We start from the raw sequence: 53,275 nt of genomic DNA, 5'->3' as shown, positions 1-53,275 counted from the left end.
TCGGCAGGCTTGGTTTCGGCAGGGGCGACGGCGGCGACCGACTCGCCCGGCTCGCGTTCGAACGGCACGGCGGCACGGGCCACCACCTTCACCCCGTCGGCGTCGAGGCCATCGACGTGAATGGTGTAGCTGCCGACCGGAATGTCGCGCGTCGCCTCGACGAGGAAATGGCCGTCGGGCGAGGTCAGCGCGTCGCCGAGCAGGATGTCGTTAGCATAGGCGCGTACCTTGCGGCCCGGATCGGCGATGCCGGCGACGAAGATCTTGTTGCCGTCGATCTCGACGGCCTCGACGACGATCTTGGGCTCGGCAACCGATGCCGCAGGCGCTGCCGGCGCGGGTGCGGCTTCAACAGTGGCAGGCGCGGCCGGCGCTGGCGCCGCTGCAGCAGGCGCTTCCGATGCCGGCGCTGGGGTCGCGGGCGCGGCCACCTGGTCTCCGGTGGCGGGTGCTGCGGGCTTGGCGTCGGGGGCAGGCACGGTGAGCAGCTCGGACGGCTTGCCGGGCTCCTCGACCATGGCCAGCACCTGGCCGGCGGGATTCTGCGGGATCGAGACGACAGCGGTCTGCGCCGAGGCGGTCACGACATCACCGGTCGTCGAGCGCAGCGCGATCGTATAGTCGCCGTGCTTCAGCGGATCGTCGAGGATAATGGCAAAGGCGCCATCGGCACCGGCGACTGTCGAGCCGAGCACCGTCGCACCGTTGAGGATCTCGACCTTGGAATTGGGCGCCGCGTTGCCGGCGACGACAATCGAGCCGTTGCCTTCGACGCGCACGACATCGAAGGTCGGGGCGATCGGCCCTGCAGCGGAGGGAGCCGCAGGCACTGCGGCTGGTGCCGCCGGAGCCTCTGCCGCGGGCGCCGCCGGAGCAGCAGGGGCAGCGGGTGCCGTGGCGTCGGCAGCGGGCGCCGGTGCCGCTGGCAATCGGCCTTCGGTGCCCGCGTCGGCCGGTTTTGTTTCCGCCGGCTTGGTGCCGGCCGGCGCAAGTGCAGCGATCTCGGCCGGCGGCGTGCGATTGAGATACGGATCGAGCGCGCCCGATACATAGGCGGTTCCTGCGGCCGCAACGGTCCCACCCGCCGCGAACAGAAACGCCTTCAAAGGATTAATTGCCATATTTCCCTACCCCTTAGCCACCTAACGCCGGTCTAGCCTGTTTTAGCGAGTCCGACAAGAAAAAGCCCGCCCGGGCTTGACCCCGTCTGCCGTCCCTATCACCAATCATCATATGAACACGATTCGATCCGTCTGCGTCTATTGCGGCTCGTCTCCGGGCCGCGATGAAACCTATGCCAAGGCCGGACATCTGCTCGGCCGCTCGCTCGCCAGATCCGGCCTGCGGCTGATCTATGGTGGCGGCACCAAGGGCATTATGGGCGCCGTTGCCGAGGGCGCGCTCAAGGCCGGTGGCAAGGTGACGGGCATCATTCCGCGCTTCCTGATCAACAGGGAAGCAACCGAAACCGCGCTTGACCGGCTCGACGAGCTCGTAATCACCGACAACATGCACGAGCGCAAGCACAGGATGTTCGAAAAATCCGACGCCTTTGTGGCGCTGCCGGGCGGCATCGGCACGGTCGAGGAGATCGTCGAGATCATGACCTGGGGCCAGCTCGGCCACCACCGCAAGCCGATCGTGTTCGCCAACATCAAGGGGTTCTGGGATCCGATGCTTTCGCTGCTCGACCACATGTCGGCCGAGGGCTTCATCCACACGGCGCAGCGGGTCAGGCCGCTGGTGGTCGAAGACCCCGAAGCAATCGTCGCCGCCATCATGGTGGCGGGATCGTCCGTCGATGCGCCGACCGAGGGTGTGCAGTCGGTGATTGATAAGATGTAGGGGTAGAGTGAGTAGTGAGTAGTGAGTAGTGACGTGCAAGATCGCACAAATCGGGACCTGTCTATCCACTACTGACTACTGACTACTGACTACTGACTACTGACTACTCACTTCCCCCTTCCCCCTACTGCCTTCCTCAAATCCGCAATCACTGCCCGTTTGTCCCGCCGCCGCCAGGCGAGATGGATCGAGACGGTGCGCTCGAACCAGGGCAAGTCGCGAAAGACGATCCCAGGCGGGGCTGCGCTTTGCAGGCTGGCCTGCACCGTCGCCAGGCCAAGCCCGGCGCTGACTAGGCCGAGCGAGGTCAGCGGATCGGCCGTCTCGTAGGCGATCTCAGGCATGAAGCCAGCCTTGGCGCAGGCGGCCAGGAACTGGCCGCGGTTGGTGTCGTCCGGGTGGCGCACCACGGTGATCCAGGTGCGGTCGTCGAGATGATGCGCAAGGATGTCGGCGACATCGGCAAGCGGATCGCCTTGCGGCATCGCCAATACAAGCGGCTCGCGCCTGACGAGCAACGAGGCAATGTCGGGATCATCATCGGCCGGCGGCGAATAGACGAGGCCGAGGTCGAGCGTGCGCCGGCGCAGCCCGTCCAACTGCGCGGCCGAGCGCTGGCTCATCAATCGCAGATGGAAGTCGGGCCGGTCGCGGCGGAACTGCCTGAGCATGCCGGCGACCAGCCCGGCATGCACCGCGCCCTCGACATAGCCGATGGCGAGACGGCCGGCAGCACCGCTCGCAAGATCGCGGCCAAGCTCCTCTAGGCGCCGCGCACTGGCCAGCAGCGCGCGCGCCTCGGCAAGGAAGGCCTGTCCCTCGGCATTGAGATGAACCCGCTGCTTTGCCCTTTCGAACAGGGCGACGCCCAGTTGCGCCTCGAGCTGCATGATCTGCCGGCTCAAGGGCGACTGCGAGATATGCAGCAGTTCGGCGGCGCGGCCGACAGTGCCGGCCTCAGCCACAGCGACGAAATAACGGAGCTGGCGCAGGTCGAACACTTTTTCTCCTGAGGCTAGTCCTCGTGGGTCTGAACTTTAGCCTAATCAGTCTTGGACTGTCTGACCAGTGGCGACGACACTGTCGCCATCCCAAACCGGAAACCACAGGAGACCGCCATGCAGTTCTTTGCCCTTCTCACCCGCAATACCGAAAAGTTCAGCGACGCCGATTTCGCCCCGCTGTTGCCCGGCGAGGCCGAACAGCGCCGCACGCTCTATGCCGAAGGTGCGGTGCGCCAGGTCTGGAACCGCGGCGACATGCCCGGCAGCGGCATGATGTTCGAGGCCGGCAGCGATGCCGATGTGCGCGGCCATCTCGCCACCTTGCCGCTGGTCAGGGCCGGCATGATGGACATTGCCGCGGTCGTGCCGCTCAACCCCTATCCCGGCTTCGGCCCGAAGCGCTGAACGGCATCAAACGGCGCGGGTGGCGGCGCTCGCCGCCGTCGGTCGGCGCCCGCGAGTCTGTGATCGGCTGTCAAGAAACCGTCACACGAAACCGGGCTGCCGCATGCTAGGAATTCGCAGCCTGCCCATGCGGGCTGCCTTGGAAACCTGCATTTGGCGAAGCGACCATGAATATCGCTCTCAACCCGGAAGGCAGCGACCTGTCTCCCTACCTACCCGACGAGCACGGGCTTGTTCTTCCTCTACCATTTCACCGCCGAGGGCGTGCGGACGAAGGATGCGGCGCAAGCGCACTGGACCTGGCGCAGCTACCAGCTCTCCGACATGCGCGCGCGCCAGGAGATCGCCTCCGAGCAGGCCCTGCCGGCACCCGTGCGCGAGGCCTTCCTGACCGCCAGCCATGGCTGCCACATCGACCTCGAGGACGACTGGCTCTATGGCGACTTGCCGGATTTGCGCCACGACTATTCGGCGGAGGCGCGCGGGCTCGGCCATTTCCGCTTTGCCCTCAACGAAACGATGCTGATCGGCGCCCGCAAGCAGCCGCTTCAGTCGGTCGATACCATCCGCAAGGCGGTGGAGAACGGCACGCGAAAATTCCGCTCGCCGGCCGAACTGATCGAGGCGGTCATGGGCCAGTCGCTGGACGGCATGGCTGCGGAACTCGGCGGCCTCTCCGAAACGCTGGACGGCATCGAGGACCGCATCGTGTGCGACGCATGGCACAGCGAGCGGCAGGCGCTGGTCGATGCGCGCCGGCAGCTGGTGGTGATCCACCGGCAGATGGCGACGCTGACCAGCCTGTTCAGGCATCTCGACCATTCGCATCGCAACGATCTGCCCGACCCGATCAACGACATGGCCGCACGGCTTTCGCACCGGGCGCACACGCTCTATCACGACGGGGAACAGTTGCAGGCCCGCACCCGGCTGCTGCAGGACGAGATGATGGCCAAGCTGACGATGCAGTCGAACCAGCTGCTCTACATACTGTCCGCGATGACAGCGGTGCTGTTGCCGATGACCATCATTTCGGGCCTGTTCGGCATGAATGTCGGCGGCCTGCCACTGGTCGACACGCCGATGGGATTCTGGGTTGTGACGGCGGTGTCCCTGTTTGTCGCTGCCGCCGTCTATCTCTTCGTCAGGCGGCTTGGGCGGATGTAGCGCACCGTCCTGCTACGCCGTCGCCCGCAGATCCCTTGTGATGGTGCCGGCCGCGCGGACTTCCGCCTCATGGTCGGGCTCGCGCCATGTCTCGGCAAGGCCTGCTTCATACCATTCACGCATCGCCGGCAGGTCGAGCAATCGCGCCGGATAGTCAGCGGCCGCGCCCTCGAAAGACAGGCCGTAGGACTGCGCCCGAAACGCCACCGGGGCAAAGAAGGCATCGACTGCGGTGAAATGCTCGCCGGCCAGGAACGGTCCGCCGAAGCGGGCAAGGCCGTCATTCCAGAGGTCGCCAAGGCGGAAGAGATCGTGCTTCAGCGCATCGGACATCGCAAACGGCTCGATGCGCAGGCCGCAACTCATCGGGCATAGGTTGCGCAGCGCGGTAAAGCTCGAATGCATCTCGGCGGCGGCCGAACGCGCCCAGGCCCGCGCCTTGGCTTCGACCGGCCAGACGCCGTGGTGGCGCTCGGCGAGATACTCGACGATGGCCAGCGAATCCCAGACCGCCCAGCCCTCGTCGACCAGACACGGCACCCGGCCGCTGGGTGAGAACGGCCGGTACAAGTTCCAACTCGATCCGGTCGGGAATGGTGTCAGCCGCTCCTCGAACGGGATGTCGAGGGTGCGCATCAGCACCCACAGACGCAGCGACCATGACGAGTAGTTCTTGTTGGCGATATGCAGAACGTACATCGGAAACCCCTTGCCCTACCGAGCTGCCGGTGCCGCCGGCCGGATCTCGCGGCCGCGGAACATCGACCAGCTATACATCGCCAGCGCCGTCCAGATCAGCGCGAAGGCTATCGCCTGGGTGCCGCCAAACGGCTCGCCGAAAACCAGCACGGCGATCAGGAACACCATGGTCGGCGCGATGTACTGCATGATGCCGATGGTGGAGAGGCGCAGCAGCCTGGCGCCGAAGGCGAACAGCAGTAGCGGCACGGCCGTCACCGGGCCGCAGCCGATGAGCAGCGCCGTGTCGTTGGCGGTGCTGGAGACGAAATGGTCCTGCCCGGTGGCGATCAGGTAGGCGATGTAGCAGAGCGCCGGCACCGAAAGCAGCAGCACTTCTAGCAGAAAGCCCTGGCTCGGGCCAATCGGCAGCGTCTTGCGGAAGAAGCCGTAGGCGGCGAAGGAAAAGGCCAGCGCCAACGACACCCAGGGCAGCTTGCCGCCCTCGATGGTCAGCACCGTGACGGCGACCGCGGCCAGCACCACCGCCGCGATCTGCAGTCGGTCCAGCCGCTCGCCCAGCAGCATTGCGCCGACCACGACCACCACCAGCGGGTTGATGTAGTAGCCGAGCGCGGTCTCGACGGTGCGGTCGACGGCGATCGCCCAGACATAGATGCCCCAGTTGACCGAGATCAGCGTCGCCGTCAGCGCCGCCATGGCGATGCTGCGCGGCGAGCGGATCGCCGCCCTGAAATCGGCGGTGCGGCCGGCCCAGACCAGCACGGCGGCGGCGATCGGCACCGACCAGACGATACGGTGGGCGATGACTTCGATGAGCGGCAGATGCGCGACCGCTTTCATGTAGAAGGGAAGCATCCCCCACAGGAGATAGGCACCCAACGCCAGCAGAAAGCCGCGACGGGCCTTGGCGTCTTCGTCGAGGTGAGCTGTTTCGATTGCCATGGCCCAACGCTATGGCCCAGCGGCCTGCCCAAGACCATCGCAAATTACTGATGGATCAATGTACTTTCGCTGATGGTTCAACCCTACTCCGCCGCCACCAGCCCCGCCATGTCGCGGTTCTTCATCAGCTTGTAGACGATCGAATCCATCAGAGCCTGGAAGGAGGCGTCGATGATGTTTTCCGACACGCCGACCGTCCACCAGCGGGCGCCGGTCGCATCGTGCGATTCGATCAGCACGCGGGTGATCGCCTCGGTGCCGCCATTGAGGATACGCACCTTGAAGTCGGCCAGTTCGAGGTCGGCGATCTCGTTCTGGTACTTGCCGAGGTCCTTGCGCAGCGCGATGTCGAGCGCGTTGACCGGGCCATGGCCTTCGGCCACCGACATCTTCTCCTCGCCATCGACCATCACCTTGACGATCGCTTCCGAGACCGTCTTGAGCTGGCCGTTGGCGTCGAAGCGGCGCTCGACCATGCAGCGGAACGAGGTGACGGCGAAGAACTCCGGCAGGCCGTGCAGCATCTTGCGCGCCAGCAGCTCGAAGCTGGCATCGGCGCCTTCGTAGGCATAGCCCTCGGACTCGCGTTCCTTGACCACCGCGATCAGCGCGTCGAGCCGGTGATCGTCCCGCGGCACGTCGATGCCGCGCCGCTTCAGTTCGGCGAGGAAATTGGCCTTGCCACCCTGGTCCGAGACCATGACGCGGCGACGGTTGCCGACCGCTTCCGGCGGCACGTGCTCGTAGGTCGCCGGCTCCTTGGCGAGCGCGGAGGCATGGATGCCGGCCTTGGTGGCGAAGGCCGACGCCCCGACATAGGGCGCCTGGGCTTCCGGCGCCCGGTTCAGCAATTCGTCGAAGGCGCGCGACAGGCGGGAAATGCCGGTCAGCGCCTCGGCTGAAATGCCCGTCTCGAAGCGGTCGGCGAAGGCCGGCTTCAGCGCCAGCGTCGGCACGATCGAGATCAGATTGGCGTTGCCGCAGCGCTCGCCGATGCCGTTCAGGGTGCCCTGGATCTGGCGCACGCCGGCCTCGACGGCGGTCAGCGAATTCCCCACCGCCTGGCCGGTGTCGTCATGAGCGTGGATGCCCAAATGGTCGCCAGGAATGCCGGCCGCGATGACCTTGTCGACAATGGCACGCACTTCCGAGGGCTGCGTGCCGCCATTGGTGTCGCACAGCACCACCCAGCGGGCGCCGGCATCATAGGCGGTCTTGGCGCAGGCCAGCGCATAGTCCGGATTGGCCTTGAAGCCGTCGAAGAAATGCTCGCAATCGACCATCGCCTCCTTGGCCGCACCGGTCGCCGCCTCGACGGAAGCCTTGATGGATTCGAGGTTCTCCTCGTTGGTGCAGCCGAGCGCGACACGGACATGATAGTCCCAGCTCTTGGCGACGAAGCAGATGGCGTCCGATTTCGACTGAACGAGTGCTGCAAGACCGGGGTCGTTGGAAGCCGACACCCCGGCACGCTTGGTCATGCCGAAGGCGACGAATTTTGCGCTTGCGGTGCGCTTCTGCTGGAAGAAAGCGGTGTCGGTCGGGTTGGCGCCGGGATAGCCGCCCTCGACATAGTCGATGCCGAACTCGTCGAGCAGCTTGGCGATGGCGATCTTGTCCTCGACGGAAAAGTCGATGCCCGGCGTCTGCTGGCCATCGCGGAGGGTTGTGTCAAACAGGAAGAGGCGCTCGCGAACCATGGTCATTTCCCCGCAAACCCATCCGTCGCCCGGATCAGCCGGTCGAGGATGCCCGGCTCCGAATAGGCATGGCCGGCGCCTTCGATCAAATGGAAATCCGCCTTCGGCCAGGCCTTGTGCAGCGCCCAGGCGTAGCGCGCCGGGCACGGCATGTCGTAGCGGCCGTGGACGATGGTGCCGGGGATGTCCCTCAACTTCCAGGCGTCGCGCAGCAGCTGCCCCTCCTCCAGCCAGCCGGCATGAACGAAATAGTGGTTCTCGATGCGGGCAAAGGCGACGGCGTAGTCGTCCTCGCCAAACTTGCCGCTGGTCTCCGGCTCCGGCAATAGCGTGATCGTCTCGCCTTCCCACAGGCTCCAGGCAAGGGCGGCCTCGACTTGGCGCTTGCGGTCGCTGCCGACCAGTCGCTTGCGGTAGGCGGCCATCATGTCGCCGCGCTCGGCTTCGGGGATCGGCGCCAAAAAACGCTCCCACTTGTCGGGGAACATCTCGGAGACGCCGAACTGATAGTACCATTCGAGTTCGGCGCGGGTCAGCGTGTAGATGCCGCGCACGACCAGTTCGCTGACGCGATCGGGATGCGTCTCGGCATAGGCGAGCGCGAGCGTCGAGCCCCAGGAGCCGCCGAACACCAGCCATTTGTCGAAGCCACACATTTCGCGCAGCCGCTCGATGTCGGCGACCAGATGCCAGGTGGTGTTGGCTTCGAGCGAGGCGTTGGGCGTCGATTTTCCGCAGCCGCGCTGGTCGAACAGGACGACGTCGTAGAGCTTTGGATCGAACAGGCGCCGGTGCCTTGGCGATATGGTGCCGCCCGGGCCGCCATGCAGGAACACCGCGGGCTTCGCGCCCCTGGTGCCGGAGCGCTCCCAATAGACCTGGTGACCGTCGCCGACATCCAGCATGCCGGACTCGTAGGCCTCGATCTCGGGATAGAGGGTACGCAAGCTCATAGTTTCAGGCCCTGCTGCGGCCAGTTGGCCGTCTCGTGGTCGGGGTGCTGGAAGGAAATGATCTGCTCCTGCCTTGCGTAATAGTCGGGGTCGTCGTGGACCGGCGCCTCGAAGATCCTTTCCACCCAGGGCAGCCTCGCGGAATAATTGACCTGGATCTGCGGCGCGAGATCCGAGCGGTCATCGAAGGCGCCGATGGCGATCTCCAGCCCGCCTGGCTGGCGGTAGGTCAGTGGCGTGCCGCAACGGGCGCAGAAGCCGCGATCGATGTTGACCGACGACTGGAAGTAGCTCGGCTCCTCATGGGTCCACTCGACGCCGTCCTTCGGCACTGTCACCAGGGCACCGAAGAAGGAGCCGAACTGCTTCTGGCACATGCGGCAATGGCAGATGGACGGACGCCCGAGCGCCCCCTTGATGCGGAAACGCACGGCGCCGCATTGGCAGCCGCCTGTTCGAACGGTCTCGGTCATGATCTTTCCTCCGGCGGCCATTGCTCGGTGTCGTGGTCGGGATGCTGGTAGGAGACAAGCTCGGCGAGATAAGGGGCGGACGAGATGTCGGCCGACGTGTCCTCGCCCGGCAATTGCGGGATGGCGTCGACATAGGGCAGCTTTGCCTCGATGCCCCATTGGATGGTCGGCGCGATGCCGGCCGGATCGTCGAAGGCGGCAATGGCGAGCGCCATGCCGTCGGGCGCCTCGAAGGTCAGCGGCGTGCCGCACTCGGCGCAGAAGCCACGCCAGGCGGCATTGGATGAGCGGAAGCGCTTGGGTTCGCCGCGCGTCCAGTCGACCTTGGCGCCACGCACCGACACCAGCGGCAGGTAGAAATTGCCGCTTGCCTTCTGGCACATTCGGCAATGGCAGATCGAGGCATCGCCGAGCGTGCCCTCGACACGGAAGCGCACGGCGCCGCACTGGCAGCCGCCTGCGTAGACCGGCCGGTTGTCGAGGCTCATCATGGCCCCTCACTCCGGATCATGGCAGACGGCTTCGACATTGTTGCCGTCCGGATCGAAGACGAAGGCGCCATAATAGTTCGGGTGATAGTGCGGGCGCAGGCCCGGCCCGCCATTGTCCCTGCCGCCTGCGGCAAGGGCCGCGGCATGGAAAGCATCGACCTCGGCACGGCTGCGCGCGGTGAAGGCGACATGCTGGTGGTCCCTCGGTCTGTCCTTGCCGGTGCTCAGCCAGAACACCGGCCGGTCCCGGCCATAGCCGCCGACCTTGGCGCCACCGGTGTATTCTTCGGGCACCATGTAAAGCAGCGAGGCGCCGAGCGGCGCCATCGCCTTGTCGTAGAACGCTTTCGACGCGTCGAAATCGGAAACGGTGATGCCGAGATGGTCGATCATGGGACGAGTTCCTCCGATACGGTTTCCGGCACTTCGGCGCCGGCCAGGCCGGCCGCGATGACGATGTGCTGGCAGACATTGTCGATATCGCGGATGACGTCGTCGTTCCAGAAGCGCAGGATGGTCCAGCCGAGCGCTTCAAGCTTGACGGTTCGCGCGGTATCAGACGCCGAGACCTCAGGCGAAGCGTGCTGGGAGCCATCCAGCTCAACGACCAGTTTTTTGTTGGGGCAGGCAAAATCGACGATGTAGCCGGCTATCGGCATTTGACGTCGAAACGCCAGCCCCATGAGGCGGTGTGCGCGCAGCTCATTCCAGAGCTTCAGTTCGGCGTCTGTCATTTGCTTGCGCATCTTGCGCGCATTGCCGCGATTGAGGGGAGATACGGGATAATGGCTCATCGCGAGGCGCCCCCCTCTGTCCTGCCGGACATCTCCCCCCTCGAGGGGGGAGATCAGCAGTTGCGCCGGCAGCGCCCAATCATCAATGTCCGCGATTGGCGAAGGCGACAGTGAAGTCCAATCTCCCCCCTTGAGGGGGAGATGCCCGGCAGGGCAGAGGGGGGTGCTTGGCACCACCCTCACCGCTTTACCTCCCAGGTCGTCACGCGTTCGCCGGTGACAGGGTCCTTGCCATCCTTCAACTGCACGCCTTGCGCCAGAAGCTCGTCGCGGATGCGGTCGGCTTCGGCCCAGTTCTTGGCGGCGATCAGTTCGAGGCGCCTGGCAATAGCTTTGGCGATCGCGGCCTCGTCCACTTTGGCCGCACCGACATCGAAGCCGAGGAAGGCAAGGGCGGCCTTCAGTGAAGCGGCGGCGGCGTTGTCGCCTCCGCCGGCATCGAGTGCCTCGCTGGCAAGCTGCGTCAGCCGCTGAAAGGCGGCATAGGTGGCTAGATCGTCCGACAGCGCTTCCACGATTTCGGCCGGCAGTTGCGGCGCCGCTGACGGCGCGAGATCCGCCGCGCGCTTCCATTTGCGCAGCGTGTTCTCCGCCTCCTCCAGCTTGCGCACGGAAAAGTCGATCGGCTCGCGGTAATGCGTCATCAGCATTGCCAGCCGCAGCACCTCGCCCGGCCATTTGCGGCCACCGAAGGTCTCGGTCTCCAGCAGTTCATGGATCGAGTAAAAATTGCCGAGGCTCTTCGACATCTTCTGCCCCTCGACCTGCAGGAAGCCGTTGTGCATCCAGATGTTGGCCATGACATCGGTGCCGTGGGCGCAGCGCGACTGGGCGATCTCGTTCTCATGGTGCGGGAAGATCAGGTCGAGGCCACCGCCATGGATGTCGAAGACCTCTCCGAGATAAGCGGCGGACATCGCCGAGCATTCGATGTGCCAGCCCGGACGTCCCCTGCCCCACGGACTGTCCCAGCCCGGCTCTTCCGGCGAGGACAGTTTCCACAGCACGAAATCGCCGGGGTTCTTCTTGTGCGCGTCGACGGCGATGCGGGCGCCGGCCTGCTGCTCGTCGAGATTGCGCTTCGACAGCTGGCCGTAGTCGGGCATCGAGGCGGTGTCGAACAGCACTTCGCCCGCCGCGACATAGGCGTGGCCGCGCTCGATCAGGCGCTCGATGAGCGTGACCATGTCGGCCTTGCCGTCGGCGCGCGGCTCGACGAATTCGGTGGCGCGCGGCTCGACCGTCGGCTCCAGGCAGCCGAGCGTCGCCACATCCTTGTGGTACTGGTCGGCGGTCTTTTCGGTGACGCGCCGGATCGCTTCGTTGAGCGAGAGTTTTCCCGAAGCAATCTCATTGCCGAAATCGCGCAGCGCACGCGCATTTATCTTGTCGTCGACATCCGTGATGTTGCGCACATACGTGACGTGGCTTTCGCCGTAGAGATGACGCAGCAGACGGAACAGCACGTCGAAGACGATCACCGGTCGCGCATTGCCGATATGGGCAAAGTCGTAGACCGTCGGGCCGCAGACATACATGCGCACGTTCAGCGGATCGATCGGGACGAAATCGTCCTTGGCCCGCGTCAGCGTGTTGTAGAGGCTGAGACCCTTCGATGCGTCAGACATGCGTGCCTTCCCGGTCCGTTAGTTTCTGGATGGGCTTGCGCCGACACGCAAACCGGATTCCAGCCTGCTGGCCGGGGCGTTTGTCCAATCTGGGGAAAGATGAGGCGAAAACGTCCGGACCAGCGCGAGGCTAGCCAATAATGCAAATGCCACAAATGGCGAAAAACGTTTTCATGCGCGGCTTTATCGCCTTGCCCGGTGTTGCCGTCAAGTCGCAACATCAGCCAAAAGAGTCGGTGGATCACAGGAAATGAGGCACTGAAACATTTTATTAAACATGTCGGCACAGTCATGAAACATTCGCCGGCTAGGTCACCAGACGTCACGATTTGGTCGGAATCGGCGATCAAACGCAGACACGCAAATGTTACCAGGGAAGAGAGCAATGCCCCGAACCAAGCAGGAATCCAACCGCGCCAAACAACCGGCGCTCGCCAGCCACTACCGCGCGATCGGCCCGGCCGCTATCGTCGCCGCCCTTCTCCACACCGCGAAGAAGAAGAAGCCGGCGCAGAAGATCGTGTCGCCGCGCGCTGCCTGAACAGGCACGCTGCCGGCGCCGAGCGCCCGGCAACAGAGGCGTCGAAGCGCGCCCGAAAGCAACGGCTTCAAAATAGGGTCATCTGACTTTCGTCCGCGCCAGGCTTCTGGCGCCTGACCCTCTCGGGCTCCGGTCCGATGACGCCCCGCTCCTGAACCTCCGGTCCGGTGTTGGCGACCTTGTTGACGAGGTCGGAAACAGGAATCGCTTCGAAGAAATCGGGCTGTACGGGCCGCAAGAGGTCGGCCACGTCGCGTGGCTCCTGGGTGCGGCAGTCCAGCCAGCGGTCGAAATCCTCACGCGCGATGACCACCGGCATGCGGTCGTGGATATGAGCAATGTCGGCATTGGCATGCACGGTGAGGATGGCGCCGGTGTCCATCTCCGAGCCGCCCGGCTCGGCATAGGTCTCGACCAGCCCGGCAAAGGCGACGAGCCCGCAATGCTTCGGCCGGATCCAGTAGGGCTGGCCTTTCTTGCCGGCGGCCCCCTTATCTCCGGCTTGCCGCCACTCGTAAAAGCCCGAAGCCGGCACCAGAGCGCGGCGATGGCGCATGGCGGCCTTGAACGAGGCCTTTTCCACCGCCCCTTCCGAGCGAGCGTTGAACAGCAATGGGAACTCCCTGGTGTCCTTGACCCAGGCCGGGATCAGCCCCCAGCGCACCAGAATCGGTTGCCGGTCGGGCAGGTTCGAGCCTGGCATCCGCGGCGGACCGGCGAGCACCATCATCACGGGCTGCGTCGGAGCGATGTTGTAACGCGCCGGAAAATCTTCCAGTTCCGCCAAGCCGAGAAGACCGGCGGTCTGATCCGGCGTCGCTGTCAAGGCAAAGCGCCCGCACATTGGCAAGTCCGTTGAATCGATCAGACGCGAAGGTGGCGATGGAACCGGCGTTGCGCAACCGCTAAAGCTGTTTGCTTGCTGCGGGTCCACAAGGGCTGCAGATCGAGGATTGATGGACGAGAGGCGAAAGACACTTACGGCAGTCTCGGTTGCCGTCGTGCGCGGCGACACGGTGTTGCTGGTCAAGCGGGCAAGGCCGCCCTCGCAAGGGGTTTATGCCTTTCCAGGCGGCAAGGTCGAGCCCGGTGAGACGCTTGCGCAAGCGGCGGCCCGCGAATTGCTCGAAGAGACCGGGCTGCTGGCTGAGGACTACCGGCCGCTGCGCGAAATCCACATCGACGGCAGTGGTGAGAACCACCCGGTCGACTATCTGCTGACGGTGTTCGGCGCCACCCATGCCGGCGGCGAAGCGATGGCCAGCGACGATGCCGAGACCGCTGCCTTCTATACACTCGACGAGATGACCGCATTGCCGCTCGCCGATGCGGTGTTTGCCGTGGCGGTACAGTTGCTCGGCGCCAGCAAGGGTGCCGGCGCCCGGCCATGAGAATCGTCTTGCGGGCGACAAATTGTTTGGCCACAAAGCCTGATGACCCGTGCCTCGCTGTTTCTCGCCGCATGCCTCGCCGCCAGCACCGCTGCGCGGCCGGCTTTAGCCACCGAGGCACCGTTCGAGCCTGGGCTGATGCGGCTGGCGGAAGTTCTGGGTTCGCTGCACTTCCTGCGCAATTTATGCGGCGAGAAGGGCGACCAGTGGCGGATCGAGATGGAAAGGCTGCTCGAATCGGAAAATCCCGATCCCGAGCGGCGCGCCCGCTTCATCGCCAGCTTCAACCGCGGCTACCGCTCCTTCGGCGGCACCTACACGCAATGCACGGCGTCGGCGATAGAAGCCATCAGCCGCTACACCAAGGAAGGCGAGACGCTGACGCGCGACATCGCCTCGCGCTACGGCAACTGACCGGCATCCGGGTCGCTGTCCCGTTCGATACCAACAGGCTTTTCACCTCTGCCTGCTTGTGTCCACCGACGTCTTGGTGCAATCCTGATGTTGCACTTCTGCAACTATATTAACGAAACGTTAGCGCGCAGATGTGGAATTAACTCAAACTGAAGGTTTTGATGCCGCTCGCCGGTCTAATCGGCTAAGTTTGTAAGCGATCGAAGGCAGGTTTTGGCAACGCGACGGACTTTGTAGAGCACGACCAAAAAAATGTCGTATTTACAAACAGTTACTGAGGCCTGCGCATGAAAGGGACAGCCCAAGCCTGATCCGCACCCACGGATCGCCGCTTGAAAAGGGTGGACATTGCAATGGAACATGTCGTCAACGACATCGACGCGTTGGTCAGGGAAGAAAAGCGCCTGACCGCCGTGGAGAGCCACAGCGAGGCCTGGGCAGAAGGGTTGTCGGCCGGAATCGAGCCCGAGATCATTGCGGAGGCGGCGCTGGAAACCGCTTTCGGCGAGATGCTGCGCGCCAATGGCGAGACCTCGGCCCTTGCCCTGCTCGACCGCATGCGTGAAAAGGTGGTCGCTGGCGCCTTCGAGCCGGAGCGGCTGCGACACTAGACGCCACGCGTCACTCAAACGACGTACGGTTCTTTGACCACGGCGCACCGTTTGGGCATCATGCCCGGACCATCCGGACAGGCTCGGAGCGCTTGAACGGCCCGAAAAGCCGGGCGCTAGAGCGGTTCAGCTTTTGATCGAATCGCCGACCCGCTCTAGGTATTTGTTTTTACGCAATTCCGGACGGAAAACCGCTACACACTTTTCCTGGAATTGCTCTAAGGAGAGACAGGCGGTGAATTTTACGATCTCAGGCCAGCCGCGCGGCCTGGTTTTCAGCATCTGGCTCGCTGCTTTCTGCGCCGCGGTTCCGCTGGCGCTCTGTCTCACGACCGGCCCGGCTCACGCGCTGAGCGAAATCAAGCGCGAGGAGCTTCCCTCGCCCGTCACGCCACCCGCCGACGACGACATGGCCCCGCCCGGAAGCGCCGTGCCGGCGCCCGATCCACTCGGCACGACCCCGCCCGCAGCCAGGGAGCCGACGCCCGCCGACGAGCCCGAAAAAAGCGAGCCGGAAGGACCGGCGAACGATGGCGGCGTAGCCAACCCGCGCACCGACCCGGAGACGCCGCCGCCTGAAGTCGTCTATGACCTCACCAGGCTGCCTGAGCCGGTCAGGCGCATGCACGACCTGATCGTCGAGGCCTGCCGGAGCGGCGACATCGAGAAGCTCAGGCCGCTGATCGGCACGGGCGATCAGATGACGCAATTGTCGCTTGGCGACATCGACGGCGACCCGATCGCTTTCCTCAAGGGGTTGTCTGGCGACGGCGAAGGCCAGGAGATCCTGGCCATCATGGAAGAGGTGCTTAGCGCCGGCTATGTCCATGTCGATGCAGGCACGCCGCAGGAGCTCTATGTCTGGCCGTATTTCTTTGCCCTGCCGCTCGACAAACTCGACGCCAAGCAGCGCGTCGAGCTGTTCAAGATCGTCACCGCCGGCGACTTTGACGGCATGAAACAATTCGGCGCCTACATCTTCTACCGCGTCGGCATCACGCCGACCGGCCAGTGGATGTTCTTTGTCGCCGGGGATTGAGTGGTTTGCCCTGCCCCCTTGGGAAGGTAGCCTAGCCCTGCAGCGCTTCGGAGAACTCCACCGCCCTGCCCTGGCTGGGCGTGACGATCTCGCCTTCCCACATAACGCGGCGGCCGCGCACGACGGTGCCAACCGGCCAGCCGGTCACTTCTCTGCCATCATAAGGCGTCCAGCCGGCCTTGGAGCCGGCCTGCGCATTGGTGATGGTCTCCCGGCGCTTCAGGTCGACGATGGTGAGGTCGGCGTCGTAGCCGGCGGCGATGCGGCCTTTCCTGGCCATGCCGAAGATGCGCTGCGGACCGTGGCTGGAGAGATCGACGAAACGCTGCAGGGTCAGCCGGCCGGCATTGACGTGGTCGAGCATGATCGGCACCAGCGTCTGCACGCCGGTCATGCCCGAAGGCGAGGCCGGATAGGACTTTGCCTTTTCGGCCAGCGTGTGCGGAGCGTGGTCGGAGCCGAGCACGTCGACGATGCCTTGCTGAATGCCGTGCCAGACGCCGTCGCGGTGGCGCGCGGCGCGCACTGGCGGGTTCATCTGGATCAGCGTGCCAAGACGCGCATAGTCGTCGGCGGCGAGCGTCAGGTGATGCGGCGTCGCCTCGCAGGTCGCGACGTCCTTGTGCTGTTCGAGGAAGAGGATTTCTTCCGCCGTCGAGATATGCAGCACGTGGATGCGGGCGCGTACCTGGCGGGCGATGCGCACAAGGCGCTCGGTGCAGCGCAGTGCGGCGATCTCGTCGCGCCAGACGGGGTGCGAGGACGGGTCGCCTTCGATGCGCTCACCCAACCGCTCGCGCAGGCGGAACTCGTCCTCCGAATGGAAGGCCGCGCGCCGGCGCGTGTTGCTGAGGATCGCGGCGACGCCCTCGTCGTCCTCAACCAAAAGGTCGCCGGTGGACGAGCCCATGAACACTTTTATTCCGGCCGCGCCCGGCAGCCGCTCGAGTTCACCCACGTCGCCGGCATTGTCGCGCGTGCCGCCGACCCAGAAGGCGAAGTCGCAATGCATGCGGCCTGAGGCGCGACGCACCTTGTCGGCAAGCGCTGCCTCGCTGGTGGTGAGCGGGTTGGTGTTGGGCATCTCGAACACGGCAGTGACGCCGCCGAGCACCGCCGCGCGCGAGCCGGTCTCCAGATCTTCCTTGTGCTCCAGCCCCGGCTCGCGGAAATGCACCTGGCTGTCGACAACGCCGGGCAATATGTGCAGGCCGCGGCAGTCGATCGTTTCGCCGGCGGAGGCCTGGCCGAGATCGCCTATTGCCGCGATGCGGCCGTCCTTGACGCCGACATCGCGAAAACCCTCGCCGTCATGGTTGACCACCGTGCCGCCTGTCAGGATGAGATCGTAGGTGCTGGCCATGGGCGTCCGGTCTCTTGCGGGGGGAGTGTCGTCGGCTTACGTAAAGGCCGACCGTTTTGCAAGATCAGGCTTTTGTCCCCCCATGCCCATTGCCCTGCTGAAAGACCGCGCGCTCATTTCCGTGTCAGGCCCCGACGCCGAGCATTTCTTGCAAAACATCCTCACCACCGATCTCGACGCGCTGGCTGCCGGGGAGGCCAAGCCCGGCGCGCTGCTTTCGCCGCAAGGCAAGATCCTGTTCGATTTCCTGATCTCGCGTTGCGGAGAGGATGCCTTGCGGCTCGACTGTCGTGCCGACGTTGCCGACGATTTCGTACGCCGGCTGATGCTCTACCGCTTGCGCGCCAAGGTGGGGATTGCCAAGGCCGATCAGGCACTTGTCAGCGTCGCGTGGGGAAGTGATTCAATCGCTTCACATCCTGATTCAACCGAAGTTTCCGACACGCGCTTCCGCGACATTGCCGTCAGGCGCGGATATGGCGGCGCGGCCGAGGGTGGCGATGCCACGGCATGGCAGGCTCTGCGCATCGCCCACGGCATTGCCGAAAGCGGCAGCGACTATGCGCTCGGCGATGTCTTTCCACATGACGTGCTGCTCGACGAGACCGGCGGCATCGGCTTCAAGAAAGGCTGCTATGTCGGCCAGGAGGTGGTCTCGCGAATGCAGCATCGCGGTACCGCGAGGCGCCGCGTGCTGATCGCCTCGGCGCAAGCTCCCCTGCCCGGCCCGGGCACCGAGCTGACGGTCGCGGGACGGCCGGTCGGCGCGCTCGGGTCGACCGAAGGTACGGCAGGCCTCGCCATTGCCCGCATCGACCGCGTCAAGGCAGCACTCGACAGCGGCCAGCCGGTCATGGCTGGCGACGTCGCGGTGACGCTCGCCATACCGGCCTGGGCGAAGTTCGGCTTCCCGCAGAATGCCGTCGGCGCGGAGGAGGCCTGATGGCGGCCGACCGTGCCGGGGCGCCGCCACGCGCCTGGCAGCGTATGCTGTCGGGACGGCGGCTCGACTTGCTCGACCCCTCGCCGCTCGACATCGAGATATCCGACATCGCGCACGGGCTTGCCCGCGTTGCCCGCTGGAACGGCCAGACCAGCGGCGAGCATGCCTTTTCGGTCGCCCAGCATTCGCTGCTGGTCGAGGCGCTGTTTACCGAACTGATGCCGGCAGCTTCGGCCGGCGCCCGGCTGGCGGCTCTGCTGCACGATGCGCCGGAATATGTCATCGGCGACATGATCTCGCCGTTCAAGTCGGTGATGGGCGGCTCCTACAAGGACTGCGAGCTGAGGCTGCAACGCGCCATCCATCAGCGCTTTTCGCTGCCGGCCGAGCTCGGTGCCGGCCTGCGCAAGGAGATCAAGCGCGCCGACCAGATCGTCGCCTATTACGAGGCGACCCTGCTTGCCGGCTTCTCCACCCGCGAGGCGACGGAGTTTTTCGGCCGCCCGCGCGGCTTCAACGCCGACCGCTTCGATTTCACGCCACGCTCGGTGACCTGGGCGCAGGCCGCATTCCTCAAGCGGTTTTCGGCGCTCGAAACGATGCGTCAGGCGATGGTTACCGTGCATTCGGCTGACTGAACGAACGCTAAATTAACCGGCGACTACCACAGTACCCTGTCAGATCACTGTCCGCAGGCGCCTACATGCCCGTCGCACATGTCAAGGCTGGTTCGCCCGCGCGCAGGCGGAGCGCCGGAAGCATCGGCCAGCCACGGCGGATCGAAGACGAACTGCGCGACCAGAACGAGCGCTTTTCGGCGGCCGTCGAGAACATGTCGCACGGACTGTGCATGTTCGATGCCGACGAGCGGATGATCATCTGCAACGGCAACTATCTCGGCATCTTCTGCCTCGACGCCGGGATCGTACGGCCCGGCATCCGCTTCTTCGACATCCTGCAGCACAGCGTCGACATCGGCGTCGCCTCGCACAGCGCCGAAGATCTCTATGCGATCCGCAAACCCTATATAGACCAGGCGAGGGCCTCGACCTACGAGGAGGCGCTGTCGGACGGGCGCATCATCAACATCTCGCACCGGCCGCTGGCGTCCGGCGGCTGGGTGTCGATCTACGAGGACATCACCGAACAGCGGCGCGCCGAGCAGGAGCTGAAGGAACAGCACCGCCGCTTCGACGCAGCTCTAGCCAACATGTCGCAAGGCCTGTTGATGTATGATGCCGATGGCAGGCTGATCGTGCGCAATGAGCGTTTTCTGGATCTCTATCATGTCACGCTGGCCGACTTCCCGCTCGGCATGAGCCATCGCGAACTGCTCGTGCAGTTGGTGCGTCTCGGCATTTATGCCGAGATCGACATCGACGGGGAAATTTCGAAGACCATGGCCTGCCTGCAGGCCGGCGAGTCGCGTTCAACCCACCGCAGCCTTGCCGACGGCAGGACCCTTCTGGTCGCACGCCGGCCGATGACTGGCGGCGGTTGGGTGGCGACCTTCGACGACATCACCGAGCGCCGCCGCGCCGAAGAACGCATGACGCATCTTGCGCATCATGACACGCTGACCAACCTGCCCAACCGCTCGATGTTCCGCGAGCGCCTCGACCAGGCCCTGAGCGAGCCGACGGTCGCGCCGCTGGCGATCTTGTCGCTCGACCTCGATCGCTTCAAGGCCGTCAACGACACGTTTGGGCACCCTGCCGGCGACTGGCTGCTGAAATGCGTGGCCGAGCGTCTGCTGCGCTGCCTGCGCAACGAGACGGATGTGGTCGCCCGCTTCGGCGGTGACGAGTTCGCCATCATCCAGTTCAACGTCAAAGGCGCGGCCGACGCCGAACGCCTGGCCAGGCGCGTCGTCGAGGTCATCGGCAAGCCCTATCGCGACAAGAGCCGCGACATGCATGTCGGCATCAGCCTGGGCATCGCGCTCTACCCGGACGACGGCAAGGACGCCGACACGCTGCTCAAGAATGCCGACATGGCGCTCTATCGGGGCAAGAGCGAAGGCCGCAACGTCCACCGTTTCTTCGAGCCCGGCATGGACGCCATGGTGCGGGAGCGCCAGGTGCTCGAAACCGACCTCCAGGCGGCGCTGCCGCGGCGCGAATTCGAGCTCGATTTCCAGCCGATCATGAACATCGCCTCTGGCGACATCGTTGGCGCGGAAGCACTGATGCGCTGGCGTTCGCCGGCACGCGGCCTGGTAGCGCCCGACGATTTCATCCCGGCCGCCGAAGAAACCGGATTGATCGTGCAACTGGGTGACTGGGCGCTGAGAAAAGCCTGCACGGCGGCCGCCGGCTGGCCGCATGCGATGCGCATTGCGGTCAATGTCTCGGCGGTGCAGCTCAAAAGCGGCACCTTCGCCCGCAGCGTGATTTCGGCACTGGCGTTTTCCGGCGTGCCGGCTGACCGGCTCGAGCTGGAAATCACCGAAACCGTGCTGATGGACGAGAGCGACACGGTGCTGAAGACGCTCAGCCAATTGCGCGACCTCGGCGTCCGCATCGCGCTCGACGATTTCGGTACAGGCTATTCGTCGCTTGGCTATCTCAGGCGTTTTCCCGTCGACAAGATCAAGATCGACCGTTCTTTCATCCGGGACATCGACAATCGCGACACGGCGGCGATCGTGCGCGCGGTCATCGGGCTTGGCGCGCAGCTCGGCATCACGGTCACCGCCGAAGGTGTCGAAACCGAAGCGCAGCTCGACATGCTGCGCGAGGCAGGCTGCGTCGAGGCGCAAGGCTATTTGATCGGCGTGCCGTCGAAGGCTGCGGACATCAATCGGCTGCTGAGATCGGGGACGGCGCTGCGCCAGTCCGGGTGAGGCCGCCGTCAGCGCAGCGTCTCGACGTATTTTTCGTGGAAGCTGACATAGCCGTTCTCGACCTCCTTGAGGTGGCGCTCGATCAGGGCATGAAACTGCGGCAGCTGATGGAAGGGTACCCCCGGATAGGCATGATGCTCGGCGTGGTAGGGCATGTTCCAGGCGAGCTTGCGGACAAACCAGTTGGTGAGCGTCGTCCTGGTGTTCTCCAGCATGTTGGCGACCAGCGGGCAGCGGCCATGTTCGGCGAGCAGATAGAGACGCAGGAACGGCTGTCCGAGCAGCGCCGGCACGATCCAGACGTAGAGCAGCACCGTCGCCTTGAACCATAGTGCCAGCACGAGCAGGACGGCATAGAAGGCGACCATGGCGCGGGCCTCGGCGCGCACCTTGGGGTGGCCCTTCGGCGGCACGTAGCTGCCGCTGCACTGGCCGGTGGCGTTGAGGTAGAGCGTCTTGACATGCCCCCACCAAACCGGAATGCCGGAGACGTGGACAATGTACTGCCGCCAGGTTTCCGGTTTGGGAAAGGCGAGTTCCGGGTCGTTCTCGGGATCCTGGGTGAAACGATGGTGCGCGAAGTGGAAATAGCGGAACCAGTCGGCCGGCAGCGCGATCGCCAGGCTGGCGGCGCGCGCCACCAGATCGTTCAGCCGCTGCGTCTCGAAGGCGGTGCGATGGATTGTCTCGTGCAGCAGCGTGAACAGGAACACGATCAATATGCCCTGCGGCAGCATCAGCAGCGGCCAGAACGGCACTTTCGCGGCGATCAGCGCACCGAGGAAGACGATCGCTCCCCAATGCGCAGCGAGCTGAACCAGTCCGAGGCGGTCCGACTTGGCGGTCAGCCGGTCGCGCTGCTGCTGCGTCAATGATGCGATCACGTCGCGATGGTCCATTAGTGTTCCGTTCCAATGCTTGCTGCTCAAAGATACCCTAATCGACAAAATAGCTTTCGCAAAACGAGGATTTCTGCCAGATAGATAAGCTTAACTTATCTGTTGGTGGATATGGTCGCACTTCCATCCTTGCGCGGATTGCAGGCTTTCGAGGCGGCGGCGCGCTCCGGCAGCTTTGCCGCGGCGGCCGAGGAGCTTTCGGTTTCGGCGGCCGCGGTCAGCCAGCTCATCCGCACCGTCGAGGAGCAGATGGGCCGCAAGCTGTTTCTGCGCGTGAACCGCCGTGCCGTGCTGACCGATGCCGGGCTCGAGATGCTGCCCAGGCTGACGACGGCCTTCGAGGAGATCGGCAGGGTGTCGCGCGAATTGGGCGGTGCTGAGCTACGCTCGCGGCTGGTCGTCTCGGTGCCGCCTTCGATGGCGATGGGCTGGCTGTCGACGCGGCTGGCGAAGTTCGTCGCCGGTCATGGCGCGGTCGACATCGCTCTCAGGGGCGAAGACGATCCGGTGTCGTTCGACCACGAACTGATCGACATCCGCCTGTCATATGGGCGTTCCCACTATCGCGACGAGGTCACCGAGGAGATCGTCAGGGATGCCGTCTATCCCGTCTGCGCGCCTGGCATCGCGCGCGAGATTGGCAGCTCGGAAAGCACCCTCGGCGGCCTGCCGCTGATCCATACGGATTGGGGACCGACCGGCGCATCCTTTCCGTCCTGGCGAAGCTGGTTCGAGGCGGCAGGCATGGCATCCGGGCGGGCCGGGCAGCGCGGCCTGTCGGCGAACTCGTCGCGGGCGGCGCTCGACCTCGCCATTTCCGGCCTCGGCGTCGCGCTCGCGCAAGGCGTCTACTGCGCTGAAGCGCTCGAAGACGGCCGGCTGGTCAGGCCCATCGCACGCGCGCTCGCGCTCAGCCAGCCCTATTGCCTGACGATCCCGCAGCGAAGCATCCGGCGCGAGGTGGTGGCGGCGTTCAGGACATGGCTGACCGAAGAGTGCCTGCGTTCGGTGCGATCGCCGGCACTGGGGACAAATCCTTAATTCAGATGGCGGAGGCCGAAGATTTCCCGCCCGGTCAGAGGTGCCCGCTCAATGCCTCTGTCATGTCCTTGTTCGTCGCCACCGGAACGATCTCGAACTCCACCAGATCCGCCCATTCGATGACCCAGCGCTGCAGGAGGGTGACGTCATCGGCCTCCACCAGCAGGAAGCATCGGCTCATATCCGCTGCGATCCAGCTATGGTGCACGACAAGCTCATCCGGCTTCAGGCGGCCCCGGTCGCGAAAGCGGCGGTAGATCTCCTTGCGATCGCAACCGGTAAAATCCTCGATGACGATGAACTGCATCTTTTCCCTCGGTTGAATTACCGCCCTGGTCGGTCGAGCCGTTCCAGGAACCATTGTGTCAGCCGCACCCAGACCTCGTCCTTCTCGCCGGAATCCTCCCAGCCATGGTCGAGATTGGGGTTGTCGTTGACCTCGATGACGAAGACGCCGTCCTTGGTCTCCTTGAGGTCGACGCCATAAAGGCCGTCGCCGATGCAGCGCGCCGCCTTGACCGCCGTCTCGACGACATGCGACGGCGTCTCCTTCAGCGTGAAGGTCTTGATGCCGCCCTGGTCGGGCTTGCCATTGGCCTTGTGGTTGACGATCTGCCAGTGCTTCTTGGCCATCAGATAGTGGACGGCAAACAAAGGCTGACCGCCGAGCACGCCGACGCGCCAGTCATACTCGGTCGGAATGAACTTTTGGGCGATCAGGAGATCGGAATCCTCCAGCCACTCGGTGGCGAGCTGTTTCAACTCTTCCAGATTCTCGCATTTCTTGACGCCGCGCGAGAACGAAGAATCCGGGATCTTCAGCACCAGCGGGAAGCCCAGCGTCTGCGCCGCCACTTCGAGATCGGAGGTGCCGGCAATCATCACCGTCGGCGGCACCGGCACTTTGTTGTAGGTCATCAGCTCGTTGAGATAGACCTTGTTGGTGCAGCGGATCATCGACAGCGGATCGTCGATGACGGGCATACCTTCCTGCTGCGCGCGGCGGGCGAAGCGGTAGGTGTGGTTGGAGATCGAAGTGGTCTCGCGGAGGAACAGCGCGTCGTAATTGGCGAGCCTGGCCAGATCCTTTTTGGTGATCGGCTCGATTTCGACGCCCATCTTTTCGGCGATCCTGGCCCAATAGCGCAGCGAGGAAATCTCCGACGGCGGCAGTTCCTCATGCGGATCGACCAGCGTCGCGAACGTATAACGCGCCGGCGTGCGGCCCTTGGTGTCGCGCCATTCGCGGTTGGTGTAGGTCTCCAGGCACTGCAGGAAGAAGGTCTCTTCGTCCTCGGTCATCCTGGCCAGCGGAAGAAAGCCGATCTTGCGGATCGAGGCCCATTCGGCGCTGTCCTTGATGTGGACCTCCAGCGCCGGCGCGCGGAACCAGTCGAACAGGAGCTTGGCGAAACGGTCCCATACTTTCGACGGGCCGATGCCGAAGAAGATGCAGACCTTTTGCGGGAAAGCGCCGCCGAGATCCTTGCGGCATTTGTTCAGCGCCAGCTCCAGCTCCGGCAGCGCGTGCTCGTAGAGCTTGCGCTCCGACAGGTCGATCATCGTCTCGACCGTCGGGATGACCTTGTGGCCGCGCGAACCAGCGAGCAGCGAGGCATAGTAGCCGCGGCTCTGGTAGCCGTAATTGTTCGACAGGTTGATCACCTTCGGCCGCTGGCCGCGAAACAGCGCCGGATGCGCAAGATAATCACGGTTGGTGATGATCTTGTGCGGCGTCGCCACCTGGTCGAGGTCGTTCTGCCTGCCTGTTAGTATGACCCAGGTCATTGTGTGTCGCGCTTCCCCAGAGTGATGGCGGCACGCAGTCCGTCGCGGCCGAACTGCGCCATGTTCATGAAGATGCCGTAGGGCACGGGAATGTTGGCCGCATCAAGGATGGTCTCCTGCCGTTCGTCCTCGACCCAGGGATCGTGGATCAGGATATGGTCGCCGTCGTCGCCGATGGCCAGCACCCAGTGCGGCACCTTCTTGCCGAACATCAGAAAGCCGCTGATCAGCACCAGCACCAGCTTTCCCTCGGCGATCGCGCTGCGGACATCGTCGAGGGCGAATGGACGGTAATTCACCGGGATGCCGTATTGTTCCGCGCGGCGGCGAAAGTCGACCTGGGCAAGCTCCATGACGCGACGCTTGTCCTCGCTGCGCACCGACTGCAGGAACAGCGCGCCGTAGAAGGAAACGTAGATCTCCGCCGCAAGCCCGCTTTCATAGCCGGAGACGGCGAGGCCGAACGGTTCGCAGCCGCCCGGCCCCGACATCATGAACACGGTCGTCGCCTCGCGCCACAGGCGTATCTCCATAACCGGGTCGGGCACGAAGGCCGCATCGAAATTGGCCATCGCCATCATCAGGCAGCACGGGCCACAGGTGAACTCGCAGGTCTGCTGGTAGAATGGCACGATGGTGGCTACCGGGATCTCGCCGCGCAAGGTCTTTTCGTAGCGCAGCGCCGTGGCGCCGTCCTCGTAGTAGCCCAGCTCGCGGCCGATCTTGCGGTAGCCGCCCTGCTCGTAGATGCGGATGGCGCGAAGATTGTCCTCGCGCACTTCGAGGCGCAGCAACATGCGGTCGTGCTCGAAGGCCGCTTCTTCGGCCGCCGCCAGCAGTTGGCGGCCAATGCCGAGGCCGCCGAAGTAGGGGCCGATGGCGATGGAATAGAGCCGGGCGACACCGCTGCCCTTGCGAAACAGCACCACCGCATAGCCAGCAATGCGGCTATCGCTTTCGGCGACCAGCATCTCGGCGGTCTCGCGCTCGATCAGCTGTCGGAAGGAACGTCGCGAGATGCGATCGCTCGCGAAAACAGCCTTCTCGATGGCGGCGAGGTCATCGACGTCGGACGCGCGGGCCTTGCGAATCTCGGCAGGCATGCGGGGCTCAGAAAACCTTGATTGGGTTGTGGAAACGGCCCTGATCGAAACATCGGTCATACCAGCCGATGCGCCGGTATTGATCAAGCGCTTTCGCACCCCGATTAGGGCCGAATTGTGACAGGTTGCATAGTGGTCCAGCAACACGGAGGCGCTGAAAGAGCCGCCGCTTCCAGAGGGCGCCGGCCGCGGAAAGCAGCAGCCGGTTCAGCTCGCCAGACCGGCCAGAAGCTGGCCATAGGCGCTCTTGGCCACCGCGGCCAGTCGCTCGCGCGGCAGCGAGCCGACAACGGCGCAGCCATAGCCCTTGTCCAGCCAGTAGACGGCCTCTGGGCCGTCCTTCTCAGCCATATAGGTGCCCTTGGCCTTGTCGGCCGATTCGGCGGTGACGAACAGCGAGATGCGTTCGCCCTTGGCGTCCTCGTAGAGCAGCATCGCCGCCTTGCCATGGCCGGCGGGCAGCAGCCGGCCGCCGACGAGCTGGAAGCCTTCGGCCGCCAGATCGGGCGCCACCAGTTTCAGGCCGACGCGGTTGGACAGCCAGGTCTGCAGATGATCCTTGTCGCTGGCCGGCACCTCCACCGCATGGCGCTTCTCGGCGGCATAAATGACATGCGCGGCGATCGCCTGCTCCGCGAGCTGATCGTCAGCGCCGTCTCCCCTGCCGATACCGTCAATGCCAGCGACATAACCGGCGAGCCCGCCGGCCACCAGTACCACAGCCGCGGCCGCCGAAAGCCACCAGCGCGAGCGCCAGGCGGCTGCCCTCACCGTCGCTTCGCCGAGCAACGCTTGCCTCAGCCTTGCCGGCACCGGCTCGTCCATCACGCCGGCAAAGGCGGCACGCAGCGCCGCCCGGTCGGCGATGTAGCGGACGCTTTTCGCCTTCATCTCGGGATTGGTCTCGAGCCAGCTGTCGTAGGCCATGCGCTCCTCGCCCGGCAGCTCACCGTCGAGGGCCATGTGGATATCGCGTTCGGAGAAATCGCGCCGGGTCATTTCTCGACAACCCTTATCGAGCGGCGGCGCGCGCTGTCGTCGAGCAGACCGCGCAACTCTTCGCGGCCGCGCGCGATGCGCGACATCAGCGTGCCGGCCGGCACACCGAGGATGTTGGCGGCCTCTGCATAGGAAAAGCCTTCGATGGCGACCATCACCAGCGCGGCGCGGCGGTCGGGGCTGATCGCCTGCAACGCGTCGATGATCTCGCGCGAGGCAATGCTTTCGACCTGCTCGGCGGGGGCGGCCTGCGCCTCACCGGCCTCGAGCGGCAGCATCTGCGCCTCGCCGCGGCGGTTCACCTTGCGCATCTGGTCGATGAACAAATGATGCATGATCGTAAACAGCCACCTCCTGGGGCTCTCTCCCGTCTGCCAGTTGTCGAGCCTGACCAACGCGCGCTCCAGGCAGTCCTGGACGAGATCGTCGGCGGAATCGCGGTCGCGCAGCAGCGAACGTGCGTAGCGGCGCAGACGCGGTATTTCGCCAAGGATCGCTGCCTTCTTCTCGTTCATGACCGCTGTTTTCGAGGTCGCCTCTATTTTATTTCATCGCAATTGAACGCGCCTTCACGGCGCGGCGCAAGCGGCCAGCGCGAAGCGGTCGGCGCTCCAGTCACCCAAGCAAAGGAATAACGTTGGTATCCAGCGGTTTATTCCCGGACGGGATTGGAATCTGCCTGTTCCTGCTTGTCTTTGTCCGCGTCCTTTGCAGCCCTCGTCAGCAGCCGCTGGTAGAACAGGCCGATGCCGATCAGCACAGCACCTAGGCCGATGAAGGACAGCGCGCGCAACACCCCTTCCAGCTCCGACATGTCGAAGAGGAAGACCTTCAGCACGGCAATCGCAATCAGCGCCGCCGAGGCAATGCGCAGCACCTGCGACTTCAGCCACACGCCGGCGGTGAGCAGCGCCACGCCGATGATCAGCCAGAGTGCCGAGTAGGTGTAGGTCTCGAGCTGGCCGAGCCCGCTCCACAGGCCAATGAACTCGCCCTTGAACAGCCGCCTGACCGACAGCGTGGCGTAGGCCAGAGCAAGCACGGCCGCCACCACGGCCAGCATCTGCGCATACCATTTCGGCCGCTTGTCCCTGGCGTAGAGCGCCAATCCCCCGGCGGCGACCGCCGGCAGGAGATAGGCGAGGAACAACAGATTGAACACCGGGATCTGGCCTGTCGATTCGTCTGATAACAGCGGATTCAGCATCACGAAATGCCGGATAACGATGAAGGCGACCGAACCCACACCGGCGGCCATCGACCCATAGCGCAGCACCGAGCTTGGCGAGCGCATGTCGATGGCGACCAGGATGGCGCCGGCGCCGATGGCGATCAGCGTGTAGATCGCCTGTTCGGCGAGCGTCATCGCACCCGTGTCGATGACGCCGCCATGCATGGCGTGGCGCACCAGCATGGCGAGCGTAAGCAGCGCAAACAGCGCCGCCGCTGCTTCCATGGCGAGCCGCGGCCGGCCATTGGTGGTGCGGGCAAGCTGCCAGGCGGCAAAGCCGAAGGCCAGCGCCGGCACGCCATATCCAAGCAGCAGCCAGTTGAAGACCGGCGTCGTCGACAGCAAGCCGGCGCCGACGATCGTCGGGTCGTAGGCGACGCGGCTGAGCACGGCGACGGCCGCGGCGACCGAGATCCAGCCGAGCACCGGATAGGACCGCCAGCGCGTCGCCAGCGCCGGCACGATGGCCGCGGCGCCGATGAGGACGGTGGTCCAGCCGGAGCCGAAAGCCATATGCAGCATCAGCAGGCCGGCGACCGCCGCGCCGCCAAGCGCGAAAGACACGGAAGCGCCGCCCTTGAGCGGCGGCTCTTCGGCGCGCGCAATCCACTCGCCGCCGGCAGCGAAGACCACGACCAGAAGCGCAGCAACCGCAGCGTAGAGAAGATCGCGATCGAGATTGCCGAAGGTCAACCAGAGCGCCAGCAGGACGACCAGCGGGGCGATGACGCCCCATGCCGCCCAGGACGCGGCGTGGATCGGCGTCGAGGCCGCCCATCGACGCGCGGCCCAGAAGCCGACGGCGATGAACAGCAGGCCAAGCCCGACACCGATGTTGCGCGTCAAGGCATCGGACACCACCGCCGGCTGGCCATCGACGCCGAGGCTGCCGCCGACGATATCGGAGCCGATGGAGGTCGGCGGGATGATGCCGAGATAGATCATCACGGTGACCAGCCCGGCGGCATGGAGAAGCGGCAACGCGCTTGGCCGATAAAGTGCGACGGCCAGCATGGCGGCGAGCAGGACCGCGCCCGGCAAGGCATAGCCGGCGGCGGCGAAGTCCGGATCGACGGACAGGCCCAGTGCCGAAAAGGCAACGAAGAAAGCCGGCGCGATGGACGGCCAGTCGAACCGGCTTACGGGTTCTTCCTCGCCACGACCGCCGAGCCAGACAAAGGCGAGCACGGCAAGCGTGACGGCATTGATGAACAGGATGGTGGAGAGGTTCACGCCGGGCGCGTCGGTCATGTAGAGGATGGTCCAGATGCCGGTGCCGGCGAAGGCCGCGGCCATCAGCAACTTCCAGTCGCGCATGCGGGCGATGACGCCGGTGGCGGCGAGCACGATCGCCAGATAGCCGAACAGCGCCCAGGGATTGGGCGCCTCGGCGGCGACAAGCGCCGGCGTCACCATGGCGCCGACAAGGCCGATGCCGGCCAGCGCCTGGCCGTGAACCAGTGCGGCGGCGATCGTTGCCACGCCGATGACGCCGAGCAAGGTGAAGGCGAGCGTGGGGCCGATGAAGCCGTAAATGCCATGCGCGGCATAGACGGTGCCGAACAGGATGAAGGCGCCGGCGGCCGTCAGGATTGCCGGGATATAGGCGCCGGCAGCGCCCTGCACCGGCACCTTGAAGCCGGTGCGGCGGATGAATTCGCCACCGACGACCAGGACCAGGCCGAGGAGCGCGGCCATGGTGAGCCGCACGCCGGGGCCGAAAATGCCGGCCTCGATTGTGTAGCGGATCAGGAACAGCCCGCCCAATGCCAGCGCGATACCACCGACCCAGACCGCCCAGCGGGTGCCGAGCGCTGTCTCGACGTCGGACTGGCGCGCGGCCTTCGCCGCCGGCTTGGCCACCTCGGCGGGTTCGGCTGCGGCCGGCGCTGCCGTTTCTGGCGGAGTCTCGCCCGCGGTCCACGGGCCGGACACCACCTCGCTGCTGGTGGTCTCACCAGGGGCGGCGGCCATTGCTGCTGAGACAGCGTCGCTCGCCGGTGGCGCCGCAAGATCGGCAGCCGCAGTTGCTTCCGGGGCAGCATCTGCGAGCTTGCCGTCGGTCACCGCCTGTTCGGCGGGTTTGGCTGCTGGCATGGAGCCCGAAAGCACGAGGCTGCGCAGCGCGCCGAGTTCGCGTTCGATCAGGCCGATGCGGCTTTGCTGGCGCGAAATGATGACGAACAGGGCGATGATGGCGGCAAGGCCGATCAGGCTCTCAAACATGGCGGCTCCCCCAAACCAGGCCAGTTGTCATTGACAAATGCGGCGGCCAGACGGCCGGTCCCTAGGCTCAACGCATTGCCAGATGGGTGGCAGGAAAGATCGAGCATGTTTCGTTGGCAAATGCCAGCGGCTTGCAGCCGTTATCCCTCGCCGTCGCGTCGAAAAAGCCGGGGATGGCTGATAACGAGGTTGCCCGCCGCCAGCTGCCAAATACTCGTGGTATCCTCGGCTGCTCGCGGCAAAAGCGATGGGGATTGTCGATGCCGAATCGAAGTGCAGGCCTGCTGATCCACAGGAGAAACGCCGGCATTCTCGAGTTTCTGCTGGTCCATCCCGGCGGCCCGTTCTGGGCAAGAAAGGATGACGGCGCGTGGTCCATTCCCAAGGGGCTTGTCGGCGAGAACGAAAGTGAACTGGCGGCCGCACAACGCGAGGCCGAAGAGGAACTCGGCGTCGCGATCGATGGGCATTTCGAGCCTGTCGGCAGCTATCGTCAACCGGGCGGCAAGATCGTGATCGCATGGAGCGTCGAAGCGGATGTCGACGCAGACGCTATCAGGAGCAACATGTTCACGATGGAGTGGCCGCCAAGGTCGGGCTCGATAAAGGAGTTTCCCGAAGTAGACAGGGCCGGCTGGTTTTCGTTGCCTGAGGCCGGGCCTCAAGATCCTGAGAGGTCAGCGCGCCATCCTTGACGATTTCATGGAGCGGCGGAAAGACGGATAGGTGCCTCGCTACTGTCCGGTGGTTTCTGCAGCGGCCACCTTGCCCGGCGCATTGTGCCTGCGCAGAGCGGCAAGGAAGCCGGCGCGGGCGTCCGGGGGCTCGAGGCCACGCGGCTCGTAGACATGGCGCGTGAAGAAGAAGCCGGTCAGCCGGAAGGCGTCCTCCAGCGCTGCCGGATCTGCGCGCAAGCCGGAGCCGCGCTGCAGGAAGGCCGGCAGCGCCAGCATCTTGTCGTGCCAGGCAGCACCAGCAGCGCGCGAGACGGCGCGGCCGGATTTCGGCGACACATAGGCGAGATCCTGCCTTGTTCCGGTCGCCGCGCATTGGCTGAGATCGAGGCCGAAGCCGAGCTCGTCGAGGATGAGCAGCTCGAAACGTGCCACCAACTCACCGGCGGCGTCGGCATCGTCGAGATGGGCGATCATCACGGCCAGCGTCTCGTAGAGGCCGCCATGGGCGTCGCGTTCGGGCAACAGGCGAAGATGCGCGGCCATGGTCTGCAGGCCGTAGACGGCCACCGCGCTGTCCATCAGCCGGGCGGCGTTCATCTCGATCGCCTCGGCCTGGAAGGTGCCGAGATGCTCGTCGAGCCGCGCCCGCCACAGAAGATCGACGCGATTGCCGGGCTGCAGCACCGGCTGCTGCTTGCGCGAGCGGCCGCCGCGCACCAGTCCGAGATGGCGTCCATGGGCGCGCGTCATCACCTCGAGGATGGCGCTGGTTTCGCCATGCTTGCGGGTGCCGAGAATGATTCCCTCGTCGCGCCATTCCATGGCCTGAGCATTTCACCGATTGGAGAGCGAAATCAAGATTGGACCGGGCCGGGCCCGGGGAATGCTGCCAATGGCAAATATCGGAAATCCATCAGAAAGCGCTCGGGATTTTTGACCGCGCGGGCGGCAGTAAGGACAGGTTGACCGACCGCCGAACAAATTCGACCGGCTCGTTCCAGATGCATGTCGACCGATCGGGCAGCCCGGCGACCTCTCATGATTCCTCTGCCCGTCGAGAGGACCCGACATGACTTCCTTCCTGGACCTGGTGCGAAGGCACCAGTTGATATCCTTCTTTTCGCTGACGCTCGGCCTGACGTGGCTGGCGTTCATCCCGTTCTGGCGGTCGAACGGCGACAGCATACCCTGGTTCACCTTCGGCCCGATCGTTTCCGGGTTCATCGTCGCCGCGATTTCAGGAGGCTGGGGGTCGGTCAAGGCCATCCTCGCCTCGATGGTGAAATGGCGGGTGCAGCCCTTCTGGTATCTGGTGGCGTTCGGCCTGCCGTCTGGAGCGCAGCTGGCCTCGATCCTGATCAACCCGCTGTTCGGCGCTGCGGCACCGGCCTGGGGCAATATTCCCGCCATGGCCGAGATGCTGCCGATCATCGTGCTCTATGCCGTCTTCAGCGGCCCGCTCGGCGAAGAGCCGGGATGGCGCGGCTTTGCGACGCCTCGCCTGCTCGCCAGCCATTCGGCGCTGACCGGCAGCCTGATCCTCGGCGTGATCTGGGCCATCTGGCACGTCCCGCTCGGCCTGGTCGGTGACCTCAGCCTCTACGGCACGATCAACGTCGTGCTGGCAAGCGTGGTGTTCACCTGGCTCTATCAGAACACCGGTAGTGTGCTTCTCGCCTTCATCATGCACGTCACGCACCAAAACAGCGTGCGCTTCCTGGGCAAGGTGTTTACCGACGGCGACTATGTGCAGCAGCAATGGATCGGTGTTGCAATCTGGGCGGTGATCGCAGCAGCAATCGTCGCCTGGTACGGCACTGAGAGTTTTGTGCGCCGGCCAAAGACGCAGCGTGCCGTCGCTGCGGCCTGAACAAAATCTGCAAGAATGAGCGCGGCGCCCTTATCCGGGGCGCCGCATCTTTTTTTACCGTCAATGTGGAAAGTCGAGCCCCATCTCGCGGTAGCGCTCGGGGTCGTCGCCCCAGTTCTCGCGCACCTTGACGAACAGGAACAGGTGCACCTTCTGTTCGAGGATGCCTGCAATCTCCATGCGCGCCGCCTGGCCAATGGCGCGGATGGTCTCGCCCTTGTGGCCGAGCACGATCTTCTTCTGGCTGTCGCGCTCGACATAGATCGTCTGGTCGATACGCACCGAGCCGTCCTTCTTCTCTTCCCATTTCTCGGTCTCGATATGGGAGGAGTAAGGCAGTTCCTGATGCAGCCGCAGATACAGCTTTTCGCGGGTGATCTCGGCCGCCAGCTGGCGCATCGGCAGGTCGGAGATCTGGTCCTCCGGATAGTACCAGGGACCGGCGGGAAGCGTCTCGGCGAGATAGTCGAGCAGGTCCTTGCAGCCGGAGCCGGTCAGCGCCGAGACCATGAAGGTGCGCTTGAACGGCACGCGTTCGTTGGCGGCCGCGGCGAGCGCCAGCAGCGCCTCGTGCTTGACGCGGTCGACCTTGTTGAGGATCAGCACCATCGGCTGGCGCACATCCTTCAGCCGCTCCAGGATGGCGTCGGCATCGCCCCTGATGCCGCGCTCGGCATCGATCAGCAAGAGCACCACATCGGCATCCTTGGCGCCGCCCCAGGCGGTGGTCACCATGGCCGTGTCCAGCCGCCGCTTCGGCTTGAAGATGCCCGGCGTGTCGATGAAGACGATCTGCGCGTTCTCATGCGTGGCGATGCCGCGCACGATGGCGCGGGTGGTCTGCACCTTGTGGGTGACGATCGACACCTTGGCGCCGACCAGCTGGTTGACCAGCGTCGACTTGCCGGCATTGGGCGCGCCGATCAGCGCGACGAAGCCGGAGCGCGTGGCGGGACCTTCTGTTGCCGGAGCGAGGTCTTCGGTGGCGGTCATGCCGCACTCCCTTCGTTAGAGCGCCGCGCGTCCTCTTGGACGCGCAAAGGACGCTCTAAGACTTTGAATCTACGCATCGTGCTCTCCAAAAATCGATTCCGATTTTTGGGCCGATGCGACCCAGACGCCTTCGCGCATAAGCAGTGCGGCGGCGGCCGCCTGCTCGGCCTCGCGCTTGGAGCGGCCGCTGCCGATGGCCGGCGCAAACTGGCCGACCTTGACGCTGACGGTGAACAAGGGATCGTGGTCCGGTCCCTCGCGACCATCGATGCGGTAGGCCGGCATGGCGCCCGCCGCCGCCTGATGCGCCCATTCCTGCAATTCGGTCTTGGCATCGCGACGAGCGGCGCCGATTGCCAGCGAGCGTGGCTGCCAGAATTTATGGATGAAGGCGCGAGCCGCCTCCAGGCCGCCGTCGAGATAGAGCACGGCGATCAGCGATTCCAGCGCATCGGCGCGCAAATTGACGCGCTTGCGCCCGTCGAGACCGCGCACGTCGGAACCGGCGCGGATCAGCTCCGGCAGCCCGATCTCCTCGGCGATCTCGGACAGCGCCTCGGCATTGACCAGTGCGTTCAGCCGAAGCGACAATTCGCCCTCGGCGGCGTCCGGAAATGCCGCGAGCAGCATGTCGGCGACGACAAGGCCGAGAACGCGGTCGCCGAGGAACTCGAAGCGCTCATAGTCGACGCCGGCATGGGTGGAGCGGGCGCTGGCATGGGTCAGCGCGCGCTGCAGACGCTGGCGGTCGGCAAAGGCGTGGCCGGTGCGCTGCATCAACGCTTCGGCGAGCGCATCGGCGGTCAACCGCTTTGTCGCCACCATGCCTAGTCGACGAAGTTGAACAGGCGCGACACGCGCATCAGCGACGGCCATTTCCAGATCTCGAGCGGGCTGGCGCCGTCGGCGATCGAGAAGAAGATGATGTTGGCGCGGCCGACCAGATTCTCCTCCGGCACAAAGCCGACGGTGAAGCGGCTGTCGGAGGAATTGTCGCGATTGTCGCCCATCATGAAATAATGGCCGGGCGGCACGTCGAATTCGCGCGTGTTATCGCCGATCGAATTGGGCGTCAGGTCGAGCGTGTCATAGGAGACGCCGTTGGGCAGCGTCTCGCGATAGACATCGACCGGGCCCTGGGCCTCGGTGATGTCGGGGTTGTCGATCTGTCCCGTCTTCACGCGCGGCACGCCGACGCCATTGATGAAGAGCTGACCGTCCTTGACCTGGATCTTGTCGCCCGGCAGGCCGACGACGCGCTTGATGTAGTCGATGGACGGGTCCGGCGGGAACTTGAACACCGCGACGTCGCCGCGCTTGGGCGCGGCGCCCCAGATGCGGCCCGAGAAGATGTCGGGGCCGAACGGCAGCGAATAGTGCGAATAGCCGTAGGACCATTTGGTGACGAACAGATAGTCGCCTTCGAGCAGGGTCGGCCGCATCGACCCGGACGGGATCGAAAACGGCTGAAACAGGAGCGTGCGGATGACCAGCGCAAGCACCAACGCCTGAATGATGACGCTGACGGTTTCGCCAAGCCCGCCGGATTTCTTCTCGGATTTTTCAGCCACGCTCATGTCGTCCTCGATTGTGCGTTGGATGGTATAGAGTCTCGGCGCGCGCTGGGCAACGTCATGCCGGTGGTCAGATGCAATCAATGTGGCGCTTGTTCGACGGGCAACGCCTCAATGATCACAAAGGCTTGAGCAAGCGGAAAATCATCGGTGATGGTGAGGTGGATTGCCACGCGGTGTCCTTCCGGCAGGATCTTGTCCAGCCTGGCGGCAGCCCCCCCGGTCAGTGCCATGGTCGGCTTGCCACTGGCAAGGTTGACGACGCCCATGTCACGCCAGAACACGCCTTGCGCCAGACCGGTGCCCAGCGCCTTGGCGCAGGCCTCCTTGGCGGCGAAGCGCTTGGCATAGGAGGCGGCGCGCCCGTGACGAGCTTCGGAACGCGCCTGCTCGACCTCGGTGTAGATGCGCTGGATGAAGCGCTGGCCATGGCGCTCCAGCGACTTCTCGATGCGTCTGATATCGATCAGGTCGCTGCCGATGCCGATGATCATGCCGCGGGAACTTCCCGTCCGCCGTGCCTGGCCTTCTGCGCCCGCTCGTCCATGCGCCTCTTCCGTTGCTCGCGAAAGACAGTCATGCCCCAGCGGGTGATGCCGTAGAACACAAACCCGAAGACCAGGCCGAGCGGTACGGCGCCGATCAGCATCGGCTCCAGCACCGGGTGCCACAACCTCGCAAACGAAAGCGTGTGCATCATTTCGCCAAGATGCTCAGGTGGCCCATGCTTTGGCAGGTGTTCGTGCAGGATCAGCTTGCCGGTCTCCCAGGATGCGCCCCACAGCAGTGGGAAGGTCAGCGGATTGCCGAAGAACACCGCGCCGAGCGCGGCAGCCACCAGATTGCCGGCGATCACCCAGCAAAGCACGGCGGCGATGACGAAGTGAAAGCCGAGCGGGAAGAACGAGGCGAAGACACCGGCCGAGACACCGGCGGCGACCGCGTGCGGCGTGGCCTTCAGCCGGAGGATACGCTTGGAGAAATACTGCAGCGAACGAGAGAACGAGCGGCGCGGCCACAGATAGGTACGCACCCGCTCCAAAAGGCCATCAGGCTCGCGGCGTCGAAAAAGCACTCTGTTCCAGTTCCTGATTTATCAACGCCGGCAACTACGGCCATCCCGGCCGGGGCGCCACCATCATATCTTGCGCTTTGAGGCCCTAAAGGCAACAACGACTTTGATATAGCGACGCGCCGGCCGAAGAACAACTGAGGGGGTGAGCCGAAGCGGCTACTTCAAATACTCGCTGACCTCGACGAGGTTGCCGTCCGGATCGCGAAAGTAGACGGACATCATCGGGCCTTGGGCGCCGGTACGCTCGACCGGGCCGACTTCGACGGCGACGCCGTTGACTGCCAGGCTGGTGCATATCTCGGCGAGCGGCCGGGCGACAACGAGGCAGAAATCGCCGGCGCCAGCTGTCGGCGCCTTGGCCTTCGGCTCGAAGGTGTGGTCCACCTGATGCAGGTTGATCTTCTGCGATCCGAAGAGCAACGCCGTCGGCCGGTTCGGCTCGTCGTGGCGCTTCATGCCAAGCACACGTTGGTAGAAGTCACATGTGTCATCCACCGAGCGGACCGTCAGCACGAAATGGTCGATGCCGGCGATCATCACGGCGTCGCGGACAGCGCGCGTATTCAGGCGACCCGCTCAAGTGATTGTTTTCGTACATGGACGACATCAGATGTTGCGGCTGCCGGGCTTGACGGCCGGTATGGCGGCGAGTTCGGGCGGCAGCCGGTCGGCCGGATAGGCAGGAACCTCATACTCGGCCAGCGCGATCAGCGGGACGCCGACATCGGTCTTGCCGGCCGAACGGTCGATGATGCAGGCGGCCGCCACCACCTCGGCGCCAAGTTCGCGCAGGCAGTCGATGGTCTCGCGGATCGACAGGCCGGTGGTGACGATGTCCTCGACGATGACGACGCGCGATCCCCTGGCGATCTCGAAGCGGCGCAGCCTGAACTCGCCCCCTTCCCGCTCGACCCAGATCGCCGGCGCGCCGAGATGGCGCGAGGTCTCATAGGCCGGGATCAGTCCGCCGATCGCCGGGCCGACGACATAATCGATCCGGCCGGGCACGCCCTTGCGGATCTTTTCGGCCAGCGCACTGCACAGGCGCTCGGTCTTGTCGGCATGCATGAAGACGCGGGCCTTCTGCAGGAAGACCGGGCTGCGCAGGCCCGACGTCAGGATGAAATGGCCTTCGAGAACGGCGCCGGCCTCGCGGAAAATGCCCAGCACTTCGTCGGTGTTCATCCTGCCTTGTCCCTAAAAAGATTGTCAGCCATTGACGCGCCGCGCATCGCTGACGCTCGAATTGTCCTTGAGCTGCGACAGCAGCCGGTTGAGGTGCTTCAGATCCCAGACTTCGAGATCGATCAGCATTTCGGTGAAGTCGGGCGCGGTGCGCACCATCGACAATGTATGGATGTTGGCGTCGTTGGAGGCAACGACCTGGGCGATGTCGGCGAGCGAGCCCGGCGCGTTGATGGCGGTGACCGAGACGCGCGCCGGGAACCGCTCCTTGGTGCGCTCGTCAATGTCCCAGCGCACGTCGATCCAGCGCTCGGGCTGGTCGTCGAAGGCCTGCAGAGCCGGCGACTGGATCGGGTAGATGGTGATGCCGGTTCCCGGCTGCACAATGCCGACGATGCGGTCGCCGGGCACCGCGCCTTCCGGCGCGAAGCGCACCGGCAGGTCGCCGCGCACGCCGCGGATTGGTACGGCGCCGTCCCGCGGCTGGTCCTTGTCCTTGCGTGCCGCGCGGCCCGGGATCTGGAACAGCATGCCGGCGGCATTGCGGATCTTCGACCAGCCTTCCTCGCGCTGCTTGGGCGCGGCAACGGTGACGCGTTCGTCCTTGTAGTCGGGGAACACCGCCTTCATGACATCGGTCGAGGCGAGCTCGCCGCGGCCGACCGAGGCCAGCACGTCCTCGATGTCCTTGCGCGCCAGCCGGTGCAGCACCGGCTTCAGGCCTTCCTTGGTAAAGCTCTTGCCGGCGCGCTCGAAGGCACGCTCGAGAATGCGGGCGCCGAGACCCGAATATTGCTTGCGGATGGCGTTCTTGGTGGCACGGCGGATGGCGGATCGCGCCTTGCCGGTGACGACGACCGATTCCCAGGCCGCCGGCGGCACCTGCGCCTTGGAGCGGATGATCTCGACCTCGTCGCCGTTCTTCAATTCGGTCATCAGCGGCATGATGCGGCCGTTGACCTTGGCGCCGACGCAGGTGTCGCCGACATCGGTGTGCACGGCATAGGCGAAGTCGATGGGCGTCGCGCCGCGCGGCAGCGCGATCAGCATGCCCTTGGGCGTGAAGCAGAACACCTGGTCCTGGAACAGCTCCAGCTTGGTGTTCTCGAGGAAATCCTCGGGATTGTCGCCTTCGGCCAGCTGCTCGATGGTGCGCCGCAGCCAGGCATAGGCGTTGGTCTCCTTCGAGATCGCGTGGGCGGCACCGTTCGTCTTGCCGCCGGTGTCCTTGTAGATCGAATGCGCGGCAACGCCATATTCGGCGATCTTGTTCATCTCGCGGGTGCGGATCTGCAATTCGACGCGCTGGCGCGAGGGCCCTACGATGGTGGTGTGGATCGAGCGGTAGTCGTTCTGCTTCGGCGTCGAGATGTAGTCCTTGAAGCGGCCGGGCACCATCGACCAGGCGGTGTGGATGGCGCCGAGCGCGCGGTAGCAGTCCTCGACCGTATCGACGACGACGCGGAAGCCGAAAATGTCGGACAGCTGCTCGAAGGACAGCGCCTTGGCCTCCATCTTGCGGAACACCGACCATGGCTTCTTCTGGCGGCTTTTCACTCCGGCCTTGATCGCATGCTTTTCGAACAGGGTGGACAGCGACTTCTCGATCTCGGACAGCACGCCCTTGTTGCGCTCGAAGATCTCGGCGAGCCTGGCGGTGACGGCGCGGTAGGCTTCCGGATTGATGTAGCGGAAGGCGATCTCTTCCAGCTCCTCGCGCATGCCTTGCATGCCCATGCGCCCGGCCAGCGGCGCATAGATGTCCATTGTCTCCTCGGCGATGCGCAGGCGCTTGGCTTCCGGCACATGGTCGAGGGTGCGCATGTTGTGCAGGCGGTCGGCGAGCTTGACCAGAAGCACGCGCACGTCTTCCGAGATCGCCAGCAGCAGCTTGCGCAAATTCTCCGCCTGCTCGGCCTTCTTGGAGACGAGGTCGAGCTTCTTGAGCTTGGTCAGGCCCTCGACCAGCTTGCCCATTTCCGGGCCGAACAGTTCGTCGATCTCGGCCCGGGTCGCGGTCGTGTCCTCGATCGTATCGTGCAGCAAGGCAACGGCGATCGTCGCCTCGTCCATGTGCATTTCGGTGAGGATGGCGGCGACTTCGAGCGGATGCGAGAAATAGGGATCGCCGGAGGCGCGCTTCTGATGGCCATGCTTCTGCATGGCATAGACGTAGGCCTTGTTGAGCAACGCCTCGTTGACGTCAGGCTTGTAGCGCTGGACGCGCTCGACAAGCTCATACTGACGCATCATGGGCGGGATCTCGCGGTGCTGAAATGAATCATGCGCCGAATATGCATCCGGCGCATGTCATAGATAGCCACGAAACTGCCGACGCGAAAGTGTCGGCAGCGTCGGCGAAGATCAATAGTCGTCGCTTTTTTCCGGCGGGACCAGGCCTTCGATGCCGGCAAGCAGGTCTTCCTCGGTCATGCGGTCGAAAGCGATGTTGTCCTCGGCGTCGTCGGCATCGGTCGCCGCAACGGCGGTGCCAGTCTGGTCGGCGATCACCTCGCCGTCGGCTTCCGGCTCGTCGACCTCGACATGCTTCTGCAGCGAGTGGATCAGGTCTTCCTTGAGGTCGTCGGGCGACAGCGTCTCGTCGGCGATTTCGCGCAGCGCAATGACCGGGTTCTTGTCGTTGTCGCGCGGCACGGTGATCTGCGCGCCCTGGCTGATCTGGCGGGCGCGGTGGCCGGCCAGGAGCACGAGCTCGAAGCGGTTGTCGACCTTGTCGATGCAATCTTCAACGGTTACGCGGGCCATGAATTGCCCCTTTCAGCCTGGATTTGATGGAAAACAGGCGCGGTCCATAACCCGAACGCCGCCGAAATACAAGCTTCTTGGCAATACGGGCGCCTGACCCGGGCGGAGGGCGGATCGGCACCAGATCTGGCGACGCGCCTGGCTGCGACGATTGCGCACCGATCACAATTGCTTGCAATGCGGCAACGCCGCTTGGTTTGCCGTAAAACTGGCGCTATCTCGGATAAGGAAGGCCACAAGGTCTATTTTTAGAGACCGGCCGATAGTCACGCATGCATTTAGACGACCGCCCATTTTCGAAAAGGAAATTTTTCCATGTTCGACCCTCGTGAGAAAATCGCCCTTTTTATCGACGGCGCCAATCTCTACGCCACCTCGCGGGCGCTGGGTTTCGACATCGACTATCGCAAGCTTTTGTCGAGCTTCCAGAAGCGCGGCTATCTGCTGCGCGCCTACTATTACACGGCGCTGGTCGAGGATCAGGAATATTCCTCGATCCGGCCGCTGATCGACTGGCTCGACTATAACGGCTTCAAGGTGGTGACCAAGCCGGCCAAGGAATTCACCGACTCGACCGGCCGCCGCAAGATCAAGGGCAATATGGACATCGAACTGACCGTCGATGCGCTGGAACTCGCCGATGTCGTCGACCACTACGTCATCTTCTCCGGCGATGGCGACTTCCGCACCCTGGTCGAGGCGCTGCAGCGCCGCGGCCGCAAGGTCTCGATCGTCTCCACCATGGCCTCGCAGCCGCCGATGATCTCCGACGATCTGCGCCGCCAGGCCGATCATTTCATGGACCTGATGACACTGAAGAACGAAGTCGGCCGCGATCCGTCCGAGCGGCCGGTGCGCCGGCCCGAGCCGGCCGAAGTCGACGAGGACGATTTTTGACGGCGGCGGCCTTGGTCGCCGCTTCCTCCCCCGAACCGGGCCGCGACTGCCCGCTCTGCCCGCGGCTGCATGATTTCATCGCCGACTGGCGGCAACGCGAGCCGTCCTGGTTCAACGCGCCGGTGCCGACCTTCCTGCCGCCCGAAGGCGAGGATGCCGTCAGGCTTTTGATCGTCGGACTGGCGCCGGGCCTGCGCGGCGCGAACCGGACGGGGCGCCCCTTCACCGGCGACTATGCCGGCGACCTGCTCTACTCGACGCTGATCGCGCACGGTTTTGCACGCGGCGAGTTCAAGGCGCGGCCGGATGACGGGCTGCAACTCGTCGGCACCGCGATCACCAATGCGGTGCGCTGCGTGCCGCCGGAAAACAAGCCGGTGGGCGCCGAGATCGCCACCTGCCGGACATTCCTGGTGCCGACCATCGCGCGCTTTTCGAACCTGCGCGCCGTGCTGGCGCTGGGCTCGATCGCGCACCAGTCGACGGTGCGGGCGCTGGGCGGGCGCGTCGTCGCCTATCCGTTCCGGCATGGCGGACAGCAGCAGGTCGGCGCCGTCACGCTGCTCTCCAGCTATCACTGCTCGCGCTACAACACCAATACCGGCGTTTTGACGGAAGCGATGTTCGTCAATGTGTTCAGGGAGATCGCGGCGTTTCTGCGGAAATAGCGCCGCCCCTCAAAATCCCTCCAGCACGATCTTGCCCTTGGCCTTGCCGGTCTCGATCAGCGCATGGGCGCGCTTCAGATTGGCGGCATTGATAGGACCGAAAGTCTCGCCCAAGGTGGTGCGGATGGTTCCGGCGTCGACCAGCCGTGCCAGTTCGTTCAGATGCTCGCCCTGCGCGGCCATGTCCTGCGTCTCGTACAGCGAGCGGGTGAACATCAATTCCCAATGGACCGAAACGCTCTTGCGATTGAACGGATTGATGTCGAGCGTCTGGGGGTCGTCGATCAACCCGAAACGTCCCTGCGGAGCGATCAATTCGGCGATCTCGGCCAAGTGTCTGTCAGTGTTGGTGGTCGAGAAAACAAAGGCCGGTGCGCCGATGCCGAGGGTTGCGACTTGGGCGGCGAGCGGCCTGGAATGATCAACGATATGATGGGCGCCAAGCCCGAGCACCCAATCGCGTGTTTCAGGCCTTGATGCGGTGGCGATCACCGTCAGGTCGGTCAGTTGGCGCGCAAGCTGGATTGCAATCGAGCCGACGCCGCCGGCGCCGCCGATGATCAGGATGGCATTTGCGGCGCCGATGACAGGCTTCTTCACGTCAAGACGGTCGAACAACGCCTCAAAGGCGGTGATCGCAGTCAGCGGCAGCGCCGCGGCCTCGGCATAGTGGAGCGAGCTCGGCTTGCCGCCGACAAGGCGCTCATCGACGAGGTGGAACTCGGCATTAGTGCCTTGCGGCGCCAGCGCACCGGAATAGAAAACGTCGTCTCCGGGCTTGAACAGGCTGGCGTCCGAACCCGTGGCGACGACCGACCGGCAGCGTCCCAACCAAGCACGCGCCAGCTTCCGGCTTCGGGTTTGGCGCTCTTCCGTATCTTGGTGTCGACCGGATTGACCGAGATCGCCTTCACCTCGACCAGCAGTTGACGGCCTTTCGGCTCCGGCTTGGGCAGGTCGATATCGACGAGGGAGGCCTCATCGGTGATGGGGGCTGGTATCTGATAGCCGACGGCGCGCATTCTGGTTTCTCCGCAATTGCTGTTGAGCGTTGTCCGGGGCAGAGATGCGGATTATGTTCGTAAAGCGCAAGAATGCACATATAAAGCACATAGTGTCGAAAAGGATACCGTCATGCCGCGCATTCGCCATGAGCGATTCGATTGCAGCCCCGGCTGCACGGTGGAAGGAACGCTGCGCTATATCGACGGCAAGTGGAAAGGCGTCGTGCTGTATCACCTTTTCGAAGGCACGCTTCGCTTCAACGAGATACGCCGACGCATTCCGAACTGCACGCAGCGCATGCTGACCAACCAGCTTCGCGAACTGGAAGCCGATGGGCTGATTACCCGCAAGATCTATGCCGAGGTACCGCCGAAGGTGGAGTATAGCCTGACGCCGCGCGGCCGGAGCCTGGAGCCGGTGATCACAGCCCTGAAAATCTGGGGTGATGCGAATGTGACGCTGGTGCCGGAAGTATCCCATGCCGCGGCCTGAAGAGCCGGCACGTGACGCCCTCCCGGCGTGTCTGAAGGGCTGAAGCGTTGCCAGGCTTCAGCCGTCCGGTCTCACACCGGCAGCAGTGCGTCCGGCTTCACATCTGATATCGACGCATAGGTGTGGGTTTCCCTGACACCCGGCAGCGGCAGGATCACGCGCTTGAGGAAATCCTGATAGGCGGCCATTTCCGAAATGCGCGCCTTGACCAGATAGTCGAAGCCGCCGACGACCATATGGCATTCCAGCACTTCCGGGGCCTTGGCCACCGCTTCGGCGAAACGGTCGAAAACATGCGGTGCCGCCTGGTCGAGCCTGACTTCGATGAAGACAAGCGTGCCGCGGCCGATCTTTTGCGGATTGAGCACGGCCCTGACCGCGGTGATGAAACCGTCCCGGAAGAGGCGCTTCACCCGCTGACTGGTGCCGGTCGGCGACAGGCCGACGCGGCCTGCGAGATCGAGCGTGGTGCGACGCCCATCCTCCTGCAGCAGCCGCAGCAGGCTGCGATCGATGGCGTCGAGCTGATCGGATTCATGATTCACGCTCGTGATGCCCTTGTTGTGTGAATTTCACTTCCGTATCGCGAAATGAGCATATTTTGTCGCACTGTTTTCGACAATAGGCTGCGCTTCCAACGAAAGCCGTTTGGAGGAAAAAGCCTCCGCTGGCAGGATCGAGCGGAATGAGAATGCGCGTGACAGTGGACCGAAACACGAAGCCGGCATTCCTTGCCGGCTTGGCCATGATCGGCATCTACGCCGTGCAGTTTGTCGCCGCACGCTTCAGCCTGCGGGAGCATCTGACGGCGACGGATCTCGCGATCTTGCGCTTTGCCGGCGCCGGCATGGTCATGCTGCCGGTCGTCTGGCGCAGTGGCCTGGCGACTATCAAGGCGTTGGGCTGGCGGCGCGCGCTGACACTGGCAGCGTTGGCAGGATTGCCCTACCCGATCATCATCAATTGGGGCCTGACCTATGCGCCCGCCGCCCATGGCGCGGCGCTCTGCCCGGCCTCGATCGTGTTCTTTTCATTCCTCTTGTCGCACGTGGCCACCACGGACAAAGCCTCGCGCCAGCGAACCATCGGCGTCGCCGCCATCATCGCCGGGCTGATGCTGTTCATTGCGCCGGCGCGCATCGGCGACAACACGAAAGACGTCTTCTTCGGCGATCTCCTGTTCATCGCATCGGGCGCGATGTTTGCCGCCTATGCCGTTCTCGTGCGGCGCTGGCGCATCGGTCCGGTCACGGCGACCGCGACGGTCGTGCTTTTGTCATGCCTGCCGCTGCCGCTTCTCTATCTCTTCGCACCGAGCGGTCTTCGCGCCGCGGCAGTGGCCGAGATCGTCAGTCAGATCGTCATCCAGGGATTTCTGTCGGGCGCCGCCGCCATGTTCCTTTACACCTATGTCGTGCGGCAACTGGGGTCGCAGACGGCGTCGCTGTTCATGCCATGCGTCCCGATCGCAACGGTCCTGATCGCTATGACGGTGCTGGGCGAAACGCCGACCGGCACCCAGTTCGCCGCCATCCTGATGATGGCAGCGGGGATGGCCTTTTCGGCTCTTTCCAGACCTGCGGCCAAGCCTGCGTGAGGCCGCGGGTTCCCCGGCAACGATATCGTCTGATCCGTTCAGGGCAGTGGAGGCGTTTGCAAAGAGACCGATTCGGGCGTCGCGAACAATTCGGCCAGCTTCTCCTGCCCGCCCTGCAGGACGTTCAGATCGACATCGCCGCTGATGCCATCGACGCGACCCCTGTTGTGGAACTGCCAGTATATCCAGTCGTCATGGCCTGGCCACAGCGCCAGTGAACGGACCCAGCGCTGGCGGCTGGCGATCTGTCCGGAATAGGTATCCGCCGCCTCGTCGATCAGATAGATGATCGCCGGCTTACCGAAGGCTGCCTCCACCGGACCGAGGAAAGCTTGGAGTTCGGCGTTCAACTGTTCGGGCGACGGCCGTTTCGGGCAATTGCCGCCGAATTCGATGTCGACGACCGGCGGCAGCAGCGGCCCGTCGCGCGGCACCACCGAGATGAAATTTTTCGCCTGGTCGGCGCCCGGCCTACAGAAGGTGAAGAAGTGATAGGCGCCGACCGCGAGCCCGGCGGCGCGGGCCTCGCGCAAATTGGCGGCGAAGGCATCGTCGACATGATCACCGCCTTCGGTCGCCTTGATGACGGCAAAGGCGACATCGTCGGCGGCAACGCGCCGCCAATCGATCTGGTGCTGATGATGGGAAACGTCGATGCCCCTGACCGGATATCTGTCGCGGTCCGGCGAGAAGGTGCGGAAGTAGAGAAAACCGCCCGCTGCGACGAGACCCGCAAGGACCAAGCCAGCCGCGCCCCAGAGGATGATCCGGTTCTTCAAGACTATCCCCTATTGCGCTTCTCTGGCTCCGCTGTTCGAAACTTGAAAGCCAAGCGCTTGGCTTTTTTCAGGCTATCGCCTTGATGTTTCTCACCCACGTTCCTTCAGCAGCCGGCCCTTCTCGCGCGACCAGTCTCGCTGCTTTTCGGTCTCGCGCTTGTCGTGCAGCTTCTTGCCGCGGCCGACGGCGAGCAAGAGCTTGGCGCGGCCCTGGTCGTTGAAATAGATCTTCAGCGGCACCAGCGTCATGCCTTCGCGGTTGACGCTCTGCGACAGCTTCGCCATCTCGCGCTTGTTGAGCAGCAGCTTGCGGCGCCGGCGCGGCTCGTGGTTGAAGCGGTTGGCCTGCAGATACTCCGGCAGATAGGAGTTGATCAGCCAGATCTCGCCGCCCTCGACCGAGGCGTAGCTGTCCTGGATGTTGGCCTGGCCCTGGCGCAGCGACTTGACCTCGGTGCCGGTCAGCACAAGACCGGCCTCAATCGTGTCGAGCACCTCATAGGAAAACCGCGCCTTGCGGTTTTCCGCAACGGTCTTGTTGTTGGGATCGGCTTTTCTGACTTGATTCATGATGTGGAGAGGTGGCGCCCCATCCCTAATTTATCAAGCCGGCATGCTTCATCGCCTGATCGATCTTCTCGGCAGTCGATGCCTCGATCGTCACCAGCGGCGAGCGCACGACGTTTTCGACCTTGCCCAGCTTCGACAGCGCGTATTTGGCGCCGCACAGGCCAGGCTCGATAAAGATCGCCTTGTGCAGCGGCAGCAACCGATCCTGCAGGTCGAGCGCCCTGGCGCTGTCGCCGGAAAGCGTGGCTTCCTGGAATTCGGCGCACAACCTCGGCGCGACATTCGACGTCACCGAGATGCAGCCGACGCCGCCATGGGCGTTGAAGCCGAGTGCGGAGGCGTCCTCGCCGGAAAGCTGGATGAAATCCTTGCCGCAGGTGGCGCGCTGCTCGGACACGCGCTCGACCTTGCCGGTGGCATCCTTGACGCCGACGATGTTCTTGAAGTCGTGTGCCAGCTGGCCCATCGTCTCCGGGCTCATGTCGATCACCGAGCGCGGCGGGATGTTGTAGATGATGATCGGCAGCTTGGTCGCCTTGGCGACGGCGGCGAAATGCGCATACAGACCGCGCTGCGTCGGCTTGTTGTAATAGGGCGTGACGACGAGAGCCGCGTCGGCACCCGCCTTCTCGGCATATTGCACCAGCCCGACGGCCTCTTCGGTGTTGTTGGAGCCGGCACCGGCGACGACCGGAACGCGCCCGTTGGCGACTTCGATGCAGACCTTGACGACCTGGCGATGCTCGTCATGCGACAGCGTCGGCGACTCGCCGGTGGTGCCGACGGGAACCAGCCCGGTTGTGCCTTCGGCGAGCTGCCATTCGACGAACGCGCGAAAGGCTTTCTCGTCGAAACGCCCGCTCTTTTCGAACGGTGTCACGAGCGCGGTCAGCGAGCCTCTCAGCATGTCGTCCAACTCCTTGGGACTTATCGAGTTTTGTCGGTCGGTTTATCGTGCGCGCCTTCTAGCCGAAAGCGAAGCCGCGCACCATAGTCTCGACATTGTTGCGCGGCAAGCATTGCCATGGTGCCAGTGTCGGCAATTCGAACGACCTCGATAAGCTTTTGTTCACGGGCTTTTCACCACCGAAGTCTAGGCTGCAACGCTTCCGTGCCTGCTGGTAGTGTGCACGAACAGGAATGACGAAAACCATGCCGACCAGGCGGTCCCATCGTTTTGCGCTTCTGGGCGCCACGCTTGCGCTGATCCCGGTTGCGGCGATCGGCGGTGGCGTCGATGTGCAACTGACGTCGGCGATCCCGATGCCGCGCCTCGAGGATCAGAGCGGCCAGGATGCGAGCCCCTCGCCTTCGGCCAACGTCGCCTTGCTGAAGAGTGGCCTCGACAGGCTGGCGGCCAACGACATTGGCGGCGCGCGCCAGGTGCGCGAGGCACTGCCGGCCGATTCGCTCGACCGCCATATACTGGCTTGGGCGATCGCGCTCTATGGCGGCGACCAGGTGCCGAGCGGCGACATCGCCGACGCCGCCAAGATGCTGCCGAACTGGCCGGGCACGATCGCGCTGCGCAAGAACAGCGAGCGCGCGCTCTATCGCGAGAACCCCTCGCCGCAGACCGTGGTGAAGGCATTCGACGGCAGCCAGCCGCTGACACCGGAAGGCGTGATCATCCTTGCCCGCTCCTATGTCGCGCTGGGCAATGCCAAGGCAGCGCGTTCGGTGCTGTCGCCATTCTGGCGCATGGAAAAGCTCGCGGCCAAGGACGAGACTGCGGTCATCAAGGAGTTCAGCGCGCTGATCCCGGCCGCCGACCATCGCTTCCGCATGGAGCGCATGTTCTATGCCGATAGGGTCAGCTCGGCGCTGCGCGTCGCCGGCCTCGCCGGCGCCCAGCAACTGGCCGATGCCTGGGCGGCCGTGTCCAAGGGCGACAAGAATGCGGCTAAGCTGCTAAAGGCGGTGCCACCCGAGCAGCGTTCGGTCGGCTATTTCTTTGCGCAGGCCGAATATCTGCGCAAGCAGCAGAAGTTTTCCGACGCCGCGGCGATCGTGATGAAGGCGCCGAGCGACCGCGAGGCTCTGGTCGATCCAGACGCCTGGTGGGTGGAGCGCCGGGTGCTGGCGCGCGAGCTGGTCGACCAGGGCGACATGAAGACCGCCTACAGAATTGTCGCCGCGCATGCCGCCGAAAGTGCCGCGAACGCCGCCGAGGCCGAGTTCCATGCCGGCTGGTACGCGTTGCGCGGCCTCAACGATCCCGCCACCGCCGCCACGCATTTCGCGCGCATTGCCAACCTGGCGCAGGGGCCGATGTCGTTGTCGCGTGCCTATTACTGGCTCGGCCGCGCGGCAGAGGTCGGCGGCCCCGGCAACGCCAAGGACTATTTCTCTCGCGCCGCCGCCTACGGCACCACCTTCTATGGCCAGCTTGCCGGGGAGCGCGAGGGCTTGAGGAGCCTCAACATCGCCTATCCCTCGCCGAGTGCGGCTGACCGGAAGAACTTCGCAACCCGAGAAGCTGTCAGCGCCATCACGCGGCTGCAGGAGGCAGGCTACGACCGCTACGCCGAATCGCTGTACCGCGACCTCGCCGGGCAGCTGACCAGTCCGGGCGAACTGGCTCTGCTCGCCGTGCTGGCGGAAAAGCAGGGCAACCATTTCATGGCGCTGAAGATCGGCAAGATCGCCGGCGCGCGGGGCATCGATGTCGGGGCACTGTCGCATCCGCTGGGTGTCATTCCCGACACCGCCAACATCTCCGGCTCGGGCAAGGCGCTGGCCTATGCGATCGCGCGCCAGGAAAGCGAGTTCAATGTCGGCGCCGTCTCCAGCGCCGGCGCGCGCGGGCTGCTGCAATTGATGCCGGGCACCGCCAGGCAATTGGCGAAGAAGGCGGGACTGACGTTTTCGCAGACACGGCTGACCAGCGACGCCGGCTATAATGCGACGCTGGGCGCGGCCTTCCTCGGCGAACAGCTCGACCGCTTCGACGGGTCCTATGTGCTGACCTTCGCCGGTTACAATGCCGGCCCCAACCGCGCCGCTCAATGGGTAACGAAATATGGCGACCCGCGCGGCAAGGACGTGGACGCCGTCGTCGACTGGATCGAGCGGATTCCCTACACGGAAACAAGAAGTTACGTGCAACGTGTGGTGGAGAATTACGAGGTCTACAAGATGCGTATTTCGGGAAAGTACGACATCGTGGGAGATCTGGTGAACGGGCGGAGTTGAGGCCCTTCCTTCTCCATTTGACCGCTCCCTGCCCTCGGCTGTAGCAGTCGGAAGCGATCCGACAACGGCGGGGAATCGAGTCCATATGCAAGATGACCAAGGTTTTTCCGATTTCTTCTACACCGCGCCGGACGGGCTCAGGCTGCATGTCCGCGTCTACGGCGAGGCGAATTCGGGCCATTGGCCGGTCGTCTGCCTGCCCGGCCTGACCCGCAACGCGCGCGACTTTCATGAACTGGCGCTGCATCTGTCGAGGCAGGAGAAGAACCCACGAAAGGTCATCGCCTTCGACTATCGCGGGCGCGGGCAGTCCGCCTACGACCCCGATGTGAGTCACTATAATGTCGGTGTCGAGGCCGGTGACATCCTCGCCGGCCTGGCGGGCCTCGGCATCGAGCAAGCGGCCTTCATCGGTACGTCGCGCGGCGGGTTGATCATCCATGTGCTCTGCGCGATGCGGCCGGCCGTGCTCAAGGCCATCGTGCTCAACGACATCGGCCCGGTGATCGAGGCTGAAGGCCTTGCCCGTATCCGCTCCTATCTCGAGCGTGCCCCAAAGCCGAAGAGTTTTGGCGAGGCACTCGATGCCCAGCGCGGCGCGCATGGTGCCGACTTTCCGGCGCTGACCGAAGCGGACTGGGAGCGGATGGTGTCGGCGCTCTATCGGGAGACGGAGGCGGGGCTGATGCCGGATTTCGACCCGAAGCTGATCGACGCGATGGCCGGTCTCGATTTCACCAAGCCGCTACCCGATCTATGGCCGCAGTTCGAAGCGCTCGCGGCCGTGCCACTGCTCGCCATACGCGGCGGCAACTCGAAGCTGCTGTCGGCCGCGACGCTGGAAGAGATGCGAAAACGCCATCGTGGCATGGAGACGATCACGGTCGATGGCCAGGGCCACGCGCCTTTCCTGGAGACCGGCGGCCTGCCGGACGCCATCGCCGCATTCCTAAATCGGGTCGAACAGCAGGTTCAGGCAAAGTAAAACCCAAGACCAAGTCGGTCTCTGGGTCGTTATTGCAGTATAGGAAAGTTTGGCGGAGCTATTTGGCCTTGGAGCTTTTCCTGGCCGGCTTGGCCGCCTTCGCTGTGCCCGCTTCGCTCTTTTGCCCAGGCCCTGCCGATGTAGGCGTGGTCAGCGGAGACGAGAACGCCGAGTTCTCCGTGCCGCCGGTCGTCCCTTCACTGCGGGGCGTTTCCAGCACGACGACGCAGCCATCCAGGTCGTTGGTGGCAAGATGCGCGTAACGCATGGTCATCGACAACGTCTGGTGGCCGAGCCACATCTGGACGCGCCTGATATCGATGCCGCCCTGTACGAGTCGCGAAGCGCAGGTATGGCGCAATATATGCGGCACCACCTGTTCGTCGGCGCCGAGGCCGACCTCGGCCTTCGCATCGTTCCAGATGGCGCGATATTGCGCCTGGCTGAGCTTGGTGAACGGACCCTTCGGCCGGCGGCCTTCGGTGACCGGAAGCTTGACCGCCTCCTTGACACGAGCAGTCATCGGAATGGTGCGGCTGCGGCCGGACTTGGTGATCCAGAACGAGACGCGGTGTTCCTGGATGTCGTTCCAGATCAGACCGAGCGCCTCGCCGAGACGGCAGCCGGTGTCGACAAGGAAGACAGAAAGACGGTAAGCGTCCTCGCTGCGACTCCTGATGGCCGCGAACAGCCTGGCCTCTTCGTCCTTTTCGAGGAAACGAATCCGTCCCGCCCGCTCCTTCTGGCGGCGGAACTCGGGCAGGCTGTGGATATCTCCCATCTTGTGAGCCTTGCGCAACAGTTTGCTAAGGGCAGCCATCTTCCGGTTGATGGTTGCGTTGCTGTTGCCGCGCTGGCGCAAGGTACCGATAAGGTTGTCCAGGGTGCTTTGGTCAAAGGCGCTGAAACGTTCCCCAAGGAGGATCTCGTCTATTTCGCCGATGAAGGAGCTGACATTGTATTTATGCCGCCCATCATCCCAAAGTATATCCCGATAGGCTGAAAAAAGCTCTCCGACCCTATACGACTTAACTTCTCTTATCTTGTTAAAGCTGTATTTGATCTTTGCGCTTTGAGAAGAAAACATCGAAAAATGATCAGAGGGTGTTTCCTCTTGAATCGCTTCGGTCGTCATCATTCGCTGCACCCCCGAATGGATAGATCAGCCCTATCCGCTTGGAAGCGCCCTTTCAAGAGTTTTGAATCACGCAGTTGTGATTTCATCCGCCCATCAACGGACCCCACGAAATCGTCCCACGGACCCTATTCAGCTACCGTTACCCCCATCCTTTCGTTTGCGTTGACCCAGTCACGAAAACAAAACAGCCCGGGCGTTGATGCGCCCGGGCTGGATTTTACCTGTATAGAACCAGCCCTTAGAACGAGCGCTGGAAGCGGAGCATGCCGCCGATGTTGTTGTCGTCGTCAGCATTGGTCCAGTTGGAGAAATCGGCCTCGCCGAAATTGCCTGCGTGGAGGTAGTCAACTTCAGCCGTGACCGTGAAACCGGGAACGACGTCGTAGGCGATGTTGGCTGCGATACCGAGGTTCTCACCTTCGTCATACGAAACCTGGAGGTTGAACGAGGTCTTCTCGTTGATGGTGTAGGTGCCACCACCCCAGACTGCCCAGTTGCCGTCCCACTGCTTGTAGAAGCCGCGGCCGCCGGCCGGGATTGCCCAGGTCGGATCCGAAAGGTTGTCGTCGGTGCCGTAGCCGCCAATGATGAACAGCGACAGGTTCTGCATCGGGGTGATGTCCAAGCGAACCTTGCCGGCGACTTCTTCGTAGTTGCTGTCATAAGCGATGACGCCGGTGATGGCGCCCCAGCCCTGCGTATACTTCAGACCGCCGACGACATGCGGAACGTAGCTGTCGATCGTACCCTTGCCGTAGAAATCAGGAGTACCGCCGCCCGAGCCTTCTTCGAGCGAGAGAACGGCGGAGAAGCCGTTGCCGGCATCGAAGTAGTACTGGACGACGTTGGTGTCGAAATCGCCGTAGGGAACCAGCGTATCCTGGATGACGTTGCCGGCGTAGCCGATGAACGTGTTGAAGGCCGATTCGTCCTTACCGACGCGCAGACCACCGAGCTGGATCCAGGCGAAGTTCAGCGAGGGGGTGGAGTTGCCAGCAATATTGTCAGACGCGGTGGCATAGTCGTTGCGATTGTTGAAATTCCAGCGGGTCTCGGTGTAGGTCTTCAAGGTGCCGAGTTCGGTTTCCTGGCCGGTCCAGGTCTTCAGCGTGAAGCGGGCCCTCTTGCGCCAGGTGTCATTCTCGCTACCGTCCTCCACGTCGAGGGTCTTCGCACCATTGAACGAGCCGACGTCGCCACCGCTGATGTCGTAACGGACATAGCCGCCGATGCGCAGGCAGGTTTCGGTGCCGGGGATGTAGAAGTAGCCC

At 64.2% G+C, this 53,275-nt stretch carries 54 protein-coding genes and 3 pseudogenes; 20 read left to right on the top strand and 37 right to left on the bottom strand.

Features of this window, described 5'->3' with window-relative positions:
* A partial coding sequence (locus tag DH08_RS21880) for a LysM peptidoglycan-binding domain-containing protein (protein ID WP_192181265.1) occupies positions 1–1,121 on the bottom strand: 1,121 nt, incomplete at its 3' end.
* A 112-nt stretch (positions 1,122–1,233) separates the two neighbouring features.
* On the opposite strand from DH08_RS21880, the gene DH08_RS21875 reads away from it, so the two are divergent.
* Positions 1,234–1,845 (top strand): LOG family protein, encoded by a 612-nt coding sequence (locus DH08_RS21875; protein ID WP_192181264.1) that lies wholly within the window; start codon positions 1,234–1,236, stop codon positions 1,843–1,845.
* 107 nt (positions 1,846–1,952) lie between these two features.
* On the opposite strand, the gene DH08_RS21870 is transcribed toward DH08_RS21875, so the two are convergent.
* Positions 1,953–2,846: a LysR substrate-binding domain-containing protein gene (locus tag DH08_RS21870; protein WP_192181263.1), complete on the bottom strand. Its 894-nt coding sequence runs from the start codon at positions 2,844–2,846 to the stop codon at positions 1,953–1,955.
* A gap of 117 nt (positions 2,847–2,963) precedes the next feature.
* Here DH08_RS21870 and DH08_RS21865 point away from each other — a divergent pair, with 117 nt between their 5' ends.
* Positions 2,964–3,254 (top strand): muconolactone Delta-isomerase family protein, encoded by a 291-nt coding sequence (locus DH08_RS21865; RefSeq protein WP_192181262.1) that lies wholly within the window; start codon positions 2,964–2,966, stop codon positions 3,252–3,254.
* A gap of 167 nt (positions 3,255–3,421) precedes the next feature.
* Positions 3,422–4,421 (top strand): annotated as a pseudogene (locus tag DH08_RS21860) (transporter).
* A gap of 12 nt (positions 4,422–4,433) precedes the next feature.
* On the opposite strand, the gene DH08_RS21855 reads toward DH08_RS21860, so the two are convergent.
* The 9 genes from DH08_RS21855 to cysS form a co-directional block, all read right to left on the bottom strand.
* Positions 4,434–5,120: a glutathione S-transferase family protein gene (locus DH08_RS21855; RefSeq protein WP_192181261.1), complete on the bottom strand. Its 687-nt coding sequence runs from the start codon at positions 5,118–5,120 to the stop codon at positions 4,434–4,436.
* Positions 5,121–5,135: 15 nt separating this feature from the next.
* Positions 5,136–6,065 carry an EamA family transporter RarD gene (gene rarD / locus DH08_RS21850; RefSeq protein WP_192181260.1) on the bottom strand — a complete coding sequence of 310 codons (930 nt, stop codon included), beginning with the start codon at positions 6,063–6,065 and terminating at the stop codon, positions 5,136–5,138.
* 83 nt (positions 6,066–6,148) lie between these two features.
* The gene (gene cimA / locus DH08_RS21845) at positions 6,149–7,771 is read right to left on the bottom strand and encodes a citramalate synthase (RefSeq protein WP_192181259.1); all 1,623 of its coding nucleotides are present in this window, start codon (positions 7,769–7,771) and stop codon (positions 6,149–6,151) included.
* A complete protein-coding gene (gene pip, locus DH08_RS21840) occupies positions 7,768–8,718 on the bottom strand; it encodes a prolyl aminopeptidase (RefSeq protein WP_192181258.1) in 951 nt (316 codons plus the stop codon). The genes cimA and pip overlap by 4 nt, the downstream gene beginning before the upstream one ends.
* Positions 8,715–9,191 (bottom strand): GFA family protein, encoded by a 477-nt coding sequence (locus DH08_RS21835; protein ID WP_192181257.1) that lies wholly within the window; start codon positions 9,189–9,191, stop codon positions 8,715–8,717. The genes pip and DH08_RS21835 overlap by 4 nt, the downstream gene beginning before the upstream one ends.
* Complete coding sequence (locus DH08_RS21830; protein ID WP_192181269.1) at positions 9,188–9,679, bottom strand: GFA family protein; 492 nt, start codon at positions 9,677–9,679, stop codon at positions 9,188–9,190. The genes DH08_RS21835 and DH08_RS21830 overlap by 4 nt, the downstream gene beginning before the upstream one ends.
* 9 nt (positions 9,680–9,688) lie before the next feature.
* A complete protein-coding gene (locus DH08_RS21825) occupies positions 9,689–10,075 on the bottom strand; it encodes a VOC family protein (protein ID WP_192181256.1) in 387 nt (128 codons plus the stop codon).
* A complete protein-coding gene (locus tag DH08_RS21820; protein WP_192181268.1) occupies positions 10,072–10,476 on the bottom strand; it encodes an endonuclease domain-containing protein in 405 nt (134 codons plus the stop codon). Before DH08_RS21820 ends, DH08_RS21825 begins: the two co-directional genes overlap by 4 nt.
* Before the next feature lie 179 nt (positions 10,477–10,655).
* A complete protein-coding gene (gene cysS / locus DH08_RS21815) occupies positions 10,656–12,104 on the bottom strand; it encodes a cysteine--tRNA ligase (protein WP_192181255.1) in 1,449 nt (482 codons plus the stop codon).
* Between the two features lie 385 nt (positions 12,105–12,489).
* Here cysS and DH08_RS21810 point away from each other — a divergent pair, with 385 nt between their 5' ends.
* Positions 12,490–12,645 carry a hypothetical protein gene (locus DH08_RS21810; RefSeq protein ID WP_095086527.1) on the top strand — a complete coding sequence of 52 codons (156 nt, stop codon included), beginning with the start codon at positions 12,490–12,492 and terminating at the stop codon, positions 12,643–12,645.
* Positions 12,646–12,712: 67 nt separating this feature from the next.
* On the opposite strand, the gene DH08_RS21805 is transcribed toward DH08_RS21810, so the two are convergent.
* Positions 12,713–13,489: an SOS response-associated peptidase gene (locus DH08_RS21805; protein WP_192181254.1), complete on the bottom strand. Its 777-nt coding sequence runs from the start codon at positions 13,487–13,489 to the stop codon at positions 12,713–12,715.
* A gap of 112 nt (positions 13,490–13,601) precedes the next feature.
* On the opposite strand from DH08_RS21805, the gene DH08_RS21800 reads away from it, so the two are divergent.
* The 4 genes from DH08_RS21800 (at position 13,602) to DH08_RS21785 (ending at position 16,100) form a co-directional block, all read left to right on the top strand.
* Positions 13,602–14,036, top strand: coding sequence for an NUDIX hydrolase (locus DH08_RS21800; protein ID WP_192181253.1), 435 nt, complete (start codon positions 13,602–13,604; stop codon positions 14,034–14,036).
* Positions 14,037–14,078: 42 nt separating this feature from the next.
* The gene (locus DH08_RS21795; RefSeq protein ID WP_192181252.1) at positions 14,079–14,450 is read left to right on the top strand and encodes a TIGR02301 family protein; all 372 of its coding nucleotides are present in this window, start codon (positions 14,079–14,081) and stop codon (positions 14,448–14,450) included.
* A gap of 353 nt (positions 14,451–14,803) precedes the next feature.
* Entirely contained in the window at positions 14,804–15,061 is a 258-nt protein-coding gene (locus tag DH08_RS21790; protein ID WP_192181251.1) for a hypothetical protein, read from the top strand.
* 235 nt (positions 15,062–15,296) lie between these two features.
* Positions 15,297–16,100 (top strand): hypothetical protein, encoded by an 804-nt coding sequence (locus tag DH08_RS21785; RefSeq protein WP_192181250.1) that lies wholly within the window; start codon positions 15,297–15,299, stop codon positions 16,098–16,100.
* Positions 16,101–16,131: 31 nt separating this feature from the next.
* On the opposite strand, the gene DH08_RS21780 is transcribed toward DH08_RS21785, so the two are convergent.
* Positions 16,132–17,463 carry a dihydroorotase gene (locus tag DH08_RS21780; RefSeq protein ID WP_192181249.1) on the bottom strand — a complete coding sequence of 444 codons (1,332 nt, stop codon included), beginning with the start codon at positions 17,461–17,463 and terminating at the stop codon, positions 16,132–16,134.
* A gap of 82 nt (positions 17,464–17,545) precedes the next feature.
* Here DH08_RS21780 and ygfZ point away from each other — a divergent pair, with 82 nt between their 5' ends.
* The 3 genes from ygfZ to DH08_RS21765 all read left to right on the top strand — a co-directional run bounded on the left by ygfZ (position 17,546) and on the right by DH08_RS21765 (position 21,251).
* Entirely contained in the window at positions 17,546–18,406 is an 861-nt protein-coding gene (gene ygfZ, locus DH08_RS21775; protein WP_192181248.1) for a CAF17-like 4Fe-4S cluster assembly/insertion protein YgfZ, read from the top strand.
* Complete coding sequence (locus tag DH08_RS21770; RefSeq protein WP_192181247.1) at positions 18,406–19,044, top strand: HD domain-containing protein; 639 nt, start codon at positions 18,406–18,408, stop codon at positions 19,042–19,044. The genes ygfZ and DH08_RS21770 overlap by 1 nt, the downstream gene beginning before the upstream one ends.
* Positions 19,045–19,109: 65 nt before the next feature.
* The gene (locus DH08_RS21765; RefSeq protein WP_192181246.1) at positions 19,110–21,251 is read left to right on the top strand and encodes a putative bifunctional diguanylate cyclase/phosphodiesterase; all 2,142 of its coding nucleotides are present in this window, start codon (positions 19,110–19,112) and stop codon (positions 21,249–21,251) included.
* Between the two features lie 8 nt (positions 21,252–21,259).
* On the opposite strand, the gene DH08_RS21760 is transcribed toward DH08_RS21765, so the two are convergent.
* On the bottom strand, positions 21,260–22,150 hold the full coding sequence (locus DH08_RS21760) for a fatty acid desaturase family protein (protein WP_192181245.1): 891 nt from the start codon (positions 22,148–22,150) through the stop codon (positions 21,260–21,262).
* A 111-nt stretch (positions 22,151–22,261) separates the two neighbouring features.
* Between DH08_RS21760 and DH08_RS21755 the strand changes: the two genes are divergently transcribed.
* Positions 22,262–23,191: a LysR substrate-binding domain-containing protein gene (locus DH08_RS21755; protein ID WP_192181244.1), complete on the top strand. Its 930-nt coding sequence runs from the start codon at positions 22,262–22,264 to the stop codon at positions 23,189–23,191.
* A gap of 34 nt (positions 23,192–23,225) precedes the next feature.
* Here the strand turns inward: DH08_RS21755 and DH08_RS21750 are convergent, their stop codons facing one another.
* From DH08_RS21750 to DH08_RS21725, 6 genes are all read right to left on the bottom strand, one after another.
* Positions 23,226–23,498: a DUF3303 domain-containing protein gene (locus DH08_RS21750; protein WP_006202246.1), complete on the bottom strand. Its 273-nt coding sequence runs from the start codon at positions 23,496–23,498 to the stop codon at positions 23,226–23,228.
* Between the two features lie 17 nt (positions 23,499–23,515).
* The gene (locus DH08_RS21745) at positions 23,516–24,979 is read right to left on the bottom strand and encodes a RimK family protein (protein WP_192181243.1); all 1,464 of its coding nucleotides are present in this window, start codon (positions 24,977–24,979) and stop codon (positions 23,516–23,518) included.
* Positions 24,976–26,082 (bottom strand): peptidase C39 family protein, encoded by a 1,107-nt coding sequence (locus DH08_RS21740; protein ID WP_192181242.1) that lies wholly within the window; start codon positions 26,080–26,082, stop codon positions 24,976–24,978. The genes DH08_RS21745 and DH08_RS21740 overlap by 4 nt, the downstream gene beginning before the upstream one ends.
* A 207-nt stretch (positions 26,083–26,289) precedes the next feature.
* On the bottom strand, positions 26,290–27,081 hold the full coding sequence (locus DH08_RS21735; RefSeq protein ID WP_192181241.1) for an anti-sigma factor family protein: 792 nt from the start codon (positions 27,079–27,081) through the stop codon (positions 26,290–26,292).
* On the bottom strand, positions 27,078–27,596 hold the full coding sequence (locus DH08_RS21730) for an RNA polymerase sigma factor (protein ID WP_192181240.1): 519 nt from the start codon (positions 27,594–27,596) through the stop codon (positions 27,078–27,080). Before DH08_RS21730 ends, DH08_RS21735 begins: the two co-directional genes overlap by 4 nt.
* Positions 27,597–27,733: 137 nt before the next feature.
* A complete protein-coding gene (locus DH08_RS21725) occupies positions 27,734–30,538 on the bottom strand; it encodes a DUF2339 domain-containing protein (protein ID WP_192181239.1) in 2,805 nt (934 codons plus the stop codon).
* A 260-nt stretch (positions 30,539–30,798) separates the two neighbouring features.
* On the opposite strand from DH08_RS21725, the pseudogene DH08_RS21720 reads away from it, so the two are divergent.
* A pseudogene (locus DH08_RS21720) lies at positions 30,799–31,264 on the top strand (NUDIX hydrolase).
* A gap of 8 nt (positions 31,265–31,272) precedes the next feature.
* On the opposite strand, the gene recO reads toward DH08_RS21720, so the two are convergent.
* Entirely contained in the window at positions 31,273–32,037 is a 765-nt protein-coding gene (gene recO / locus DH08_RS21715; RefSeq protein ID WP_192181238.1) for a DNA repair protein RecO, read from the bottom strand.
* A gap of 247 nt (positions 32,038–32,284) precedes the next feature.
* Between recO and DH08_RS21710 the strand changes: the two genes are divergently transcribed.
* Positions 32,285–33,085 carry a CPBP family intramembrane glutamic endopeptidase gene (locus DH08_RS21710; protein ID WP_192181237.1) on the top strand — a complete coding sequence of 267 codons (801 nt, stop codon included), beginning with the start codon at positions 32,285–32,287 and terminating at the stop codon, positions 33,083–33,085.
* A 60-nt stretch (positions 33,086–33,145) separates the two neighbouring features.
* On the opposite strand, the gene era is transcribed toward DH08_RS21710, so the two are convergent.
* The 9 genes from era to rpoZ all read right to left on the bottom strand — a co-directional run bounded on the left by era (position 33,146) and on the right by rpoZ (position 40,678).
* Complete coding sequence (gene era / locus DH08_RS21705) at positions 33,146–34,078, bottom strand: GTPase Era (protein WP_192181236.1); 933 nt, start codon at positions 34,076–34,078, stop codon at positions 33,146–33,148.
* A 69-nt stretch (positions 34,079–34,147) separates the two neighbouring features.
* A complete protein-coding gene (gene rnc, locus DH08_RS21700; protein WP_192181267.1) occupies positions 34,148–34,903 on the bottom strand; it encodes a ribonuclease III in 756 nt (251 codons plus the stop codon).
* 2 nt (positions 34,904–34,905) lie between these two features.
* On the bottom strand, positions 34,906–35,655 hold the full coding sequence (lepB, locus tag DH08_RS21695) for a signal peptidase I (protein ID WP_192181235.1): 750 nt from the start codon (positions 35,653–35,655) through the stop codon (positions 34,906–34,908).
* A 77-nt stretch (positions 35,656–35,732) separates the two neighbouring features.
* Positions 35,733–36,146, bottom strand: coding sequence for a holo-ACP synthase (gene acpS / locus DH08_RS21690; protein WP_192181234.1), 414 nt, complete (start codon positions 36,144–36,146; stop codon positions 35,733–35,735).
* On the bottom strand, positions 36,143–36,727 hold the full coding sequence (locus DH08_RS21685; protein WP_192181233.1) for a DUF2062 domain-containing protein: 585 nt from the start codon (positions 36,725–36,727) through the stop codon (positions 36,143–36,145). Before DH08_RS21685 ends, acpS begins: the two co-directional genes overlap by 4 nt.
* Positions 36,728–36,883: 156 nt before the next feature.
* Positions 36,884–37,267 (bottom strand): VOC family protein, encoded by a 384-nt coding sequence (locus DH08_RS21680; protein WP_192181232.1) that lies wholly within the window; start codon positions 37,265–37,267, stop codon positions 36,884–36,886.
* A gap of 66 nt (positions 37,268–37,333) precedes the next feature.
* On the bottom strand, positions 37,334–37,912 hold the full coding sequence (gene pyrE / locus DH08_RS21675) for an orotate phosphoribosyltransferase (protein WP_006202229.1): 579 nt from the start codon (positions 37,910–37,912) through the stop codon (positions 37,334–37,336).
* 24 nt (positions 37,913–37,936) lie between these two features.
* Entirely contained in the window at positions 37,937–40,165 is a 2,229-nt protein-coding gene (locus DH08_RS21670) for a RelA/SpoT family protein (protein ID WP_006202228.1), read from the bottom strand.
* Positions 40,166–40,276: 111 nt separating this feature from the next.
* Positions 40,277–40,678 (bottom strand): DNA-directed RNA polymerase subunit omega, encoded by a 402-nt coding sequence (gene rpoZ, locus DH08_RS21665; RefSeq protein WP_006202227.1) that lies wholly within the window; start codon positions 40,676–40,678, stop codon positions 40,277–40,279.
* Positions 40,679–40,993: 315 nt separating this feature from the next.
* On the opposite strand from rpoZ, the gene DH08_RS21660 reads away from it, so the two are divergent.
* Together DH08_RS21660 and DH08_RS21655 are read left to right on the top strand one after the other, a co-directional pair.
* A complete protein-coding gene (locus DH08_RS21660; RefSeq protein ID WP_006202226.1) occupies positions 40,994–41,575 on the top strand; it encodes a LabA-like NYN domain-containing protein in 582 nt (193 codons plus the stop codon).
* Positions 41,572–42,243 carry a uracil-DNA glycosylase gene (locus tag DH08_RS21655; RefSeq protein WP_192181231.1) on the top strand — a complete coding sequence of 224 codons (672 nt, stop codon included), beginning with the start codon at positions 41,572–41,574 and terminating at the stop codon, positions 42,241–42,243. Before DH08_RS21660 ends, DH08_RS21655 begins: the two co-directional genes overlap by 4 nt.
* A 9-nt stretch (positions 42,244–42,252) precedes the next feature.
* On the opposite strand, the pseudogene DH08_RS21650 reads toward DH08_RS21655, so the two are convergent.
* Positions 42,253–43,265: pseudogene (locus DH08_RS21650) on the bottom strand (zinc-binding alcohol dehydrogenase family protein).
* 112 nt (positions 43,266–43,377) lie between these two features.
* Between DH08_RS21650 and DH08_RS21645 the strand changes: the two are divergent.
* Positions 43,378–43,740 (top strand): winged helix-turn-helix transcriptional regulator, encoded by a 363-nt coding sequence (locus DH08_RS21645; protein ID WP_192181230.1) that lies wholly within the window; start codon positions 43,378–43,380, stop codon positions 43,738–43,740.
* A 71-nt stretch (positions 43,741–43,811) separates the two neighbouring features.
* Here DH08_RS21645 and DH08_RS21640 read toward each other — a convergent pair whose 3' ends face one another.
* Positions 43,812–44,285, bottom strand: a complete 474-nt coding sequence (locus DH08_RS21640) for an Lrp/AsnC ligand binding domain-containing protein (protein WP_192181229.1) — start codon at positions 44,283–44,285, stop codon at positions 43,812–43,814.
* 152 nt (positions 44,286–44,437) lie between these two features.
* Here DH08_RS21640 and DH08_RS21635 point away from each other — a divergent pair, with 152 nt between their 5' ends.
* Positions 44,438–45,337 (top strand): DMT family transporter, encoded by a 900-nt coding sequence (locus tag DH08_RS21635; protein ID WP_345892430.1) that lies wholly within the window; start codon positions 44,438–44,440, stop codon positions 45,335–45,337.
* 38 nt (positions 45,338–45,375) lie between these two features.
* Here the strand turns inward: DH08_RS21635 and DH08_RS21630 are convergent, their stop codons facing one another.
* The 3 genes from DH08_RS21630 to dapA form a co-directional block, all read right to left on the bottom strand.
* Complete coding sequence (locus DH08_RS21630) at positions 45,376–46,116, bottom strand: glycoside hydrolase family 25 protein (protein WP_192181227.1); 741 nt, start codon at positions 46,114–46,116, stop codon at positions 45,376–45,378.
* 90 nt (positions 46,117–46,206) lie between these two features.
* Positions 46,207–46,686 (bottom strand): SsrA-binding protein SmpB, encoded by a 480-nt coding sequence (smpB, locus tag DH08_RS21625; RefSeq protein WP_192181226.1) that lies wholly within the window; start codon positions 46,684–46,686, stop codon positions 46,207–46,209.
* A 25-nt stretch (positions 46,687–46,711) separates the two neighbouring features.
* Positions 46,712–47,593, bottom strand: a complete 882-nt coding sequence (dapA, locus tag DH08_RS21620; protein ID WP_120016638.1) for a 4-hydroxy-tetrahydrodipicolinate synthase — start codon at positions 47,591–47,593, stop codon at positions 46,712–46,714.
* Between the two features lie 245 nt (positions 47,594–47,838).
* Here dapA and DH08_RS21615 point away from each other — a divergent pair, with 245 nt between their 5' ends.
* Positions 47,839–49,881 carry a lytic transglycosylase domain-containing protein gene (locus tag DH08_RS21615; protein ID WP_192181225.1) on the top strand — a complete coding sequence of 681 codons (2,043 nt, stop codon included), beginning with the start codon at positions 47,839–47,841 and terminating at the stop codon, positions 49,879–49,881.
* A gap of 85 nt (positions 49,882–49,966) precedes the next feature.
* Positions 49,967–50,866, top strand: coding sequence for an alpha/beta fold hydrolase (locus DH08_RS21610; RefSeq protein WP_192181224.1), 900 nt, complete (start codon positions 49,967–49,969; stop codon positions 50,864–50,866).
* A 58-nt stretch (positions 50,867–50,924) separates the two neighbouring features.
* Here DH08_RS21610 and DH08_RS21605 read toward each other — a convergent pair whose 3' ends face one another.
* Together DH08_RS21605 and DH08_RS21600 are read right to left on the bottom strand one after the other, a co-directional pair.
* Positions 50,925–52,004, bottom strand: a complete 1,080-nt coding sequence (locus DH08_RS21605; protein ID WP_192181223.1) for a tyrosine-type recombinase/integrase — start codon at positions 52,002–52,004, stop codon at positions 50,925–50,927.
* A gap of 238 nt (positions 52,005–52,242) precedes the next feature.
* The coding region (locus tag DH08_RS21600) for a porin (protein ID WP_246800953.1) at positions 52,243–53,275 on the bottom strand (1,033 nt) is incomplete at its 5' end.

Source organism: Mesorhizobium amorphae, from assembly GCF_014843845.1.
Taxonomy (GTDB): Bacteria; Pseudomonadota; Alphaproteobacteria; order Rhizobiales; family Rhizobiaceae; genus Mesorhizobium; species Mesorhizobium amorphae_A.
Note: the sequence above shows the minus strand (reverse complement) of the source record. Positions and strands in the feature narration are given on the sequence as shown.

Bases quoted from the DNA above. Each gene is read 5' to 3' on its own strand.
- DH08_RS21875 (WP_192181264.1), top strand. From the start codon at position 1,234: ATGAACACGATTCGATCCGTCTGCGTCTATTGCGGCTCGTCTCCGGGC.
- DH08_RS21865 (WP_192181262.1), top strand. From the start codon at position 2,964: ATGCAGTTCTTTGCCCTTCTCACCCGCAATACCGAAAAGTTCAGCGAC.
- DH08_RS21855 (WP_192181261.1), bottom strand. From the start codon at position 5,120: ATGTACGTTCTGCATATCGCCAACAAGAACTACTCGTCATGGTCGCTG.
- rarD (WP_192181260.1), bottom strand. From the start codon at position 6,065: ATGGCAATCGAAACAGCTCACCTCGACGAAGACGCCAAGGCCCGTCGC.
- cimA (WP_192181259.1), bottom strand. From the start codon at position 7,771: ATGACCATGGTTCGCGAGCGCCTCTTCCTGTTTGACACAACCCTCCGC.
- pip (WP_192181258.1), bottom strand. From the start codon at position 8,718: ATGAGCTTGCGTACCCTCTATCCCGAGATCGAGGCCTACGAGTCCGGC.
- DH08_RS21835 (WP_192181257.1), bottom strand. From the start codon at position 9,191: ATGACCGAGACCGTTCGAACAGGCGGCTGCCAATGCGGCGCCGTGCGT.
- DH08_RS21830 (WP_192181269.1), bottom strand. From the start codon at position 9,679: ATGAGCCTCGACAACCGGCCGGTCTACGCAGGCGGCTGCCAGTGCGGC.
- DH08_RS21825 (WP_192181256.1), bottom strand. From the start codon at position 10,075: ATGATCGACCATCTCGGCATCACCGTTTCCGATTTCGACGCGTCGAAA.
- DH08_RS21820 (WP_192181268.1), bottom strand. From the start codon at position 10,476: ATGAGCCATTATCCCGTATCTCCCCTCAATCGCGGCAATGCGCGCAAG.
- cysS (WP_192181255.1), bottom strand. From the start codon at position 12,104: ATGTCTGACGCATCGAAGGGTCTCAGCCTCTACAACACGCTGACGCGG.
- DH08_RS21810 (WP_095086527.1), top strand. From the start codon at position 12,490: ATGCCCCGAACCAAGCAGGAATCCAACCGCGCCAAACAACCGGCGCTC.
- DH08_RS21805 (WP_192181254.1), bottom strand. From the start codon at position 13,489: ATGTGCGGGCGCTTTGCCTTGACAGCGACGCCGGATCAGACCGCCGGT.
- DH08_RS21800 (WP_192181253.1), top strand. From the start codon at position 13,602: ATGGACGAGAGGCGAAAGACACTTACGGCAGTCTCGGTTGCCGTCGTG.
- DH08_RS21795 (WP_192181252.1), top strand. From the start codon at position 14,079: ATGACCCGTGCCTCGCTGTTTCTCGCCGCATGCCTCGCCGCCAGCACC.
- DH08_RS21790 (WP_192181251.1), top strand. From the start codon at position 14,804: ATGGAACATGTCGTCAACGACATCGACGCGTTGGTCAGGGAAGAAAAG.
- DH08_RS21780 (WP_192181249.1), bottom strand. From the start codon at position 17,463: ATGGCCAGCACCTACGATCTCATCCTGACAGGCGGCACGGTGGTCAAC.
- ygfZ (WP_192181248.1), top strand. From the start codon at position 17,546: ATGCCCATTGCCCTGCTGAAAGACCGCGCGCTCATTTCCGTGTCAGGC.
- DH08_RS21770 (WP_192181247.1), top strand. From the start codon at position 18,406: ATGGCGGCCGACCGTGCCGGGGCGCCGCCACGCGCCTGGCAGCGTATG.
- DH08_RS21765 (WP_192181246.1), top strand. From the start codon at position 19,110: ATGCCCGTCGCACATGTCAAGGCTGGTTCGCCCGCGCGCAGGCGGAGC.
- DH08_RS21760 (WP_192181245.1), bottom strand. From the start codon at position 22,150: ATGGACCATCGCGACGTGATCGCATCATTGACGCAGCAGCAGCGCGAC.
- DH08_RS21755 (WP_192181244.1), top strand. From the start codon at position 22,262: ATGGTCGCACTTCCATCCTTGCGCGGATTGCAGGCTTTCGAGGCGGCG.
- DH08_RS21750 (WP_006202246.1), bottom strand. From the start codon at position 23,498: ATGCAGTTCATCGTCATCGAGGATTTTACCGGTTGCGATCGCAAGGAG.
- DH08_RS21745 (WP_192181243.1), bottom strand. From the start codon at position 24,979: ATGACCTGGGTCATACTAACAGGCAGGCAGAACGACCTCGACCAGGTG.
- DH08_RS21740 (WP_192181242.1), bottom strand. From the start codon at position 26,082: ATGCCTGCCGAGATTCGCAAGGCCCGCGCGTCCGACGTCGATGACCTC.
- DH08_RS21735 (WP_192181241.1), bottom strand. From the start codon at position 27,081: ATGACCCGGCGCGATTTCTCCGAACGCGATATCCACATGGCCCTCGAC.
- DH08_RS21730 (WP_192181240.1), bottom strand. From the start codon at position 27,596: ATGAACGAGAAGAAGGCAGCGATCCTTGGCGAAATACCGCGTCTGCGC.
- DH08_RS21725 (WP_192181239.1), bottom strand. From the start codon at position 30,538: ATGTTTGAGAGCCTGATCGGCCTTGCCGCCATCATCGCCCTGTTCGTC.
- recO (WP_192181238.1), bottom strand. From the start codon at position 32,037: ATGGAATGGCGCGACGAGGGAATCATTCTCGGCACCCGCAAGCATGGC.
- DH08_RS21710 (WP_192181237.1), top strand. From the start codon at position 32,285: ATGACTTCCTTCCTGGACCTGGTGCGAAGGCACCAGTTGATATCCTTC.
- era (WP_192181236.1), bottom strand. From the start codon at position 34,078: ATGACCGCCACCGAAGACCTCGCTCCGGCAACAGAAGGTCCCGCCACG.
- rnc (WP_192181267.1), bottom strand. From the start codon at position 34,903: ATGGTGGCGACAAAGCGGTTGACCGCCGATGCGCTCGCCGAAGCGTTG.
- lepB (WP_192181235.1), bottom strand. From the start codon at position 35,655: ATGAGCGTGGCTGAAAAATCCGAGAAGAAATCCGGCGGGCTTGGCGAA.
- acpS (WP_192181234.1), bottom strand. From the start codon at position 36,146: ATGATCATCGGCATCGGCAGCGACCTGATCGATATCAGACGCATCGAG.
- pyrE (WP_006202229.1), bottom strand. From the start codon at position 37,912: ATGAACACCGACGAAGTGCTGGGCATTTTCCGCGAGGCCGGCGCCGTT.
- DH08_RS21670 (WP_006202228.1), bottom strand. From the start codon at position 40,165: ATGATGCGTCAGTATGAGCTTGTCGAGCGCGTCCAGCGCTACAAGCCT.
- rpoZ (WP_006202227.1), bottom strand. From the start codon at position 40,678: ATGGCCCGCGTAACCGTTGAAGATTGCATCGACAAGGTCGACAACCGC.
- DH08_RS21660 (WP_006202226.1), top strand. From the start codon at position 40,994: ATGTTCGACCCTCGTGAGAAAATCGCCCTTTTTATCGACGGCGCCAAT.
- DH08_RS21645 (WP_192181230.1), top strand. From the start codon at position 43,378: ATGCCGCGCATTCGCCATGAGCGATTCGATTGCAGCCCCGGCTGCACG.
- smpB (WP_192181226.1), bottom strand. From the start codon at position 46,686: ATGAATCAAGTCAGAAAAGCCGATCCCAACAACAAGACCGTTGCGGAA.
- dapA (WP_120016638.1), bottom strand. From the start codon at position 47,593: ATGCTGAGAGGCTCGCTGACCGCGCTCGTGACACCGTTCGAAAAGAGC.
- DH08_RS21615 (WP_192181225.1), top strand. From the start codon at position 47,839: ATGCCGACCAGGCGGTCCCATCGTTTTGCGCTTCTGGGCGCCACGCTT.
- DH08_RS21610 (WP_192181224.1), top strand. From the start codon at position 49,967: ATGCAAGATGACCAAGGTTTTTCCGATTTCTTCTACACCGCGCCGGAC.
- DH08_RS21605 (WP_192181223.1), bottom strand. From the start codon at position 52,004: ATGATGACGACCGAAGCGATTCAAGAGGAAACACCCTCTGATCATTTT.